53 protein-coding genes and 1 pseudogene (2 of these 54 running past the window's edge) are annotated in these 57,340 nt (G+C 71.4%); 38 read left to right on the plus strand and 16 right to left on the minus strand.

Going from position 1 to position 57,340, the window contains the following annotated elements; genetic code table 11:
- Positions 1-1,132, minus strand: the 5' portion of a protein-coding gene (locus IE252_RS21445) for a cytosine permease (protein ID WP_190091047.1). The gene continues 320 nt to the left of window position 1, outside the view; only the first 1,132 of its 1,452 coding nucleotides appear in the window; the start codon lies at positions 1,130-1,132; its stop codon lies beyond the left edge, outside the window.
- 189 nt (positions 1,133-1,321) lie between these two features.
- Here IE252_RS21445 and ftsY point away from each other — a divergent pair, with 189 nt between their 5' ends.
- Positions 1,322-2,536, plus strand: a complete 1,215-nt coding sequence (ftsY, locus tag IE252_RS21450) for a signal recognition particle-docking protein FtsY (protein WP_190091048.1) — start codon at positions 1,322-1,324, stop codon at positions 2,534-2,536.
- A 171-nt stretch (positions 2,537-2,707) separates the two neighbouring features.
- On the opposite strand, the gene IE252_RS21455 is transcribed toward ftsY, so the two are convergent.
- Positions 2,708-3,355, minus strand: a complete 648-nt coding sequence (locus IE252_RS21455) for a bifunctional DNA primase/polymerase (protein ID WP_190091049.1) — start codon at positions 3,353-3,355, stop codon at positions 2,708-2,710.
- A gap of 429 nt (positions 3,356-3,784) precedes the next feature.
- Here IE252_RS21455 and nsdA point away from each other — a divergent pair, with 429 nt between their 5' ends.
- The 6 genes from nsdA (at position 3,785) to ftsH (ending at position 13,795) form a co-directional block, all read left to right on the plus strand.
- Complete coding sequence (gene nsdA, locus IE252_RS21460; RefSeq protein ID WP_190091050.1) at positions 3,785-5,260, plus strand: transcriptional repressor NsdA; 1,476 nt, start codon at positions 3,785-3,787, stop codon at positions 5,258-5,260.
- Positions 5,261-5,592: 332 nt separating this feature from the next.
- Positions 5,593-6,933, plus strand: coding sequence for an ammonium transporter (locus IE252_RS21465; RefSeq protein WP_190091051.1), 1,341 nt, complete (start codon positions 5,593-5,595; stop codon positions 6,931-6,933).
- Positions 6,930-7,268, plus strand: a complete 339-nt coding sequence (locus tag IE252_RS21470; RefSeq protein WP_101390346.1) for a P-II family nitrogen regulator — start codon at positions 6,930-6,932, stop codon at positions 7,266-7,268. Before IE252_RS21465 ends, IE252_RS21470 begins: the two co-directional genes overlap by 4 nt.
- Positions 7,269-7,305: 37 nt before the next feature.
- Positions 7,306-9,753, plus strand: a complete 2,448-nt coding sequence (locus IE252_RS21475) for a [protein-PII] uridylyltransferase (RefSeq protein ID WP_190091052.1) — start codon at positions 7,306-7,308, stop codon at positions 9,751-9,753.
- 394 nt (positions 9,754-10,147) lie between these two features.
- Positions 10,148-11,689: a signal recognition particle protein gene (ffh, locus tag IE252_RS21480; RefSeq protein ID WP_190091053.1), complete on the plus strand. Its 1,542-nt coding sequence runs from the start codon at positions 10,148-10,150 to the stop codon at positions 11,687-11,689.
- Positions 11,690-11,878: 189 nt separating this feature from the next.
- A complete protein-coding gene (gene ftsH / locus IE252_RS21485; protein ID WP_190091054.1) occupies positions 11,879-13,795 on the plus strand; it encodes an ATP-dependent zinc metalloprotease FtsH in 1,917 nt (638 codons plus the stop codon).
- A 49-nt stretch (positions 13,796-13,844) separates the two neighbouring features.
- On the opposite strand, the gene IE252_RS21490 is transcribed toward ftsH, so the two are convergent.
- The gene (locus IE252_RS21490) at positions 13,845-14,690 is read right to left on the minus strand and encodes a methyltransferase domain-containing protein (protein ID WP_190091055.1); all 846 of its coding nucleotides are present in this window, start codon (positions 14,688-14,690) and stop codon (positions 13,845-13,847) included.
- Positions 14,691-14,855: 165 nt separating this feature from the next.
- On the opposite strand from IE252_RS21490, the gene proS reads away from it, so the two are divergent.
- The 18 genes and pseudogenes from proS (at position 14,856) to IE252_RS21575 (ending at position 30,230) form a co-directional block, all read left to right on the plus strand.
- Positions 14,856-16,268 (plus strand): proline--tRNA ligase, encoded by a 1,413-nt coding sequence (gene proS, locus IE252_RS21495; RefSeq protein ID WP_190091056.1) that lies wholly within the window; start codon positions 14,856-14,858, stop codon positions 16,266-16,268.
- A gap of 260 nt (positions 16,269-16,528) precedes the next feature.
- Positions 16,529-17,122 (plus strand): hypothetical protein, encoded by a 594-nt coding sequence (locus IE252_RS21500; protein ID WP_101390352.1) that lies wholly within the window; start codon positions 16,529-16,531, stop codon positions 17,120-17,122.
- 255 nt (positions 17,123-17,377) lie between these two features.
- The gene (gene rpsP / locus IE252_RS21505; protein ID WP_067164757.1) at positions 17,378-17,818 is read left to right on the plus strand and encodes a 30S ribosomal protein S16; all 441 of its coding nucleotides are present in this window, start codon (positions 17,378-17,380) and stop codon (positions 17,816-17,818) included.
- A gap of 2 nt (positions 17,819-17,820) precedes the next feature.
- Positions 17,821-18,060 (plus strand): RNA-binding protein, encoded by a 240-nt coding sequence (locus tag IE252_RS21510; protein ID WP_033266910.1) that lies wholly within the window; start codon positions 17,821-17,823, stop codon positions 18,058-18,060.
- Positions 18,061-18,173: 113 nt separating this feature from the next.
- Entirely contained in the window at positions 18,174-18,734 is a 561-nt protein-coding gene (rimM, locus tag IE252_RS21515; RefSeq protein ID WP_190091057.1) for a ribosome maturation factor RimM, read from the plus strand.
- Positions 18,734-19,555, plus strand: coding sequence for a tRNA (guanosine(37)-N1)-methyltransferase TrmD (gene trmD, locus IE252_RS21520; RefSeq protein WP_190091058.1), 822 nt, complete (start codon positions 18,734-18,736; stop codon positions 19,553-19,555). The genes rimM and trmD overlap by 1 nt, the downstream gene beginning before the upstream one ends.
- Positions 19,556-19,719: 164 nt before the next feature.
- Positions 19,720-20,070, plus strand: a complete 351-nt coding sequence (gene rplS, locus IE252_RS21525) for a 50S ribosomal protein L19 (RefSeq protein WP_101390355.1) — start codon at positions 19,720-19,722, stop codon at positions 20,068-20,070.
- A 78-nt stretch (positions 20,071-20,148) separates the two neighbouring features.
- On the plus strand, positions 20,149-20,922 hold the full coding sequence (gene lepB / locus IE252_RS21530) for a signal peptidase I (protein ID WP_190091059.1): 774 nt from the start codon (positions 20,149-20,151) through the stop codon (positions 20,920-20,922).
- Positions 20,915-21,853: pseudogene (gene lepB / locus IE252_RS44300) on the plus strand (signal peptidase I); the annotation flags it as partial. The gene lepB (IE252_RS21530) and the pseudogene lepB (IE252_RS44300), both read left to right, overlap by 8 nt.
- Before the next feature lie 349 nt (positions 21,854-22,202).
- Complete coding sequence (gene lepB / locus IE252_RS43375) at positions 22,203-23,156, plus strand: signal peptidase I (RefSeq protein ID WP_229848692.1); 954 nt, start codon at positions 22,203-22,205, stop codon at positions 23,154-23,156.
- Between the two features lie 91 nt (positions 23,157-23,247).
- Entirely contained in the window at positions 23,248-23,994 is a 747-nt protein-coding gene (gene lepB, locus IE252_RS21540) for a signal peptidase I (protein ID WP_190091061.1), read from the plus strand.
- A gap of 76 nt (positions 23,995-24,070) precedes the next feature.
- Complete coding sequence (locus IE252_RS21545) at positions 24,071-24,553, plus strand: NUDIX hydrolase (RefSeq protein ID WP_308434552.1); 483 nt, start codon at positions 24,071-24,073, stop codon at positions 24,551-24,553.
- A gap of 55 nt (positions 24,554-24,608) precedes the next feature.
- Positions 24,609-24,917 carry a DUF2469 domain-containing protein gene (locus tag IE252_RS21550; RefSeq protein ID WP_003965949.1) on the plus strand — a complete coding sequence of 103 codons (309 nt, stop codon included), beginning with the start codon at positions 24,609-24,611 and terminating at the stop codon, positions 24,915-24,917.
- A gap of 173 nt (positions 24,918-25,090) precedes the next feature.
- Positions 25,091-25,483: a YraN family protein gene (locus IE252_RS21555; protein WP_190091062.1), complete on the plus strand. Its 393-nt coding sequence runs from the start codon at positions 25,091-25,093 to the stop codon at positions 25,481-25,483.
- Positions 25,484-27,100 (plus strand): YifB family Mg chelatase-like AAA ATPase, encoded by a 1,617-nt coding sequence (locus IE252_RS21560; protein WP_190091063.1) that lies wholly within the window; start codon positions 25,484-25,486, stop codon positions 27,098-27,100.
- A 110-nt stretch (positions 27,101-27,210) separates the two neighbouring features.
- Positions 27,211-28,506, plus strand: coding sequence for a DNA-processing protein DprA (gene dprA, locus IE252_RS21565; protein WP_373298589.1), 1,296 nt, complete (start codon positions 27,211-27,213; stop codon positions 28,504-28,506).
- Positions 28,507-28,747: 241 nt separating this feature from the next.
- Entirely contained in the window at positions 28,748-29,590 is an 843-nt protein-coding gene (gene whiG, locus IE252_RS21570) for an RNA polymerase sigma factor WhiG (RefSeq protein WP_101390406.1), read from the plus strand.
- A gap of 82 nt (positions 29,591-29,672) precedes the next feature.
- Positions 29,673-30,230 (plus strand): TetR/AcrR family transcriptional regulator, encoded by a 558-nt coding sequence (locus IE252_RS21575; RefSeq protein ID WP_190091126.1) that lies wholly within the window; start codon positions 29,673-29,675, stop codon positions 30,228-30,230.
- Positions 30,231-30,299: 69 nt separating this feature from the next.
- Here IE252_RS21575 and IE252_RS21580 read toward each other — a convergent pair whose 3' ends face one another.
- Positions 30,300-30,893, minus strand: coding sequence for a murein hydrolase activator EnvC family protein (locus IE252_RS21580; RefSeq protein ID WP_190091064.1), 594 nt, complete (start codon positions 30,891-30,893; stop codon positions 30,300-30,302).
- Positions 30,894-31,181: 288 nt separating this feature from the next.
- Here IE252_RS21580 and rpsB point away from each other — a divergent pair, with 288 nt between their 5' ends.
- The 9 genes from rpsB to IE252_RS21625 all read left to right on the plus strand — a co-directional run bounded on the left by rpsB (position 31,182) and on the right by IE252_RS21625 (position 40,985).
- Positions 31,182-32,084 (plus strand): 30S ribosomal protein S2, encoded by a 903-nt coding sequence (gene rpsB, locus IE252_RS21585; RefSeq protein WP_190091065.1) that lies wholly within the window; start codon positions 31,182-31,184, stop codon positions 32,082-32,084.
- A gap of 131 nt (positions 32,085-32,215) precedes the next feature.
- Positions 32,216-33,052 carry a translation elongation factor Ts gene (tsf, locus tag IE252_RS21590; RefSeq protein WP_067164807.1) on the plus strand — a complete coding sequence of 279 codons (837 nt, stop codon included), beginning with the start codon at positions 32,216-32,218 and terminating at the stop codon, positions 33,050-33,052.
- A gap of 159 nt (positions 33,053-33,211) precedes the next feature.
- Positions 33,212-33,991, plus strand: coding sequence for a UMP kinase (pyrH, locus tag IE252_RS21595; protein ID WP_067164809.1), 780 nt, complete (start codon positions 33,212-33,214; stop codon positions 33,989-33,991).
- A gap of 120 nt (positions 33,992-34,111) precedes the next feature.
- Positions 34,112-34,669 carry a ribosome recycling factor gene (frr, locus tag IE252_RS21600; RefSeq protein ID WP_190091066.1) on the plus strand — a complete coding sequence of 186 codons (558 nt, stop codon included), beginning with the start codon at positions 34,112-34,114 and terminating at the stop codon, positions 34,667-34,669.
- Complete coding sequence (locus IE252_RS21605; RefSeq protein ID WP_190091067.1) at positions 34,669-35,787, plus strand: phosphatidate cytidylyltransferase; 1,119 nt, start codon at positions 34,669-34,671, stop codon at positions 35,785-35,787. Before frr ends, IE252_RS21605 begins: the two co-directional genes overlap by 1 nt.
- Before the next feature lie 103 nt (positions 35,788-35,890).
- Positions 35,891-36,997 (plus strand): dual-specificity RNA methyltransferase RlmN, encoded by a 1,107-nt coding sequence (rlmN, locus tag IE252_RS21610; protein ID WP_101390413.1) that lies wholly within the window; start codon positions 35,891-35,893, stop codon positions 36,995-36,997.
- A 210-nt stretch (positions 36,998-37,207) separates the two neighbouring features.
- On the plus strand, positions 37,208-38,302 hold the full coding sequence (locus IE252_RS21615) for a thiamine ABC transporter substrate-binding protein (protein WP_190091068.1): 1,095 nt from the start codon (positions 37,208-37,210) through the stop codon (positions 38,300-38,302).
- Between the two features lie 53 nt (positions 38,303-38,355).
- Entirely contained in the window at positions 38,356-39,966 is a 1,611-nt protein-coding gene (locus IE252_RS21620) for an ABC transporter permease (protein WP_190091127.1), read from the plus strand.
- Positions 39,966-40,985 carry an ABC transporter ATP-binding protein gene (locus IE252_RS21625; protein ID WP_190091069.1) on the plus strand — a complete coding sequence of 340 codons (1,020 nt, stop codon included), beginning with the start codon at positions 39,966-39,968 and terminating at the stop codon, positions 40,983-40,985. Before IE252_RS21620 ends, IE252_RS21625 begins: the two co-directional genes overlap by 1 nt.
- A 91-nt stretch (positions 40,986-41,076) precedes the next feature.
- Here the strand turns inward: IE252_RS21625 and IE252_RS21630 are convergent, their stop codons facing one another.
- The 6 genes from IE252_RS21630 to IE252_RS21655 form a co-directional block, all read right to left on the minus strand.
- The gene (locus IE252_RS21630; RefSeq protein WP_190091070.1) at positions 41,077-42,006 is read right to left on the minus strand and encodes a DMT family transporter; all 930 of its coding nucleotides are present in this window, start codon (positions 42,004-42,006) and stop codon (positions 41,077-41,079) included.
- A gap of 112 nt (positions 42,007-42,118) precedes the next feature.
- A complete protein-coding gene (locus tag IE252_RS21635) occupies positions 42,119-43,240 on the minus strand; it encodes an LOG family protein (protein WP_190091071.1) in 1,122 nt (373 codons plus the stop codon).
- Positions 43,241-43,284: 44 nt separating this feature from the next.
- Complete coding sequence (locus IE252_RS21640; protein WP_190091072.1) at positions 43,285-44,442, minus strand: hypothetical protein; 1,158 nt, start codon at positions 44,440-44,442, stop codon at positions 43,285-43,287.
- Complete coding sequence (locus IE252_RS21645; protein ID WP_190091073.1) at positions 44,424-45,158, minus strand: ABC transporter ATP-binding protein; 735 nt, start codon at positions 45,156-45,158, stop codon at positions 44,424-44,426. Before IE252_RS21645 ends, IE252_RS21640 begins: the two co-directional genes overlap by 19 nt.
- Positions 45,159-45,357: 199 nt before the next feature.
- On the minus strand, positions 45,358-46,737 hold the full coding sequence (locus IE252_RS21650; protein WP_190091074.1) for an aspartate aminotransferase family protein: 1,380 nt from the start codon (positions 46,735-46,737) through the stop codon (positions 45,358-45,360).
- On the minus strand, positions 46,722-47,213 hold the full coding sequence (locus IE252_RS21655) for an Lrp/AsnC family transcriptional regulator (protein ID WP_190091075.1): 492 nt from the start codon (positions 47,211-47,213) through the stop codon (positions 46,722-46,724). The genes IE252_RS21650 and IE252_RS21655 overlap by 16 nt, the downstream gene beginning before the upstream one ends.
- A gap of 177 nt (positions 47,214-47,390) precedes the next feature.
- Here IE252_RS21655 and IE252_RS21660 point away from each other — a divergent pair, with 177 nt between their 5' ends.
- The 3 genes from IE252_RS21660 (at position 47,391) to IE252_RS21670 (ending at position 50,763) form a co-directional block, all read left to right on the plus strand.
- Positions 47,391-48,830 (plus strand): gamma-aminobutyraldehyde dehydrogenase, encoded by a 1,440-nt coding sequence (locus IE252_RS21660; RefSeq protein ID WP_190091076.1) that lies wholly within the window; start codon positions 47,391-47,393, stop codon positions 48,828-48,830.
- Positions 48,831-49,005: 175 nt separating this feature from the next.
- Positions 49,006-50,178: a polyamine ABC transporter substrate-binding protein gene (locus tag IE252_RS21665; protein WP_190091128.1), complete on the plus strand. Its 1,173-nt coding sequence runs from the start codon at positions 49,006-49,008 to the stop codon at positions 50,176-50,178.
- 54 nt (positions 50,179-50,232) lie between these two features.
- Positions 50,233-50,763, plus strand: a complete 531-nt coding sequence (locus IE252_RS21670; protein WP_190091077.1) for a hypothetical protein — start codon at positions 50,233-50,235, stop codon at positions 50,761-50,763.
- A 1-nt stretch (position 50,764) separates the two neighbouring features.
- Here IE252_RS21670 and IE252_RS21675 read toward each other — a convergent pair whose 3' ends face one another.
- The 5 genes from IE252_RS21675 to IE252_RS21695 all read right to left on the minus strand — a co-directional run bounded on the left by IE252_RS21675 (position 50,765) and on the right by IE252_RS21695 (position 55,848).
- Positions 50,765-51,925, minus strand: coding sequence for a serine hydrolase domain-containing protein (locus IE252_RS21675; RefSeq protein ID WP_190091078.1), 1,161 nt, complete (start codon positions 51,923-51,925; stop codon positions 50,765-50,767).
- Positions 51,926-52,055: 130 nt separating this feature from the next.
- Positions 52,056-52,715: a response regulator gene (locus tag IE252_RS21680; RefSeq protein ID WP_190091079.1), complete on the minus strand. Its 660-nt coding sequence runs from the start codon at positions 52,713-52,715 to the stop codon at positions 52,056-52,058.
- Positions 52,716-52,889: 174 nt separating this feature from the next.
- The gene (locus tag IE252_RS21685; protein ID WP_373298587.1) at positions 52,890-54,110 is read right to left on the minus strand and encodes a sensor histidine kinase; all 1,221 of its coding nucleotides are present in this window, start codon (positions 54,108-54,110) and stop codon (positions 52,890-52,892) included.
- Positions 54,092-54,796, minus strand: a complete 705-nt coding sequence (locus tag IE252_RS21690) for a glycerophosphodiester phosphodiesterase (protein ID WP_190091080.1) — start codon at positions 54,794-54,796, stop codon at positions 54,092-54,094. The genes IE252_RS21685 and IE252_RS21690 overlap by 19 nt, the downstream gene beginning before the upstream one ends.
- A 20-nt stretch (positions 54,797-54,816) precedes the next feature.
- Positions 54,817-55,848, minus strand: coding sequence for an adenosine deaminase (locus tag IE252_RS21695; protein ID WP_190091081.1), 1,032 nt, complete (start codon positions 55,846-55,848; stop codon positions 54,817-54,819).
- Positions 55,849-56,225: 377 nt separating this feature from the next.
- On the opposite strand from IE252_RS21695, the gene IE252_RS21700 reads away from it, so the two are divergent.
- Positions 56,226-56,690, plus strand: a complete 465-nt coding sequence (locus IE252_RS21700; RefSeq protein ID WP_373298588.1) for a DUF4190 domain-containing protein — start codon at positions 56,226-56,228, stop codon at positions 56,688-56,690.
- 278 nt (positions 56,691-56,968) lie between these two features.
- On the opposite strand, the gene ybiA is transcribed toward IE252_RS21700, so the two are convergent.
- Positions 56,969-57,340: the 3' portion of a riboflavin biosynthesis intermediates N-glycosidase gene (ybiA, locus tag IE252_RS21705; protein WP_190091083.1), read on the minus strand. It continues 177 nt past the right edge of the window; only the last 372 of its 549 coding nucleotides appear in the window; its start codon lies beyond the right edge, outside the window; it ends in the stop codon at positions 56,969-56,971.

Genomic DNA, 57,340 nt, shown 5'->3' on the forward strand with positions numbered 1-57,340 from the left:
CCGCGCCGAAGACGCCGACCCAGGCCGAGAAGGCGACGGCGAGCAGCGAGAGGAAGGCGATGAAGGAGCCCATGAAGCTCTTGGCGACCAGCATCAGGACGCCGCCGAAGGCCAGCGAGATCACGGCGTTGACCGAGACCGCCCAGTGGCGCGGGATCTTGAAGCCGAGGGTCTGCGCGGTGAAGCCCGCCGAGTACATCGACATCGAGTTGATCAGCACCATGCCGACCAGCGCGATCAGCAGGTAGGGCACCGCGATCCACAGCGGCAGGATCTCGCCGAGGAAGGACACCGGGTCGGCGGCCGAGGCCAGGTCCGGCGTGGAGACCGCCATGACCGCGCCCATCAGGACCATCGGCAGCACGACGATCCCGGCGCCGCCGACGGAGCTGGCGACCATGGCCTTGGAGGAGGCCGTGCGCGGCAGGTAGCGGGTGAAGTCCGGGGCCGAGGGGATCCAGCTCACGCCGCCCGCGGCGATCAGGCCGGTGCCCGCCACCATCAGCGACATCTTGCCCGCCGGGCGGTCGAAGACCGCGCTCCAGTCGGTGTTCATGGCCAGGTAGACCAGCACGAGCACGGAGAACGCGCCGAACAGATAGGTCGCGTACTTGTTGCACTTCTGCACGACGTTGATGCCCAGGCCCGAGATCGCGAAGGTCGTCACCACGAAGAGCAGCAGCGTCACGATGATCAGGAAGGTGTTGCTCTTCACGTCGAGCAGGATGTCCAGGACGGTCAGCATCGCGTACGCGCCGGTGACCGCATTGATGGTCTCCCAGCCCCAGCGGGCGACCCAGATCAGGGCGCCGGGCAGCAGGTTGCCGCGCTGCCCGAAGACCGCGCGCGAGAGCGCCATGCCGGGGGCGCCACCGCGCTTGCCCGCGATCGATATGAGCCCCACGAGGCCGTAGCTGACGAGCGGCGCGGCGGTCGCGACGACGATCGCCTGCCAGAAGTTCAGCTTGTACGTCACGACGAGGCTGGCGCCCATCGTGAGCAGCAGCACGCTGATGTTGGCGGCGACCCAGGTCGGGAAGAGGTCCCGCGTTCTGGCGGTGCGCTCGCTGTCGGGGACGGGCTCCAGGCCACGGGTTTCCAGTGCGCCTTCGGACTGGGAAGTGGTGCTCATGAGGTGCTTGTTGCCTCTCGCTCGGCTCTGGCGGGAGCCGGTGGGGGTCATCTCGGGGGACTCTACGCGCGTTGACGCCTCCCCCTCCATCGTAACTTAATACGACGATTGCCCCATAATTCCCTTTGATCTTCATGCGAAGACACGACCGGGGCTCCTCGGCGGCGCATGACTGATACTGGGGTCGTTATGGAATTCGTCATCCTTGCTGTAGTCATCGCCCTGGTCGCGGTCGGCGCGATCAGCGGGCTCGTGGTCAGCAGCCGCAAGAAGAAGCAGCTGCCGCCCACGGCGCCCACGTCCACGCCGACCATCACTGCCCCGCCCGCCGAGCCCCACGTCGGCGAAGACGCCGCGGAGACGGCCGAGGAGCAACGCCGCACCATCGAGGAGGTCGCCCTCCCCGAGGCCCCGGCGAGCCCCGCCGTGGTCGAGGAGGCGCTTCCCGAGGCGCCCGCCGCGCCCGAGATCGAGGTGCCCGAGCCGACGGCCGGCCGTCTCGTACGGCTGCGCGCCCGGCTCGCCCGGTCCCAGAACTCGCTGGGCAAGGGGCTGCTCACGCTGCTCTCCCGGGACAACCTCGACGAGGACACCTGGGAGGAGATCGAGGACACCCTGCTCACCGCGGACGTCGGCGTCGCCCCGACCCAGGAGCTGGTCGAGCGGCTGCGCGAGCGCGTCCGCGTGCTCGGCACCCGCACCCCCGCCGAGCTGCGCACCCTGCTGCGCGAGGAGCTCGTCGCGATCCTCGGCCCGGACTTCGACCGCACGGTGAAGACCGAGGGCGGCGCGGAGACCCCCGGCGTCGTGATGGTCGTCGGGGTCAACGGCACCGGCAAGACCACCACCACCGGCAAGCTCGCGCGCGTCCTCGTCGCCGACGGCAAGTCGGTCGTCCTGGGCGCGGCGGACACGTTCCGCGCGGCCGCCGCCGACCAGCTGCAGACCTGGGGCGAGCGCGTCGGCGCCCGCACCGTGCGCGGCCCCGAGGGCGGCGACCCGGCGTCGATCGCCTTCGACGCGGTCAAGGAGGGCATCGCGGAGGGCGCGGACGTCGTCCTCATCGACACCGCGGGCCGGCTGCACACCAAGACCGGGCTCATGGACGAGCTCGGCAAGGTCAAGCGCGTCGTGGAGAAGCACGGGCCGCTGGACGAGGTGCTGCTGGTCCTCGACGCGACGACCGGGCAGAACGGGCTGGTCCAGGCCCGGGTGTTCGCCGAGGTCGTCGACATCACGGGCATCGTCCTGACCAAGCTCGACGGTACGGCCAAGGGCGGCATCGTCATCGCCGTCCAGCGCGAGCTGGGTGTGCCGGTGAAGCTGGTCGGGCTCGGGGAAGGCGCGGACGATCTGGCGCCGTTCGAGCCGGGGGCGTTCGTGGATGCGCTTATTGGGGACTAGGGCGCCTAATGTCCGGGGTGCCTCTGTTGCTTGGCGGCTGCGGGTTGTCTGTGGCTGGTCGCGCAGTTCCCCGCGCCCCTTAGGCGTTCCCGGTCGCCCGTGACGTAAGCGCGTCCCAAGAAGGGCCCATCGCATCGTGTAGATGCGATGGGCCCTTCCTCTTGTCGCTCCTCAAGACGGCGCCCTGTGGCAGATGTACGCCAGCGTGCCCAGTAGCAAGCGGGCCTCCGGGGGGCGCGTCGCCGTGTCCAGGGACGGGGGGCGCAGCCAGTGGACGTCCGCTGATGGGGGAGCCGGTACGTACTCGCCGGGGCCCGGGCAGACCAGGTCCAGGTCGGCGTCGTCCCAGCCCATCCGGTAGAGCAGGCCCGGCAGTTCGGCCGCGGCGCCCGGTGCCACGAAGAAGTGCGTGCGGCCCGCCGGGGTCGTCGAGACCGGGCCGAGCGGCAGCCCCATCCGCTCCAGGCGCACCAGCGCCCGCCGCCCCGCCGGCGCCGCCACGTCCAGGATGTCGAAGCTGCGGCCCACCGGCAGCAGCACCGCCGCCCCTGGGCACTCCGCCCACGCCTTGCCGACCTCGTCCAGGGTGGCGCCCGCCGGGACCTCCGGCGCGAAGTCCAGCGGGTGCGCCCCCGGCGCCGGGCAGCCCGGCTCGCCGCACGAGCACTGGCCGGAGAGCTCGCGGGCCCCGGGGGCGACGTCCCAGCCCCACAGTCCCGTGTACTCCGCCACCGCGGTGACCTCGGTCGCGCGGCCGCGGCGCCGCGAGCCGGGCCGGATTTCGCGGATCCCCCGGCTGCTGCCGATCGTGAACCCCATGCCCCCTCCAACGGATCTGACTCGACGGTGGTTACGATCCGGAGTTCCCTGATTGCGCGCTGCTCACCCGGCGGCTCGCGGCGGAAGGGGAGGTAGTGCGAACCGGTCCGCGCGCCCCGGCGTGCACCGTTCCATCGACTCCTGATCGACCTGTGTCAAGTGAATCGCGCGCAGCGCCAAGGGAGTTCATTCGAAGGGGTGGCGAATGGTGGCGTTTCTGCAATCGCCCTCGCGGGACCCGTGATCGTAGGATTACTTTCGGTACATGGACCCTGGAGGCCCACGCGCTCGTGGGTATGCCAAAGGCAAGGAGCGGTACCGTCCGAAGGGCCGCGTCCGGCGGACAACAGGCCCCGACTCGCGGCATTCTGATAGGGGTTCGCGTGGCAGGGAAGACGCACAAGGCTTTAGCTGAATGGGGGCGTTCCAGTGGGCGGCAGTGGGGCTAGCGGTACGAGCGCCGGCAAGCGCCCCAACGAACAGCTGAGTTCGTGGTTCGTACGGAGCGGCTGGTCGAAGGGCGAGCTCGCGCGGCAGGTCAACCGGCGGGCGCGCCAGCTCGGCGCGCACCACATCAGCACGGACACCTCCCGGGTGCGCCGCTGGCTCGACGGCGAGATGCCGCGCGAGCCGATCCCGCGCATCCTCTCCGAGCTGTTCTCCGAGCGGTTCGGCAGCGTCGTGGCCGTCGAGGACCTCGGGTTGCGCACCGCACACCAGTCCCCGTCCGTCTCCGGGGTCGACCTGCCTTGGGCGGCCCCCCAGACCGTCTCCCTGCTCAGCGAGTACTCGCGCAGCGACCTGATGTTGGCCCGGCGCGGCTTCCTCGGCACGTCCCTGATGCTGTCGGCCGGGCCCGCCCTGATCGAGCCCATGCAGCGCTGGCTGGTGCCCGCGCCCCCCGGCGAGGCCGTCAACGTGGAGACCCCCGCCAATGCCCGGCGCCCGTCCCGGCTCTCCAAACCGGAGCTCGACCTCCTGGAGACCACCACCGAGATGTTCCGCCAGTGGGACGCCCAGTGCGGCGGCGGACTGCGCCGCAAGGCCGTCGTCGGCCAGCTCCACGAGGTCACCGACCTCCTCCAGGAGCCGCAGCCCCAGGCCACCGCCCGCCGCCTCTTCCGGGTCGCGGCCGAACTCGCGGAACTGGCCGGGTGGATGAGCTACGACGTGGGCCTCCAGCCCACCGCCCAGAAGTACTTCGTGCTCGCCCTGCACGCGGCCAAGGAGTGCGGCGACAAGCCCCTCGGGTCGTACATCCTGTCCTCGATGAGCCGCCAGATGATCCACCTCGGCCGCCCCGACGACGCCCTGGAACTCATCCACCTCGCCCAGTACGGCAGCCGCGACTGCGCCACCCCGCGCACCCAGGCCATGCTGTATGCGATGGAGGCGCGCGCGTACGCGAACATGGGCCAGCCCAGCAAGTGCAAGCGGGCCGTCAGGATGTCCGAGGACACCTTCGGCGACGCCGGGCTCGACGGCGAGCCGGAGCCCGACTGGATCCAGTTCTTCTCCGAGGCCGAGCTCAACGGGGAGAACGCGCACTCGTTCCGCGACCTGGCCTACGTGGCCGGGCGCAGCCCCACGTACGCGACGCTCGCCGAGCCGGTGATGGAGAAGGCGGTCGCGCTCTTCGGCAAGGACGACGTCCACCAGCGGTCGTACGCGCTGAACCTGATCGGCATGGCCACCGTCCACCTCCTCAAGCGCGAGCCCGAGCAGTCCACCGTGCTGGCCGGACAGGCCCTCCAGATCGCCAAGACGGTCCGCTCCGAGCGGGTCAACACCCGGCTGCGCAAGACCGTCGACACCGCCGTGCGGGACTTCGGGGACGTGGCCGAGGTCGTCCAGTTCACCGATCTGCTCGGCCGCGAGCTGCCCGAGACCGCCGAGGCCGTCTGACCACCCGGGGAGCCGCCACGGCGGCATACAGGACGCCGGCCGCGACGCCCACCCCGTACACCCCGACTCGGCTCCCCCACGCCAGGTCAACCGGGGGACGTCGCGGCCGGTCACCCGTCCGCGTGTACGCGGATGGTAGCCGCCCCCCAGGACGGTGATCCGGCAGTTCATGCCGGTGTAACACGTCCGACCCCTTCGTCACGGTGGCGAAACATCGTGCGGCATCGACGGAAACCGCGCTGCGCCAACCTCATGGCGCATAACGGCCCACCCCTTCGCAGCCACTCGTTCGCCCCCGCACGGGCCGCCGTACCGACGACGAGGAGACGCCGATGCCCCCAGGCATCACGCTCGCAGCTGACGCTCCGCAGCTGTCCAGCGCCAACACCGGTTTCATGCTGATCTGCTCGGCGCTGGTGATGATCATGACCCCCGGCCTGGCCTTCTTCTACGGAGGCATGGTCCGCGTCAAGAGCACCCTCAACATGCTGATGATGAGCTTCATCAGCCTCGGGATCGTCACGATCCTGTGGGTGCTCTACGGCTTCAGCCTCAGCTTCGGCGAGTCCAACGGCTTCATCGGCTGGTCCAAGGACTACTTCGGGCTCAGCGGCATCGGCATCGTCCAGCTCTGGCCCGGCTACACCATCCCGATCTACGTCTTCGCCGTATTCCAGCTGATGTTCGCGGTGATCACCCCCGCGCTGATAAGCGGCGCGCTCGCGGACCGCGTCAAGTTCAGCGCCTGGGCGCTGTTCATCACCCTGTGGGTCACCGCCGTCTACTTCCCGGTCGCGCACTGGGTGTGGGCCTCCGACGGCTGGCTCTTCAAGAAGGGCGTCATCGACTTCGCGGGCGGCACCGCCGTCCACATCAACGCGGGTGCCGCCGCCCTCGGCGTCATCCTCGTCATCGGCAAGCGCGTCGGCTTCAAGAAGGACCCGATGCGGCCGCACAGCCTGCCGCTGGTCATGCTGGGCGCCGGGCTGCTGTGGTTCGGCTGGTTCGGCTTCAACGCCGGCTCCTGGCTCGGCAACGACGACGGCGTCGGCGCGGTGATGTTCGTCAACACCCAGGTCGCCACCGCCGCCGCCATGCTCGCCTGGCTGCTCTACGAGAAGCTGCGCCACGGCTCCTTCACCACCCTCGGCGCCGCCTCCGGCGCGGTCGCGGGCCTCGTCGCCATCACCCCGTCCGGCGGCTGCGTCAGCCCCCTCGGCGCGATCGCGGTCGGCGCCATCGCGGGCCTGCTGTGCGCCATGGCCGTCGGCCTCAAGTACCGCTTCGGCTACGACGACTCCCTGGACGTCGTCGGCGTCCACATGGTCGGCGGCATCGCCGGCTCCCTCCTCGTCGGCCTCTTCGCCACCGGCGGCGTACAGTCCGACGCCAAGGGCCTCTTCTACGGCGGCGGCCTCGACCAGCTCGGCAAGCAGGCCATCGGTGTCGGCGCGGTCCTCGGCTACTCGCTGGTGGTCTCCGCCGCCCTCGCCTTCCTGCTCGACAAGACGATCGGGATGCGGGTCCCCGAGGACGACGAGGTCTCCGGCATCGACCAGGTCGAGCACGCCGAGACGGCGTACGACTTCAGCGGCGCGGGCGGCGGCACCGCCACCCGCACGCCCGCACCGGCCCCGAGCGAGAAGGCGCAGAACAAGAAGGTGGACGCATGAAGCTCATCACCGCGGTCGTCAAGCCGCACCGCCTGGACGAGATCAAGGAGGCCCTGCAGGCCTTCGGAGTCCAGGGCCTCACGGTCACCGAGGCCAGCGGATACGGGCGCCAGCGCGGCCACACCGAGGTCTACCGCGGCGCCGAGTACACCGTCGACCTGGTCCCCAAGATCCGCATCGAGGTCCTGGTCGAGGACGACGACGCCGAGCAGCTGATCGACGTCGTGGTCAAGGCGGCCAGGACCGGGAAGATCGGGGACGGCAAGGTGTGGAGCGTGCCCGTCGAGACGGCCGTCCGGGTCCGCACCGGCGAACGCGGCCCCGACGCCCTCTGAGTTGGTCCCCCGATTCGGTACGGACAGGAGCTGCCGGGTGACGAGTGTGGAAGTCAGCACAGAGACAGAGGACTCCGGATCCGGCGGCTACGCGGCGGCCCGGCTGCGCCTCCTCCAGGAGGAGGCGCGGTCCGGGCCGCCGCGCCGTGCCGCCCTGGCCCAGCTCACCGACGACTGGCTGGCCCAGCTCTTCACCGGAGCCGCCCGGGCGGCCGGGGTGCGCGGGGCCGCCCTGATGGCCGTCGGCGGGTACGGGCGCGGCGAACTGTCGCCCCGCAGCGACCTCGACCTGGTGCTCGTCCACGACGGCAGCGCGAGCGCGAGCGCCGTCTCCGCGCTCGCCGACAGCCTCTGGTACCCGGTGTGGGACCTGGGGCTGGCCCTCGACCACTCGGTCCGCACCCCCGCCGAGGCCCGCAGGACCGCGGGCGCCGACCTCAAGGTGCACCTCGGCCTCCTGGACGCCCGCCATCTGGCGGGCGAGCAGTCCCTGACGGCCGCACTGCGCACCACCGTCCTCGCCGACTGGCGCAACCTCGCGCCCAAGCGGCTGCCCGAACTCGACGCGCTGTGCCGCGAACGGGGCGAGCGGCAGGGCGAGTTGCAGTTCCTGCTCGAACCCGACCTCAAGGAGGCGCGCGGCGGCCTGCGGGACGCCACCGCCCTGCGCGCGGTCGCCGCGTCCTGGCTCGCCGACGCGCCCCGCGAGGGCCTGGGGGAGGCCCGGCGGCGGCTCCTGGACGTCCGGGACGCGCTGCATCTGGCCACCGGCCGGGCCACCGACCGCCTCGCCCTCCAGGAGCAGGACGCCGTCGCCGCCGCGCTCGGCGTGCTCGACGCGGACGTCCTGCTGCGGCAGGTCTACGAGGCCGCGCGGACCATCTCGTACGCCAGTGACGTGACCTGGCGCGAGGTCGGCCGGGTGCTGCGGGCGCGATCGGCGCGGCCCCGGCTGAGGGGGCTGCTCGGGGGCCGGACGGCGGCCCCCGAGCGGACCCCGCTCGCCGAAGGCGTGGTCGAGCAGGACGGCGAGGTGGTGCTCGCGCTCGCCGCGAAACCCGAGCGCGACCCGGTGCTGCCGCTGCGGGCCGCCGCGGCCGCCGCCCGCTCCGGCTTGCCGATCTCGCTGCACGCCGTGCGCCGCCTGGCCGCCGCGGTGCGGCCGCTGCCGGTGCCCTGGCCCGCCGAGGCCCGCGAGGAGCTGGTGACCCTGCTGGGCGCGGGCGAGTCCACCGTGCCCGTCTGGGAGGCCCTGGAGGCCGAGGGACTGATCACCCGGCTGCTGCCCGACTGGGAGCGGGTGCGCTGCCGCCCGCAGCGCAACGCCGTGCACACCTGGACCGTGGACCGCCATCTGGTGGAGACGGCCGTACGGGCCTCCTCGCTCACCCGCCGGGTCCACCGCCCCGACCTGCTCCTGGTCGCCGCCCTCCTGCACGACATCGGCAAGGGCTGGCCCGGCGACCACAGCGTGGCGGGCGAGGTCATCGCGCGCGACGTGGCCACCCGGATCGGCTTCGACAAGGACGACGTGGCCGTGGTCACCGTCCTCGTACGCCACCATCTGCTGCTCGTCGACACGGCGACCCGGCGCGACCTGGACGACCCCGCGACGGTACGGGCGGTGGCCGAGGCGGTCGGGACGGCGTCCACGCTCGAACTGCTCCACGCGCTCACCGAGGCGGACGCGCTGGCCACCGGACCGGCCGCCTGGTCGTCGTGGCGGGGCTCGCTGGTGGCGGACCTGGTGAAGCGGGTGGGGGCGGTGCTCGCGGGGGAGCCGGTGGATCCGGAGGCGCCGGTCGCCACGGCCGAGCAGGAGCGGCTCGCGATGGAGGCCCACCGCACGGGCGGCCCGGTCCTCGCGCTGCGCGCCCAGACGGACGCGCCCATGGAGGAGGGGGCCCGCGAACCGCTCGGCGTGGAGCTCCTGATCGCGGTCCCGGACCAGCCGGGAGTGCTGCCGGCGGTGGCGGGCGTCCTGGCCATGCACCGGCTCACCGTCCGCACGGCCGAGCTGCGGGCGATCGAGCTGCCCGACCCCGTGGGCGGGGAGATCCTGCTGCTGGACTGGCGGGTGGCGGCGGAGTACGGCTCGCTGCCGCAGGCGGCCCGGCTCCGCGCCGACCTGGTCCGGGCGCTCGACGGCTCCCTGGACCTCGCGTCCCGGCTGGCCGAGCGCGAGGCGGCCCGCCGCCGGGGCCCGGCCGCGCCCCCGCCGCGCGTCACGGTCGCCCCGGCGGCGTCCCGCCTGGCCACGGTGATCGAGGTCCGCGCCCAGGACGCACCGGGCCTGCTGCACCGCATCGGGCACGAGCTGGAACGGGCGGGGGTACGGGTGCGGAGCGCGCACGTGTCGACGTTGGGGGCGAATGCGGTGGACGCGTTCTATGTGACGGACGGGGAGGGGGAGCCGCTGGGGGTGGAGGTGGCGGTGGGGGTTGTGCGGGGGGTGGAGCGAGCGCTGGGCTCTGGCGGAGGCTGATTCCCCCCACCCCGCCCGTTCCCTTAAGCCCTCTGGCGGGCGGCCGGGGGCTGCGCCCCGTTTGTCTGCGGACCGTGGGTGGGTTGCTCGCGCAGTTCCCCGCGCCCCTAAGTGCGCCCCTTCGGGGCGCTCAGGGGATTGCCGCGGAGCGGCATTTTTGGGGGCGCGGGGAACTGCGCGACCAGCCACCCACGGTCCGCAGACGAACGCAGCGGGGTGCAGGGGCCGCAGGCCCCGCAAAGGGGGTCCGGGGGCGTAGCCCCCGGGAACGAGCCTTCACCACCCACCCACCCCCGGAGGGTTAAGGGAACGGGGCGGGGTGGGGAAACGTCCGCCGGGATACCCTGGGGGGCGTTCACCCGACCGCCCTACGAGCCGAGGATCCGCGACCACCGTGTTCGACACCCTCTCCGACCGCCTCAGCGCGACATTCAAGAACCTCCGGGGCAAGGGCCGCCTGTCCGAGGCGGACATCGACGCCACGGCCCGCGAGATCCGCATCGCGCTCCTCGAGGCCGACGTCGCCCTGCCCGTCGTGCGCGCCTTCATCAAGCAGGTCAAGGAGCGCGCGTCCGGCGCAGAGGTCTCCCAGGCGCTCAACCCCGCCCAGCAGGTCGTCAAGATCGTCAACGAGGAGCTCATCACCATCCTCGGTGGTGAGACCCGTCGGCTGCGGTTCGCCAAGACCGCCCCGACGGTCATCATGCTCGCCGGTCTCCAGGGCGCCGGTAAGACCACCCTCGCCGGAAAGCTCGGCCAGTGGCTGAAGGGCCAGGGCCACGCGCCCCTGCTCGTCGCCTGTGACCTCCAGCGGCCGAACGCCGTCAACCAGCTCTCCGTGGTCGCCGAGCGCGCCGGCGTCGCCGTCTACGCGCCGGAGCCCGGCAACGGCGTCGGCGACCCGGTCAAGGTCGCCCAGGACTCCATCGAGTACGCCCGGTCGAAGCAGTACGACGTGGTCGTCGTCGACACCGCCGGCCGCCTCGGCATCGACCACGAGATGATGCAGCAGGCCGCGGACATCCGCGACGCGGTCAAGCCCGACGAGATCCTCTTCGTCGTCGACGCCATGATCGGCCAGGACGCGGTCAACACCGCCGAGGCCTTCCGCGACGGCGTCGGCTTCGACGGCGTGGTGCTCTCCAAGCTCGACGGCGACGCCCGAGGCGGTGCCGCGCTCTCCATCGCGCACGTCACCGGCAAGCAGATCATGTTCGCCTCCAACGGCGAGAAGCTCGACGAGTTCGACGCGTTCCACCCGGACCGCATGGCGTCGCGCATCCTCGACATGGGTGACCTGCTCACCCTGATCGAGCAGGCGGAGAAGACGTTCAGCCAAGAAGAGGCCGAGAAGATGGCCTCCAAGCTGGCGTCGAAGAAGGGCCAGGACTTCACGCTCGACGACTTCCTGGCGCAGATGGAGCAGGTCCGCAAGATGGGCTCCATCTCCAAGCTGCTCGGCATGCTCCCGGGCATGGGGCAGATCAAGGACCAGATCAACAACATCGACGAGCGCGACGTGGACCGTACCGCCGCGATCATCAAGTCGATGACCCCGGGCGAGCGCCACGACCCGACGATCATCAACGGCTCGCGCCGCGCCCGTATCGCCAAGGGCTCCGGCGTCGAGGTCAGCGCGGTCAAGAACCTCGTCGAGCGGTTCTTCGAGGCCCGCAAGATGATGTCGCGGATGGCCCAGGGCGGCGGGATGCCCGGCATGCCGGGGATGCCGGGCATGGGCGGCGGTCCCGGCCGGCAGAAGAAGCAGCAGAAGCAGGCCAAGGGCAAGCGCAAGAGCGGCAACCCGATGAAGCGCAAGGCCGAGGAGCAGGCGGCCGCCGAGCGCCGCGAGCAGGGCGCCGCCGGTCTGCCGGCCGCCGCCCAGGCCCCGCAGGACTTCGAACTGCCGGACGCGTTCAAGAAGTTCATGGGCTGACGTCCGTCCGGGCTCGTCCTACGTACTTCGTACGTACGAGTCGTTCGACGCGGCAAGGGAAGGGCCCGCGAGCCGTACAGGCCGCGGGCCCTTCCGCGTACCCAGGGCCCGGCAGCCCTGTCGGCCCACCCGGAATGCCCTGTTCCGTCCGCTCTCCGATAATCGCCGTACAGGCCAGAGGAGAGCAGCGTGCCCAATCCCGTCCCCCCACGAGATCGCACCGACCAGCCGTGGCGCTCCGAGGGCGCGCCCGCGCCGCCCCCGCCGAAGCGGAAGATGCCCGGGGGCTGGGGCAGCCTGATCCTCGCCGCGCTCGTCGTCTACCTGGTCACCAATCTGATCCTGTCGTTCCTCGACGAGGGCAACGAGCCGACGCTGTCGTACACCGAGTTCAGCAAGCAGGTCACGGCAGGCAACGTCGAGAAGATCTACTCCAAGGGCGACGCAATCCAGGGCCAGCTCAAGAGCTCCCAGACCGTGCCCGGCGGCAGCGACAAGTACACCAAGTTCACCACCCAGCGGCCGACCTTCGCCGACGACGACCTGTGGTCCCAGCTGACCAAGCAGAACGTCACGGTCACCGCCGAGCCGGTCGTCGAGCACCGCAGCTTCCTGGCCAACCTGCTGATCTCGCTCGCCCCGATGCTCCTGCTGGTCGTGCTGTGGCTGTTCATCGCGCGCCGGATGAGCGCCGGGCTCGGCGGCGGGATGCTGGGGCGCAAGGCGCCGCCCAAACCCGTCGAGCTGACCGAGGACAAGCGGACCACCTTCGAGGACGTGGCCGGCATCGACGAGGTCGAGGGCGAGCTCAACGACGTCGTGGACTTCCTCAAGAACCCCTCCGCGTACCGCAAGATGGGCGCCCGGATGCCCGGCGGCGTGCTGCTCGCGGGCCCGCCCGGCACCGGCAAGACCCTGCTCGCGCGGGCCGTCGCGGGCGAGGCGGGGGTGCCGTTCTTCTCCGCTTCGGCTTCCGAGTTCATCGAGATGATCGTGGGCGTGGGCGCCTCGCGGGTACGCGAACTCTTCGCCGAGGCGCGCAAAGTGGCCCCCGCGATCATCTTCATCGACGAGATCGACACCATCGGCCGGGCGCGCGGCGGCGGCTCCGGGATGGGCGGGCACGACGAGCGCGAGCAGACGCTGAACCAGATCCTCACCGAGATGGACGGCTTCTCCGGATCCGAGGGCGTCGTCGTCATCGCCGCCACCAACCGGGCCGACGTCCTGGACCCGGCGCTCACCCGGCCCGGCAGGTTCGACCGGATCGTGCAGGTCAGCCCGCCGGACCGGGGCGGCCGTGAGTCCATCCTGAAGATCCACACCCGTGAGATCCCGATGGCCCGCGACGTCGACCTCGCCCAGCTGGCCCGCACCACCCCCGGCATGACCGGCGCCGAACTCGCCAACCTGGCCAACGAGGCGGCCCTGCTCGCCGTCAAGCGCCGCCAGAGCGAGGTCACCCAGTCCGACCTCTCCGACGCCCTGGAGAAGGTCCAGCTGGGCGCCGAGCGGCCGCTGGTGATGCCGGAGGAGGAGCGCCGCCGCACCGCGTACCACGAGAGCGGCCACGCCCTGCTCGGCATGCTCCAGCCCGGCGCCGACCCCGTCCGCAAGATCACCATCGTGCCCCGGGGCCGGGCGCTCGGCGTGACGCTGTCCACCCCGGACGCCGACAAGTACGCGTACACCGAGGACTATCTGCGCGGCCGCATCATCGGCGCGCTCGGCGGCATGGCGGCCGAGCACGTCGTCTTCGACGTGATCACCACCGGCGCCGAGAACGACCTCGAACAGGTCACCAACCTGGCCCGGGGCATGGTGGCCCGGTGGGGCATGAGCAAGAAGATCGGCCCCCTCACCGCCCTGCCGGGCGACTCCCAGCAGGCGTACGGGCTCGCCGCGGCCCCCGAGACCCTGGACGCCGTCGCCACCGAGATGCGCCGCATCGTCGACGAGTGCTACGCCGTGGCGTGCCGCCTGCTGCGCGAGCACCGCCCCAAGCTGGACACCCTCGCCGAGGCGCTGCTCAAGAACGAGACGCTGGAGGAGGAGGCCGCGTACCGCGCGGCGGGCATCCCGCGCCTGGCGAAGACGGACTCCTGAGCGGACCCGGGACTCGCCCTACGCGCGCGTGGACGCGGACTCCGGCCCTCTACGGCGTACGCGCGATCAGATAGCGGAACACGTTCGGCATCCACACCGTGCCGTCCCGGCGCAGATGCGGGTGCAGCGCCTCCGTCAGCTCCTTCTCGACCTGGACCTGGTCGGTGGCCCGGGCCGCCGCGTCGAACAGGCCCGTCGACAGCAGCCCGCGCACCGCGCTGTCGGTGTCCGCGTAGCCGAACGGGCACGCCACCCGCCCCGAACCGTCGGGCCGCAGCCCCGCCCGCGCCGCCAGGTCCTCCAGGTCGTCGCGCAGGCTCGGCCGCCAGCGCGGCGCGTCGGTGAGCCGGGCCGCCACCCGCAGCACGCCCGAGGTGGCACACCGCTCCGGCGGGCCCCAGCCCGCCAGCACCACCGCGGCGCCGCGCTCGGCGAGCCCCACCGCGGCCTCGAGGGCCGGGCCGAGGCCGTCCGCGTCGCCCGCCGCACAGCCCACCGGCTCGAAGGCGGTCACCAGGTCGTAGCGGGCCCCGGCCGGACCGGCCGCGGCCCGCGGGCCGCCCTCCAGGACCCGGGCGTCGTCGCGGTCCCCGGCGCGCCCCCACACCCCCTCCGGCAGCAGCCGCTCACGAGCCAGCGCGAGCCGCTCCGGCCGGGTGTCGACACCCGTCACGCGCGCGCCGCGCGCGGCCGCCATCAACAGGGCGAGCCCGGAGCCGCAGCCCAGGCCGAGCAGCCGGGTGGCGGGTCCCACCTCCAGCCGCTCGTACACCGCTTCGTAGAGCGGTACCAGCATCCGCTCCTGGATCTCCGCCCAGTCACGCGCGCGTGCACACGCCTGCGCGGGTGGGGCGGAGGCCGCGGGGGACTGGTGCCGGACGAGCGTAGGTGTCATGGAAAGCGCCCCAATCCGCAGAAGAGGTCAGCCGTGCGCTGATGGAAAGCCCCCGTGAACGTGCGGTCGCACTCCCCCCGTATGCCAGGGAACTCCGCATCCGCCATCGCGTCCAGAGGGAGGGCGATTCACGTTCGGGGCCGCCGGGCCCGTACCATTCGCGCCATGGCAAAGGCACCCGTTCTCACGCCCCAGGCGGAAGACTTCCCCCGCTGGTACCAGGATCTGATCAACAAGGCCGAGCTCGCGGACAACGGTCCGGTGCGCGGCACCATGGTGATCCGACCGTACGGCTACGGCCTGTGGGAGCGGATGCAGCAGGAGATGGACGCGCGGATCAAGGACGCGGGTGCGCAGAACGCGTACTTCCCGCTGTTCATCCCGCAGTCCTACCTGACCCGCGAGGCCGAGCACGTCGAGGGCTTCGCGCCCGAGCTCGCGGTGGTCACGCACGGCGGCGGCAAGGAGCTCGAAGAGCCCGTCGTGGTGCGCCCCACCTCCGAGACGATCATCAACGACTACTTCTCGAAGTGGGTGCAGAGCTACCGCGACCTGCCCCTGCTCATCAACCAGTGGGCCAACGTGGTCCGTTGGGAGATGCGGCCGCGCGTGTTCCTCCGTACGAGTGAGTTCCTCTGGCAGGAGGGCCACACCGCGCACGCCACCTACGAGGACGCCCGCGACTACGCGGCGCGCATCCACAAGGACGTCTACGCGGACTTCATGATCAACGTCCTGGGCATCGACGTGGTCCTGGGCCGCAAGACGCCCAAGGAGCGGTTCGCCGGCGCCATCAACACCCTCACGCTCGAAGGCATGATGGGCGACGGCAAGGCCCTCCAGATGGGCACCAGCCACGAGCTGGGCACCAACTTCGCCAAGGCCTTCAACACCCAGTACCTGTCCAAGGACGGCAAGCAGGAGCTGGTCTGGCAGACCTCGTGGGGCGTCTCCACCCGCATGGTCGGCGGTCTGATCATGTCGCACGGCGACGACAACGGCCTGCGGGTGCCGCCGCGCCTGGCGCACGTCCAGGTCGTCGTCATGGCGATCAAGGGCGACGAGGCCGTCGCCAAGGTCCGCGAGCTCGGCGACCGCCTGAAGGCGCTGGGCATCCGCGTCCAGGTCGACGACCGGGTGGACACCCCCTTCGGCCGCCGCGCGGTGGACTGGGAGCTCAAGGGCGTGCCCGTACGCGTCGAGATCGGCCCGCGCGACCTGGAGGCCGGCACCGCGATGCTCGCCCGCCGCATCCCCGGCGGCAAGGAGCCCGTCTCCATCGACGCGCTCGGCGAACTGCTGCCGAAGGTCCTCGAAGAGGACCAGGCGCAGCTGCTGCGCGAGTCCCGCGAGCGCCGCGAGACCCGCACCAGCGAGGTCACCACCCTGGAGGAGGCCGCCGAGGCCGCCACCGCCGGCGGCTGGGCGCGCATCCCGTGGGCGACCCTGGGCGCCGAGGGCGAGGCCAAGCTCGCCGAGCAGGCCGTGTCCGTACGGTGTCTGGTCGCCGAGGACGGGTCGGTCCCCGAGGCCGACGACGCCCCCGGTACCGTCGCCATCGTCGCCCGCTCCTACTGAGCGGCCCGCGGCCCGTTCCGGTCGGCCGAAAACGCCTCTTGCGCACCGGCTGATTTCTGGAACCCCGGCGCGTGGACATCATCTACGCGCCGGGGCGTACGCGCCGCTACGTACTACCTTGGTGTGAGCTGTGAGGCTTCTCCGCAGATCAGCGCACCCGCCCTCGTCCGGACGCATCAACGGCAACTGACGGGTACGTGCAAATTATTTGGGATGCCCCGGAATAGGAACACCGGGGCACTCCGGCTCGTTGTCACGACGTGAGCACGACACCACCTGTTCTCGCCGCAGAGCTGGCGCAGGCGTGGGCCGACATTCAGCGGTACCACCCCGAGCTGCCTGACCTTGCCGCGCCCGAGTCCCTGATCGGAGAGTCGTCGTCCGCCTGCGGCGCCGAGCTCTCCTTCGAGCGACTGCTCCACGAGGCAGTCCACGGCATTGCCGCCGCCCGGGGTGTCCGCGACACATCCCGGGCCGGGCGATACCACAACCGCAGATTCCTGGCCATCGCCGAGGAGCTCGGCCTCGACCATCCCGAGGAACCGCACCCCAGCAGCGGCTTCTCCCTGGTCGCGCTGAACCCCGAGGCGAGGCGCCGCTACCGGCCGACGATCGAGCGGCTGCAGCGGGCCCTCAAGGCACACACCGTGGCCACCGCCGCCGACACCAAGCGCTCCTTCAGAGGCCCGGCGGCCCGGCACGGCTCCTCCGGCGGCGGCGTCCGCGTCAAGGCCGTCTGCGACTGCGGCCGCAACGTGCGCGTCGTTCCCTCCGTGCTCGCCCAGGCGCCGATCGTCTGCGGCGGCTGCGGCAAGCCGTTCCGCATCCCCGAGGTCGTGGCCGCGGCGAGCTGATCCCGGACCGGTCGCCGGACGGGGGCGGCGCGGGCCGGGAGGCGGACACAACACGCAGGTGCGCCGCCCGGGGGTGCCCCACGGACCCCCGGCGTGCCCGGCGCCGGCATGTGGCACAATGGCTAGCTGTACTCGACAGCCGCACAGGAACCCTCTCGCCTCCGGCTGACGCGTCCATCGGGCACTCCGAGTACCGCAACCCCACGTGGCATCCCGTTGTGCCCAACCACGTCAAGACCAGGAGACACCACTCCAGTGGCAGTCAAGATCAAGCTCAAGCGCCTCGGCAAGATTCGCCAGCCGCACTACCGCATCGTCGTCGCCGACGCCCGCACCCGTCGTGACGGTCGCGCGATCGAAGAGATCGGTATCTACCACCCGACGTACAACCCGTCGCGCATCGAGGTCGACGCCGAGCGTGCGCAGTACTGGCTCTCGGTCGGCGCCCAGCCCACCGAGGCCGTGCTCGCCATCCTGAAGCTGACCGGTGACTGGCAGGCGCACAAGGGCCTCCCGGCCCCCGCGCCGCTGCTGCAGCCGGAGACGAAGGAGAGCAAGCGCCGCTCCTTCGACGAGTTCGCCAAGGCTCTCGAGGGCGACGACGCCAAGGGTGAGGCCATCACCCCCAAGGCCAAGAAGGCTGACAAGAAGGCGGACGAGGCTGCGGCCGACGCCGCCGAGTCGACCGAGGCCTGAGCATGCTCGAGGAGGCTCTTGAGCACCTCGTGAAGGGCATCGTCGACAACCCCGACGACGTGCAGGTCGCCTCGCGCACCCTGCGCCGGGGGCGCGTGCTGGAGGTCCGGGTCCACCCCGACGACCTCGGCAAGGTGATCGGCCGCAACGGCCGCACCGCCCGCGCCCTGCGTACCGTCGTGGGCGCCATCGGTGGCCGTGGGATCCGCGTCGACCTCGTCGACGTGGACCAGGTCCACTGACAAAGTTGGTCGTTTTACAAGATGCGCCGGCTCGGGCCGGGGAGGGCCATGGTGCCCACCCCGGCCCGCAGTCGTCTCTGAAGCCACAGGCACCGACAGGAAAGTTGAACGACGTGCAGCTGGTAGTCGCGCGGATCGGCCGCGCCCACGGCATCAAGGGCGAGGTCACCGTCGAGGTGCGCACCGACGAGCCGGAGCTGCGGCTCGCCCCCGGCGCCGTACTGGCCACCGACCCGGCCTCCACCGGGCCGCTCACCATCGAGACCGGCCGCGTCCACAGCGGCCGTCTGCTGCTGCGCTTCGAGGGCGTACGCGACCGGACCGCCGCCGAGGCCCTGCGCAACACCCTGCTCATCGCCGACGTGGACCCGGACGAGCGTCCCGAAGAGGACGACGAGTACTACGACCACCAGCTCATCGACCTCGACGTGGTCCTCACCGACGGCACCGAGGTCGGCCGGATCACCGAGATCTCGCACCTGCCGTCCCAGGACCTCTTCATCGTGGAGCGGCCCGACGGCACCGAGGTCATGATCCCGTTCGTCGAGGAGATCGTCACCGAGATCGACCTGGACGAGCAGCGCGCGGTCATCGACCCGCCGCCCGGCCTGATCGACGACCGCGCCGAGATCGCCTCCGCGCGCGACGACGAGACCGACGGGAACGACGACTGATGCGCCTCGACGTCGTAACGATCTTCCCCGAGTACCTGGAGCCCCTGAACGTCTCCCTCGTCGGCAAGGCACGCGCGCGTGGACAGCTCGACGTCCACGTACACGACCTGCGGGAGTGGACCTACGACCGGCACAACACGGTCGACGACACCCCCTACGGCGGCGGCCCCGGCATGGTCATGAAGACCGAGCCCTGGGGCGCCTGCCTCGACGACGCGCTGGCCGACGGGTACGAGGCGGGGGCGCACGGCCCCGTCATGGTCGTGCCCACGCCCAGCGGACGGCCCTTCACCCAGGAACTCGCCGTCGAGCTCTCCGCCAAGCCGTGGCTGATCTTCACGCCCGCGCGCTACGAGGGCATCGACCGCCGCGTCATGGACGAGTACGCCACGCGGATACCGGTGTACGAGGTCTCCATCGGCGACTACGTCCTCGCGGGCGGGGAGGCCGCCGTCCTGGTGATCACCGAGGCGGTGGCCCGGCTGCTGCCCGGCGTCCTCGGCAACGCCGAGTCCCACCGCGACGACTCCTTCGCCCCCGGCGCCATGGCCAACCTCCTCGAAGGGCCCGTCTACACCAAGCCCCCCGAGTGGCGCGGCCGCGGCATCCCGGACGTCCTGCTCAGCGGGCACCACGGCAAGATCGCCCGCTGGCGGCGCGACGAGGCGCTGTGCCGCACCGCCCTGAATCGGCCCGACCTGATCGAGCGCTGCGACCCCGCCGCCTTCGACAAGAAGGACCGCGAGACGCTGTCCATCCTGGGCTGGGCACCGGAGCCCGACGGCCGATTTTGGCGCAGGCCCCAGGACGTGGAAGAATAAGCAGCTGCTGTACGCCCGGCCCACGCCCCTGCCACAGGGGGAAGGGCAAAGCGTTCCCCGCGCACGCGGGAGTCGCCCCACGGCGGTCCGGTGCGAACGGCAACCTGAACCCCATCACGACATTCCGCTGATGACCTGTGGCATCGGCAAGGAAGCAGAAGAACATGGCCAGCCTGCTCGACTCCGTCAACGCCGCGGCGCTCCGCACCGACGTCCCGGCCTTCCGCCCGGGTGACACCGTCAACGTCCACGTCCGCGTGATCGAGGGCAACCGCTCCCGTATCCAGCAGTTCAAGGGCGTTGTCATCCGCCGCCAGGGCGCCGGCGTCTCCGAGACCTTCACGGTCCGCAAGGTCTCCTTCTCCGTCGGCGTCGAGCGCACCTTCCCGGTGAACTCCCCGATCTTCGAGAAGATCGAGCTCGTCACCCGCGGTGACGTCCGCCGCGCGAAGCTGTACTACCTGCGCGAGCTCCGCGGCAAGGCCGCGAAGATCAAGGAGAAGCGCGACAACTGAGCTCCGGCTCGGCGGTGGGCTGCGGCCCACCACACTCGCGTACGGGTCCACAGGCCGGGCGGATAGGCTCTGCCCCCGATGGACACCGAAGCACAGCACACGGAGCGCGACCTCCCCTCCACCCCTCAGCCGGGGCCGGAGCGGGGGTCGCGCTCCGCGCGTTTTCCCGCCCTCGCCGCCCTCCTGGAAGGGCCCTGGCGCAAGGCCGCGGCCCTGTTCGCGGTGTGCCTGGTCTTCCTGCTGCTGCTCAGCCACTTCGTCCTGCAGCCCTTCCTGATTCCCAGCGGCTCCATGGAGCCCACCCTGAAGGTGGGTGACCGGGTCCTGGTCAACAAGCTGGCGTACCGTTTCGGCAGCCATCCGGCCCGCGGTGACGTCGTCGTCTTCGACGGCCGGGGCTCGTTCACGGACGAGGCGCCCGAGGGGAACCCGGTGGGCAGGGCCGTTCGTTCGGCCGTTGCGGCCCTGGGGCTCACGGAGCCCGCCGGGAACGTGTACGTGAAGCGGGTCGTCGGCGTCGGCGGCGACCGGATCGTGTGCTGCGACAAGGGCGGGAGGGTGCGGGTGAACGGGACACCGGTGACCGAGGAGTACGTACACCGGGGCGACGCCCCCTCCCAGGTGCCGTTCGACATCGTGGTGCCCGACGGCACCCTCTTCGTCCTCGGCGACCACCGCTCGCGCTCCAGCGACTCCCGCGACCACCTCGGCTCCCCGGGCGGCGGCATGGTGCCGGTGGACCACGTGGTGGGCCGCGTCGACTGGATCGGCTGGCCGTTCGGCCGCTGGTCGGGGATCGGCGGCTCCGGCGCCTTCGCGCGCGTGCCCGCACCGGGCGGCGCCCATGGGTAACCGCGGGCGCCCGCGCTCGGCGCCCCGCCCCGCCGACGAACCCCTGCCCACCGGCACCCGGCCGACGTCGCGTGCGGGGGCGCGGGGAGCGGGGGCGAGAGGGGCTGGGCGGCGGGCCCCGCAGCCGGAGGCCTTCGGGACCGCCTCCGAGGACTTCGCGACCGCCCCCGATGACTTCGTGACGGTCGAGGCGCCCGCTGTCGATCCGACCGGGCCCGATCCTTCCGGGCCTGACCTTTCCGCGCCTGATCTTTCCGCACCTCCCGGCCCCGCTACGGAGGCGGCCGCCGCCCCCGAGCGCCCGCCCGGCCGTCGGGCCCAGCAGGGCCGGGCCGACCGGCGCAGGCTCGCCCGCAAGGTGAAGCGGCGCCGGCGCAGGTCCGCAGTGAAGGAGATACCCCTGCTCGTCGGGGTGGCGGTGCTCATCGCCCTCGTACTGAAGACGTTCCTCGTCCAGGCCTTCGTGATCCCGTCCGGCTCGATGCAGGAGACGATCACCATCGGCGACCGGGTGCTCGTCGACAAGCTCACGCCCTGGTTCGGCTCCAAGCCGCAGCGCGGCGACGTGGTGGTCTTCAAGGACCCCGGCGGCTGGCTCAAGGACGAGAAGAAGACCAGCGGCGGCAGCGACCCGGTGGTCGTCAAGCAGGTCAAACAGGGACTCACCTTCATCGGGCTGCTGCCCTCCGACAACGAGCAGGACCTCATCAAGCGGGTCATCGCGGTCGGCGGCGACACCGTGAAGTGCTGCGACGGGGGCGGCAAGGTCACCGTCAACGGCATGCCCCTGGACGAGCCCTATGTGCACCCCGGCAACCCGCCCTCGGAGATCGAGTTCGAGGTGAAGGTGCCCGAGGGGCGGCTGTTCATGATGGGCGACCACCGCTCGAATTCGGCCGATTCCCGTTTCCACCTCGACGAGGCCCACCACGGGACCGTCTCCGAGGACGGGGTCATCGGGCGGGCCGTCGTCATCGGCTGGCCCTTCGACCGCTGGAAGTGGCTGGAGGAGCCCGGGACGTTCGGCTCGGTGCCGGACGCGCCCGGCAGGTCGGACACCGCGCTCGGTGCGTCGCATAGGGTGTCCTCCCGGGATCCGGCAGCGGATCCCGACAGATCACGTGAAGTAGCGGTAAATAAATCGATATCGGATGACCCGAAATCGAACGAGACGATCCGGCTCCCGAGCCCTGCGGAACTCCCGCTCGTTATGGGAGTGGTGGGCCTGCGCCTGGCACGGCGCGGGCGGTGGCACGGACTGAGGAGTGGATGTGGGGGATTTGGCGGTCGGCGCACGATCCGGACACGACGAGCCCGAGGAGCGGCCGGACGGGCCCGCCGACCCGCCTGCCCAGGCTCAGGCCGACAGCGGTGGTGGCGGCACCGCCGACGGCGGCCCGGGGGGTGACGGCGAGCCGGGCGGCTCGGGCAGCAGTCCCAGGAAGCAGCGCTCCTTCTGGAAGGAGCTGCCGCTGCTCATCGGCATCGCGCTGATCCTCGCGCTGCTGATCAAGACGTTCCTGGTGCAGGCGTTCTCGATCCCCTCGGACTCGATGCAGGACACCCTCCAGCGCGGTGACCGGGTCCTGGTGGACAAGCTGACGCCGTGGTTCGGCTCCACGCCCGAGCGCGGCGAGGTCGTCGTCTTCCACGACCCGGGCGGCTGGCTGGAGGACCAGAAGCCGGCCGAGCCCAACGCGGTGCAGAAGTTCCTCAGCTTCATCGGCCTGATGCCGTCCGCCGAGGAGAAGGACCTGATCAAGCGGGTCATCGCGACCGGCGGCGACACCGTGGAGTGCAAGAAGGGCGGCCCGGTCAAGGTCAACGGCAAGGCCCTGAACGAGCCGTACATCTACCCCGGCGACAGCGCCTGCGACGACATGCCGTTCGGCCCGATCAAGGTCCCCAAGGGCCGGATCTGGGTGATGGGCGACCACCGCCAGAACTCGCTGGACTCCCGCTACCACCAGGAGCTGCCGGGCGGCGGCACCGTCTCCAACGACGAGGTCGTGGGCCGCGCGTTCACCATCGCCTGGCCGCTCAACCGCATCGACTGGCTCGGCATCCCGGGCACCTTCGACCAGAAGGGCCTCAACGGCATGGGCGCGGACGGCACGGCGGCCCCGGTGGCCGCGGGGCTCGCGGGCGCGGTGCCGATCGTGCTGTGGCGGCGCCGCCGGCTCACCCGGCCGAGTGACGCGGTCGAGGGCACCGACCTCACCCGGGAGGGCTGACCGCGCGGGATACCGCCGGGTAGGGTGCCGTCCCAGATCGTCGATCTCCGGGACCCGCGAGGACGCGGGTGACCGGGGGAGGAGCACTGGGATGAGCGGAACAGGACGTACGGACGACGGCCGCGGCCGCGGTCTCGGCAATCTGCTGTCGGGGCTGGCCGTGGCCGTCGGCTGTGTGCTCTTCCTCGGCGGGTTCGCCTGGGGCGCCGTCGAGTACAAGCCGTACACGGTGCCGACCCAGTCCATGAACCCGACGGTCAAGGCGGGCGACCGGGTCCTCGCCCAGCGCATCGACGGCGCCGACGTCAAGCGCGGCGACGTGGTGATCTTCAAGGACAAGGTCTGGGGCAACGTCCCCATGGTCAAGCGCGTCGTCGGCATAGGCGGCGACACCGTCAAGTGCTGCGATCAGGGCGGCAAGCTGACCGTCAACGGCCAGGCGATCGACGAACCGTATCTGCACAACACGGCCGCCTCCACGACCAAGTTCAGCGCCACCGTCCCCAAGGACCAGCTCTTCCTCCTCGGCGACGAGCGAGACGTCTCGCTGGACTCCCGGGTGCACCTGGAGGACGCGGCGAACGGCTCGGTGCCGCGCTCGGCCGTCAGCGCGCGCGTGGACGCGGTGGCGTGGCCGCTGGACGGCATGCTGAAGCGCCCGACGGGCTTCAAGGTACTTCCGGGCGGCATCTCTCAGCCGGGGCCCCTGATGCTGATGGTGGGCGCGGTGGTCGCCGGAGCCGTACTGATCGTGCTGGGCGCGGCGTACGGACCGCTGGCGCGGCGCCTGGGGCGGCGGCGCGGGGCGGTGCGGGAGGTGCCGGTTGCAGGGCAGTGAGGGCGCTGGGCCTGGACCTGGGGCTGGCGGGATCGGTGCGTCCGGCGGGGCCGGTGGGCCGCTCGGCGACGAAGCGGTGGGGTTTCGCAAGGTCGCCCGGGTCGTGCTGCTCGATCCGCAGGACCGCATTCTGCTGATGCACGGATACGAACCGGACAATCCCGACGACACCTGGTGGTTCACCCCGGGCGGCGGCGTGGAGGGCGACGAGACCCGGGCCGAGGCGGCCCTGCGCGAGCTCGCCGAGGAGACCGGGATCACGGACGTGCAGCTGGGGCCCGTGCTGTGGCGCCGGATGTGCTCGTTCCCCTTCGACGGCCGCCGCTGGGACCAGGACGAGTGGTACTTCCTGGCCCGAACCACCCAGACCGAGGCCGCGCCGACCGACCTCACCGAGCTGGAACTACGCAGTACCGCGGGGCTGAGGTGGTGGACCTCCGCCGAACTGTCGGCGGCCCGTGAGACGGTGTACCCGACCAGACTCGCCGAGCTGCTGCGCACGCTGCTCGACGAGGGTCCTCCGCGTGCGCCGGTGGTCCTGGCTCCGGAAATCGTCTAGAGGCCCGGGGGGCTGACGCACAATAGGGGGACGCACGGCTGAAGGGGAACATGCCATGAGCGCCGAGGACCTCGAAAAGTACGAGACCGAGATGGAGCTGAAGCTCTACCGGGAGTACCGCGACGTCGTCGGTCTGTTCAAATACGTGATCGAGACCGAGCGGCGTTTCTACCTCACCAACGACTACGAGATGCAGGTGCACTCGGTCCAGGGCGAGGTGTTCTTCGAGGTGTCGATGGCGGACGCCTGGGTCTGGGACATGTACAGGCCGGCTCGCTTCGTCAAGCAGGTCCGCGTTCTCACGTTCAAGGACGTGAATATCGAGGAGCTCAACAAGAGCGATCTGGAGCTTCCGGGGGGCTGATCCGCGGCGTTCGCGGCGTGGGAGAGGTCCGCCGGGTCGGGTCGATTCGGGTCCATGGCATCGGCGTCCACCGATTTCGCCGCGTCCACAGCGCGCACGTCCACCGTGTGGGTGACGGAGTTGTCCACAACGGCCCGACTGTCCACCAAGATCCACTTGTTGGCGGCGGATGCGTGACAGTCGGTGCCGGAGGTGGTGCCGAAATGAGCGCACGAGGAGCACTCGGGCAGTACGGCGAAGACGTGGCGGCGAGGCTGCTGGCCGACGCCGGAATGACAGTGGTCGCCCGCAACTGGCGCGGCGGCAGGACCGGAGAGATCGACATCGTCGCCCGCGACGGCGACGTCCTGGTGGTCTGCGAGGTCAAGACCCGCAGAGCGGGCCCGTTCGAACACCCCATGGCGGCCGTCACCCCCGCCAAGGCCGAGCGGCTCAGACACCTCGCCGAGCGCTGGCTCGCCGACCACGGAGGACCGCCGGGCGGCGGCGTCCGCATCGACCTCGTCGGCGTCGTCCTGCCCCAGCGCGGCGCACCCCGCGCCGAGCACGTGCGAGGGGTGGCGTAAATGGGATTCGCCCGCACCTGCTCAGTGGCGCTCGTCGGCGTCGAGGGCGTCGTCGTGGAAGTCCAGGCCGACCTCGAACCGGGCGTCGCCGCCTTCACCCTCGTCGGCCTGCCCGACAAGAGCCTCAGCGAAAGCCGCGACCGCGTCAGAGCCGCCGTCGTCAACTCCGGCGGCGACTGGCCCCAGAAGAAACTCACCGTCGGCCTCAGCCCCGCCTCCGTCCCCAAGAGCGGCAGCGGTTTTGATCTCGCCGTTGCCTGTGCGGTCCTCGGCGCCGCCGAACGCATCGACCCCAGAGAGCTCGCCGACCTGGTGATGATCGGCGAACTCGGACTCGACGGCCGGGTGCGCCCCGTGCGAGGCATCCTGCCCGCAGTCCTCGCCGCCGCCGAGGCCGGATACGAACAGGTCGTCGTCCCCGAACAGACCGCCGCCGAAGCGTCCCTGGTCCCCGGCATCTCCGTCCTGGGCGTACGGAGCCTGCGCCAGCTCATCGCCGTCCTCACCGACGAACCCGTCCCCGAGGAAGAGCCCGACCAGGAGGGCAGGCCCGACGCCATGCTCGCCGGACTGGCCGTCCCCGGCGCCGGAGTCTGCACCGGCCTCTCCATCGACGCCGACACCAGCCCGCCCGACCTCGCCGACGTCGCGGGCCAGCGCACCGCCCGCACCGCCCTGGAAGTCGCCGCGGCCGGCGGCCACCACCTGATGCTGTACGGACCGCCCGGCGCGGGCAAGACGATGCTGGCCGAACGGCTCCCCGGCATCCTGCCGCCCCTCACCCGCCAGGAATCCCTCGAAGTCACCGCGATCCACTCGGTCGCCGGAATCCTGCCCCCGGGCAAACCCCTCGTCCACAAAGCCCCCTACTGCGCACCCCACCACTCGGCGACCATGCAGTCCCTCGTCGGCGGAGGCAACGGCCTGCCACGGCCGGGAGCCGTCTCACTCGCCCACCGAGGTGTCCTCTTCCTGGACGAGGCCCCCGAGTTCACCGGCAAGGCCCTCGACTCCCTGCGCCAGCCCCTGGAGGCCGGACACGTAGTCGTCGCCCGCAGCGCGGGCGTCGTCCGCCTCCCGGCCCGCTTCCTCATGGTCCTCGCCGCCAACCCATGCCCCTGCGGCCGCCACACCCTGCACGGCGCGGGCTGCGAATGCCCCCCGTCCGTCATCCGCCGCTACCAGGCCCGGCTCTCCGGACCGCTCCTCGACCGCGTCGACCTGCGCGTGGAGGCCGAGCCCGTCCGGCGCGAGGACCTGCTCGCCCAAGGTGGACGCGGCGAATCCACGGCACAGGTCGCCGACCGCGTCCTGGCCGCCCGGGAACGGGCCGCCGCCCGCCTCCAGGGCACACCCTGGACCACCAACAGCGAAGTCCCCGGACACGAGCTGCGCACCCGCTGGGTCACGGCCCCCGGAGCCCTCGCCGCGGCGGAACGGGACATGGAACGCGGCCTGCTCACCGCCAGAGGCCTCGACCGCGTCCTACGCGTCGCCTGGACCCTCGCCGACCTCTGCGGCGACGACCGCCCGGACGACACCCACATCGGCCTCGCCCTGGAACTGAGAACGGGCATTTCCAGGGGGGCGCCGCTGCCGGTGGGGGGTGCGGGGTGAGCGGGGCGGGGGCCGGTTCTGGGGCTGGCTTCGGGTCCGGGTCCGTTTCCGGGCCGGAGGGGCCGGTGCTCGGCGGGTCTGTGGGGTCCAACGGCCCGGCCACCGGATCGGTGGGGTCGGTCGGTTGGACTGCCGAGCCGGTGGAGTCCACCGGCTCGGCCGGGGAGAGCCCGGCCGGTGCCGATGCCGGTGCTGGTTCCGGTGTCGACGCGGCCGAGGGCGTACCGGCGACCAGCGGCGGTCCGGGGGAGCGCGAGCGGCTGGCGCGGGCCGCGCTGACCAGGGTCATCGAGCCGGGGGACGAACGGGCGGGCAGGTGGCTGCGTACGTACGGGGCGGTGGAGCTGATGCGGCGGCTCACCTCGCCCGAGGACGCCGAGGACACCGACGACCCACTCACGGGTGTGAGCGCCGCGCGGCTCGCCGGGTACCGCAGACGCGCGGCGGGCGCCGACCCCGAGCACGACCTGGCCACCCTGGTCGCGCTCGGAGGGAGGTTCATCTGCCCCGGAGACCGTGAATGGCCGGGTCAGCTGGACGACCTCGGTGACGCCCGCCCCGTCGGGCTCTGGCTGCGGGGCCCGGCCGACCTGCGGTTATGGGCACTGAGATCCGTCGCCGTGGTCGGCGCCCGAGCCTGTACGCCCTACGGCGCCCACATGGGCGCCACCCTCGGCGCCGGGCTCGCCGAAAAGGGCTGGGTGGTCGTCTCCGGCGCCGCCGCGGGCGTGGACGGCGCCGCCCATCGCGGCGCCCTCGCGGCAGGCGGCGCCACCATCGCCGTCCTCGCCAGCGGAGTCGACGTCGTCTACCCACGCGCCCACGCCGAGTTGATCAGCCGCATCGCCCAACAAGGCGTACTCGTAGCGGAGTTGCCGCCAGGAGATCATCCAACCCCCAGCCGGTTCGTCCAGCGCAACCGCGTGATCGCCGCCCTCACCCGCGGCACCGTCGTGGTCGAGGCCGAATACCGCAGCGGCTCCCTCGTCACCGCGCGCAACGCCCAACGGCTCGGCCGCCACACCATAGGCGTACCGGGCCCCGCCACCAGCGGACTCTCCGCCGGAGTCCACGAACTGCTGCGCGGCGAAGCCGCCCTGGTCACCGACGCCGCCGAAATCGTCGAACTCGTGGGGGAGATGGGCGACCTCGCCCCGCCACGCCGGGGCCCCGTCCTGCCCAGGGACCTCCTCGCCCCCGCCACCGCACGCGTACTCGACGCCCTGCCCGGCCACGGCGAAGCCACCGTCGGGGACATCGCCCGCGAGGCCGCGACCACGCCCGAGGAAGCCCTCGGCAGGCTGTACGAACTGCACTCCCTGGGGTTCGTCGAACGGGAAGGGGACGGCTGGCGGTTGACGTCAAGCCCGCTCCGTACGCCGAGCACGCGGCGAGGCGGTGCTTGACCTGGAGCATTCGGGTGAAAAGGTAAGGCCGATGACCACCGAGGGCCGCACGCCAGCGCTTTCGGGGCCGACGCACCCCGCGACGGCCCCCACCCCCGCGCGTGACGGGCCGCCCCCGCCGGGCAAGCCCGATCCCCTCACGTTTGCGCACCGCAACAGCCCGGTCACGCTACGCTCACGAGAACCCCGCAGCAGAGACAGCTCCCCGCTCACGTCACAGCAGAACGGCTCAAGGCAACGCATGCCCCAGCACACCTCCGGGTCTGATCGCACGGCAGCTCCCCCTGCTGCCCGCGCCGGCGGCACCGTGCGACCACCGGCGCCCTCGTCCGTCGACGAACTGTGGCGCTCGTACAAGAGCAGCGGCGACGAGCGCCTGCGCGAACAGCTGATCCTGCACTACTCGCCGCTGGTCAAGTACGTCGCGGGCCGAGTCAGCGTCGGGCTGCCGCCCAACGTCGAACAGGCCGACTTCGTCTCCTCCGGAGTCTTCGGACTCATCGACGCCATCGAGAAGTTCGACATCGAACGGGCCATCAAGTTCGAGACGTACGCCATCACGCGCATCCGGGGCGCGATGATCGACGAACTCCGCGCACTCGACTGGATCCCGCGCTCCGTACGGCAGAAGGCCCGCGCCGTCGAACGCGCCTACGCGACCCTCGAAGCGCAACTGCGCCGCACCCCCTCGGAGAACGAAGTCGCGACCGAGATGGGCATCGCCGTCGAGGAACTGCACGCCGTATTCAGCCAGTTGTCGCTCGCCAACGTGGTCGCGCTCGAAGAGCTGCTGCACGTCGGCGGCGAGGGTGGCGACCGGCTCAGCCTCATGGACACCCTGGAGGACACCGCCGCCGACGACCCCGTCGAGGTCGCCGAGGGCCGCGAGCTGCGCCGACTGCTCGCCCGCGCCATCAACACGCTGCCGGAGCGCGAGAAGACGGTCGTCACCCTCTACTACTACGAAGGCCTCACCCTCGCCGAGATCGGCAACGTCCTCGGCGTCACCGAGAGCCGCGTCAGCCAGATCCACACGAAGTCCGTCCTCCAGCTGCGGGCCAAGCTGGCCGACGTGGGCCGCTGAGCGCCACCACGGCACATCGCCCCTCCGCGGATCCCCGCCCCAGCCTTAGAGTGGAGCGGTGCCAAGGATTCGAGCGGCCTCAGTGGCCGAGCACCGCGCCATGCAGCGCGCCGCCCTGCTGGACGCCGCACGCTCCCTGCTGTCCCAGGGTGGCACCGACGCCCTGACCTTCCCCGCCCTGGCCGAGCGCACCGGGCTGGCCCGCTCCTCCGTGTACGAGTACTTCCGCTCCCGGGCAGCCGTCGTCGAAGAGCTCTGCTCCGTCGACTTCCCACGGTGGGCGGCCGACATCGAAGCCGCCATGCAGCAGGCCGGCAGCCCCGAGGAGAAGGTCGAGGCGTACGTACGCCGCCAGCTGGAGCTCGTCGGCGACCAGCGCCACCGCGCCGTCGTCGCCATCTCCGCCAGCGAGCTCGACGCCGGCGCCCGCGAGAAGATCCGCGCGGCCCACGGCGGCCTCATCGCCATGATCGTCGAAGCCCTCGGCGACCTGGGCCACACCCAGCCCCGCCTGGCCGCGATGCTCGTCCAGGGCGTGGTCGACGCGGCAGTCCGCCGCATCGAACTCGGCGCGGCGGAAGACCCGACGGAAATCGCGGACGCGGCGGTGGGCATGGCCCTACGGGGCGTGGTGGGCTGAGGCCTGGGGGCCGAAAACAGGACGTCACCCCCGCCCCTCCCCCCGCCCCCACCCCTCCCTCCGCCCCCCTCACACCCCCCAAACCGGCAGCAGCCGCGCATGCCCCCCACGCACCAGCGCCAGCGGGTTCAGATACACGTCACCCCGCTTCAGCCCCCAGTGCAGGCAGCTCTTCGCGCAGTGGGGCGGCGACGGCTGGTCCGCGTCCGGTTCCACTGCCGCCTCCACCACCGCCACCGGCTGCCCCGCCGACACCCGCTTGCCCTCCCCGACGAGCGCCCGCACCGGTTCGTAAGTCGTCCGCAAGGGCGGGCTTCCGGGCCCGTCCAGGGTGATCGTCAGCACGCCCCTCCCCCCGACGGGGCCGGCGAAGGTCACCCGGCCCGCCGCGGCCGCCCGGATCTCCGTGCCCGGTGGGGCCGCGAGGTCGATGCCGCGGTGGCCGGGGCCGTACGGCGTGGCGGGCGGGTCCCAGCCCCGTACGACCACGGGCGTCCCGGGCACCGGCCACACCCGCCCGGCCCGGGCGGTCACCCCACCCGCGTCCGCAACAGCAGCCACCACCTCGCCACCCACCGGCGCGCGCAGCAAAGAACCGGCAGGCGCCCCGGTCAACGACCCCAGCGCCCCCGTCACGACCAGGCAGATCAGTGTGCGGTGCATGCCGGAGATGATCCCGGGGTGCGGGGATTCGCGGGGATCATGGGCCGGGGCTGTGGACAACCAGGCCGTTGTGGACAGTGGCGTCACCCGGCACGGTGAGGGTCCCGTACACTTCTTGTGGCGATCCGGGTCACCGGGTCGACTTCGCACGCCCCGCCGGTGGTCCAGACCAGCGGCCGCGCCTCTCGGTCCTTCACCTGTCAACGGTGCGGGGCACGGCGCATCGGGGCGTCAGGCGCGGCAGCCGCCCGGCGGCCGCGATAACCGAGTACCTCAAGGAGTACGGCCATGGCCGTCGTCACGATGCGGGAGCTGCTGGAGAGCGGCGTCCACTTCGGTCACCAGACCCGTCGCTGGAACCCGAAGATGAAGCGCTTCATCTTCACCGAGCGCAACGGCATCTACATCATCGACCTGCTCCAGTCGCTGTCGTACATCGACCGCGCCTACGAGTTCGTCAAGGAGACCGTCGCGCACGGCGGCTCCATCATGTTCGTCGGTACGAAGAAGCAGGCTCAGGAAGCCATCGCGGAGCAGGCGACTCGCGTGGGCATGCCCTACGTGAACCAGCGCTGGCTCGGCGGCATGCTGACCAACTTCTCCACCGTCTACAAGCGTCTGCAGCGCCTCAAGGAGCTCGAGCAGATCGACTTCGAGGACGTCGCGGCCTCGGGTCTCACCAAGAAGGAGCTCCTGGTCCTCTCGCGCGAGAAGGCCAAGCTGGAGAAGACCCTCGGTGGTATCCGCGAGATGTCGAAGGTTCCCAGCGCCGTCTGGATCGTCGACACCAAGAAGGAGCACATCGCCGTCGGTGAGGCGCGCAAGCTCCACATCCCGGTCGTCGCGATCCTCGACACGAACTGCGACCCCGACGAGGTCGACTACAAGATCCCGGGCAACGACGACGCGATCCGCTCCGTCACCCTGCTCACCCGCGTGATCGCCGACGCCGTCGCCGAGGGCCTCATCGCCCGTTCCGGCGTCGCCACCGGTGACTCGAAGCCGGGCGAGAAGGCCGCCGGCGAGCCGCTCGCCGAGTGGGAGCGCGACCTGCTCGAGGGCGACAAGAAGGCCGACGAGACCGAGGCCCCCGCGGCTGAGGCTCCGGCCGCCGAGGCCGAGAAGCCGGCCGAGGCCGCTGCGGAGGCTCCGGCCGCCGAGGCGCCGGCCGCGGACGCCGAGCAGGCCTGACCTTCACGGTCTTCGCTTCGGTGGTGACGGCGGGGGCACACGCTGTGCCCCCGCCGTCACCCCATAGCCCCGTAGATCTTCCGTAGATCTTTCAGACTTCGAGTCAGACTTCGAGAGAGAAACACAGACTCATGGCGAACTACACCGCCGCTGACGTCAAGAAGCTCCGCGAGCTCACCGGCGCCGGCATGATGGACTGCAAGAAGGCGCTGGACGAGGCCGACGGCAACGTCGACAAGGCCGTCGAGGCGCTGCGCATCAAGGGCCAGAAGGGCGTCGCCAAGCGCGAGGGCCGTTCCGCCGAGAACGGTGCGGTCGTCTCCCTCCTCGCCGAGGACAACACCTCCGGTGTCCTCCTCGAGCTGAAGTGCGAGACGGACTTCGTCGCCAAGGGCGACAAGTTCCAGGCCACCGCCGCCGCGCTCGCCGCGCACGTCGCCGCGACCTCCCCGGCCGACCTGGAGGCGCTGCTCGCCTCCGAGATCGAGGCCGGCAAGACGGTCCAGGCGTACGTCGACGAGGCCAACGCCAACCTGGGCGAGAAGATCGTCCTCGACCGCTTCGCGCAGTACGCCGACGGCTTCGTCTTCGCGTACATGCACCGCACCATGCCCGACCTGCCGCCGCAGATCGGTGTCCTGGTCGAGCTGGACAAGGCCGACGCCGATGTCGCCAAGGGCATCGCCCAGCACATCGCCGCGTTCGCGCCGAAGTGGCTGTCCCGCGAGGACGTCCCGGCCGAGGTCGTCGAGACCGAGCGCCGCGTCGCCGAGGAGACCACGCGCGCCGAGGGCAAGCCCGAGGCCGCGCTGCCGAAGATCGTCGAGGGTCGCGTCAACGGCTTCTTCAAGGACGCCACGCTCCTTGGCCAGCCGTACGCGCTCGACAACAAGAAGTCCGTCCAGAAGGTTCTGGACGAGGCCGGTGTCACCCTGAAGCGCTTCACGCGCATCAAGGTCGGCATCTGAGTCCGTTCAGCGATCGACGGAAGACCCCGCTAGGGTCTGAGGCAGTCGTCGGCCGCGCTCGCGACGGACGACCGCAGATCTGACGAGGAGGCCATTGCCGCTCAGGGACACAGCACCCACCGGCAATGGCCTTCTTCGTATGTGTACGAGGAGATCCCCATGAATCAGGGCGCGGACGCCGCCACCCAGGCTGACCACAAGCGCGACGACGGCAAGGTGACCGGACGCTTCATGCTGAAGCTCTCCGGTGAGGCGTTCGCCGGCGGAGGGGGTCTCGGCGTGGACCCCGACGTCGTGCACGCCATCGCCCGCGAGATCGCCAATGTCGTACGGGACGGCGCGCAGATCGCCGTCGTCATCGGCGGCGGCAACTTCTTCCGCGGAGCCGAGCTCCAGCAGCGCGGCATGGACCGGGCCCGCTCCGACTACATGGGCATGCTCGGCACGGTCATGAACTGCCTCGCCCTCCAGGACTTCCTGGAGAAGGAGGGCATCGACTCCCGGGTCCAGACCGCCATCACGATGGGCCAGGTCGCCGAGCCGTACATCCCGCTGCGCGCGGTGCGCCACCTGGAGAAGGGACGCGTCGTCATCTTCGGCGCGGGCATGGGCATGCCGTACTTCTCCACCGACACCACGGCCGCCCAGCGCGCTCTGGAGATCGACGCCGAGGCCATGCTGATGGGCAAGAACGGGGTGGACGGGGTCTACGACTCCGACCCCCGCGTCAACCCGGACGCCGTGAAGTTCGACGCGCTGGAGTACGGCGAGGTCATCACCCGCGACCTGAAGGTGGCGGACATGACGGCCATCACCCTCTGCCGCGACAACAACCTCCCCATCCTCGTCTTCGAACTCCTCGCCGAGGGCAATATCGCGCGTGCGGTCAAGGGTGAGAAGATCGGCACGCTCGTGAGCGACCAGGGCACCCGGGCCTGACCGGGGGATGGACAATCCCCTGACGGTCGGACACCGTGCAGGGAAAGACGCGGGTTACGCAGGGCCGTTGGGCACCCCACGGAGCACTCCCGGCCCACTCAAGACATGCAGGAGCAAGTGGTGATCGAAGAAATCCTCCTCGAAGCCGAGGAGAAGATGGAGAAGGCCGTCGTGGTCGCCAAGGAGGACTTCGCCGCGATTCGCACCGGCCGTGCGCACCCGGCGATGTTCAACAAGATCGTGGCCGACTACTACGGTGCGCTGACGCCGATCAACCAGCTGGCCTCGTTCTCGGTGCCCGAGCCGCGCATGGCCGTGGTGACCCCGTTCGACAAGAGCGCGCTGCGCAACATCGAGCAGGCGATCCGCGACTCGGACCTTGGCGTCAACCCGAGCAATGACGGCTCCATCATCCGGGTGACGTTCCCGGAGCTGACGGAGGAGCGCCGCCGGGACTACATCAAGGTCGCCCGGACCAAGGCCGAGGACTCCAAGGTGTCGATCCGCGCCGTGCGCCGCAAGGCCAAGGACGCCCTCGACAAGCTCGTCAAGGACAAGGAGTCCGGCGAGGACGAGGTCCGCCGTGCGGAGAAGGAGCTCGACGACACCACCGCGAAGTACGTGGCGCAGGTGGACGAGCTGCTCAAGCACAAGGAAGCAGAGCTGCTCGAGGTCTGATGAACGACTCTTCCTGGGGGGCTCCGCCGCGACCCGATCACTGGGGGCCACCCGACCAGGGGCCTTCCCGGGAGGTGCCTTCGGCGGGGGCTGCCTACGATGCGTATGACGCCCCGTCCAAGACGCAGCCGATGCCCGTCGTGACCGATACGGGCACCGGCATCGCAGACCGCGAAGAACGTGACCGGGGGGCCGCTCGGGTGAGCGGTCCCCTGTTCCGCGAAGAGACGCCGCAGGAGCCCATGCCCAGCTCTGTACCACCTTCGACTCCGCAGCAGCCGCAGCGGCCCGCGCAGCCGGAGAAGAAGCGGGCGGGGCGCGACCTGCGGGCCGCGATAGGGGTCGGTGTCGGGCTCGGCGCGGTGATCATGGCGTCGCTGTTCGTCGTGAAGGCCGTCTTCGTCGGAGTGATCGCGGTGGCGGTCGTCGTCGGCCTGTGGGAGCTCACCTCCCGCCTCGACGAGCGCAAGGGCATCAAGGCGCCGCTGGTGCCGCTCGCGGTGGGCGGCGCGGCGATGGTCGTCGCCGGCTACGCGCGCGGTGCCGAAGGCGCCTGGGTCGCGATGGCGCTCACCTCGCTGGCGGTGCTGGTGTGGCGGATGACGGAGAAGCCCGAGGGCTATCTCAAGGACGTCACCGCCGGTGTCTTCGCGGCGTTCTACGTGCCGTTCCTGGCCACGTTCGTCGCGATGATGCTGACCGCCGACGACGGGCCGTGGCGGGTGTTCGTCTTCCTGCTGCTGACCGTGGTCAGCGACACCGGCGCGTACGCCATCGGCTGGCGGTTCGGCAAGACGAAGCTGGCGCCGCGCATCAGCCCCGGCAAGACCCGCGAGGGCCTGGTCGGCGCGGTGACGTTCGCGATGGCGGCGGGCGCGCTGTGCATGCACTTCCTCATCGACGACGGCCAGTGGTGGCAGGGCCTGCTGCTCGGCCTCGCGGTCGCGGCGAGCGCCACGCTCGGCGACCTCGGCGAGTCGATGATCAAGCGGGACCTCGGCATCAAGGACATGGGCACGCTGCTGCCCGGCCACGGCGGCATCATGGACCGCCTGGACTCCCTGCTGCCCACGGCACCCGTGGTGTGGCTGCTCCTGGTCGCCTTCGTCGGCAGCTGACCGGTTGGCCCGTACGGCGCTGACCTGCTGTTTCATCGGTCGGGGGCTCGTTGTCCACAGGACGGCGAGCCCCTTTCCGTATGTCTGAGACACTGGTGGGACCATGCCGAAGCCCGGAGAACTCACTTTCGTCGCCCCCCGCGGAGCCAAGAAGCCGCCGCGGCACCTCGCCGACCTCTCGCCCGCCGAGCGGAAAGAGGCTGTCGCCGCGATCGGCGAGAAGCCGTTCCGCGCCAAGCAGCTCTCGCAGCACTACTTCGCGCGGTACGCGCACGACCCGGCCCAGTGGACCGACATCCCCGCCGCCGCGCGCACCCGCCTCCAGGAGGAGCTGCTGCCGGACCTGATGTCGGTGGTGCGGCACATCTCGTGCGACGACGACACCACCCGCAAGACGCTGTGGCGCCTGCACGACGGGACGCTCGTCGAGTCGGTCCTGATGCGCTACCCCGACCGGGTGACGATGTGCATCTCCTCGCAGGCCGGCTGCGGCATGAACTGCCCGTTCTGCGCGACCGGCCAGGCGGGCCTGGACCGCAACCTGTCGACCGCCGAGATCGTGCACCAGATCGTCGACGGCATGCGCGCCCTGCGCGACGGCGAGGTCCCCGGCGGCCCGGCCCGGCTGTCGAACATCGTCTTCATGGGCATGGGCGAACCGCTCGCCAACTACAAGCGGGTCGTCGGCGCCATCCGCCGCCTCACCGACCCCGAGCCCGACGGCCTGGGCCTGTCCCAGCGTGGCATCACCGTCTCCACCGTGGGCCTCGTCCCGGCCATGCACCGCTTCGCCGACGAGGGCTTCAAGTGCCGCCTCGCCGTGTCGCTGCACGCCCCGGACGACGAACTGCGCGACACCCTCGTCCCGGTCAACACCCGCTGGAAGGTCCGCGAGGTCCTGGACGCGGCGTGGGAGTACGCGGAGAAGTCCGGCCGCCGCATCTCGATCGAGTACGCACTGATCCGCGACATCAACGACCAGGCCTGGCGCGGTGACCTGCTCGGCCGCCTCCTCAAGGGCAAGCGCGTCCACGTCAACCTGATCCCGCTGAACCCGACGCCGGGCTCGAAGTGGACCGCCTCGCGCCCCGAGGACGAGAAGGCGTTCGTCGAGGCCATCGCGGCCCACGGCGTGCCGGTCACCGTCCGGGACACCCGTGGCCAGGAGATCGACGGAGCGTGCGGGCAGCTCGCCGCGTCCGAGAGGTAGTCTGAGCTCGAAATCTGCATATTCCGACAGGGGAGCGCCACAGCGCTGAGAGTGCGACACCGTCAGGTCGCAGACCCTCTGAACCTCGCCCAGGTCATTCTGGGTAGGAAGTTCGGTCACCACTCAAGCTGTTGCGCCCTGCCCGCACGACCCGCCGTCGTCCGGGCAGGGCCGCGTCTCTTCCTGGTCCCACCAGGAGGATCCAGAACCATGCGCAGTACGAAGAAGATGGCGGCCGGCGCACTCGCCGCCGCCCTGGGCGTCAGTACGCTCGCCGCGTGCGGCGGCAAGGACGACACCGCCAAGTCCGACGGCGGCACCAAGTCCAAGACCGTCACGCTGGTCAGCCACGACTCGTTCGCCGCCTCCGACGCGGTGCTCAAGGAGTTCACCGCGCAGACCGGCTACACGGTCAAGGTCCTCAAGAGCGGCGACGCCGGCGCGGCGCTCAACCAGGAGATCCTCACCAAGGGCTCCCCGCGCGGCGACGTGTTCTTCGGCGTCGACAACACCCTGCTCTCGCGCGCCCTCGACCACGGGATCTTCACCCCATACGAGGCGAAGGGCCTCGCGGCCGTCCCCGCGGCCGTCCAGCTCGACAAGGGCCAGCACCGGGTCACCCCGATCGACACCGGCGACATCTGCGTCAACTACGACAAGAAGTACTTCGCCGACAAGAAGCTCAGCCCGCCGAGCTCCTTCACCGACCTGATCAAGCCCGAGTACAAGAACCTGCTGGTCACCGAGAACGCGGCGACCTCCTCGCCCGGCCTCGGCTTCCTCCTCGGCACCGCCGCCCAGTTCGGCGACGACGGGTGGCAGGACTACTGGAAGAAGCTCAAGGACAACGGCGTCAAGGTCGTCGACGGCTGGGAGCAGGCCTACAACCAGGACTTCTCCGGCTCGGCCGGCGGCAAGAAGGCCAAGGGCGACCGCCCGCTGGTCGTCTCCTACGCCTCCAGCCCGCCCGTCGAGGTCCTGTACGCCAAGCCGCAGCCCACCGAGGCCCCCACCGGCGTCGCCACCGGCACCTGCTTCCGCCAGACCGAGTTCGCCGGGCTCCTCAAGGGCGCCAAGAACGAGGCGGGCGGCAAGGCGCTCCTCGACTTCCTGATCTCCAAGAAGTTCCAGGAGGACATGCCCCTCAACATGTTCGTGAACCCGGTGGTCAAGGACGCCAAGCTGCCCGAGCTGTTCACCAAGTTCGGCGCCACCGTCACCGAGACGCACGACGTCGCTCCGGAGAAGATCTCCAAGAACCGTGAGCAGTGGGTCAAGTCGTGGTCCTCGCTCGTGCTGAAGTAAGCCGCACGCCCCGCGCGAAGAAGGTGCGCGAGAGCGCGGTGCGGCTCGGCCTGATGGCCCTGCCGCTCGCGTTCTTCGCGCTCTTCTTCGCCTGGCCCGTGGCCGCGATCGTCGGCCGCGGGCTGCGCGTCGACGGCGTCTGGCACCTCGGCCGGATCGGCGAGGTGATCACCGAGCCGGACATCGGGCACGTCCTGTGGTTCACCACCTGGCAGGCGCTCGCCTCCACCGCGCTCACCCTGCTGATCGCACTGCCCGGCGCCTACGTCTTCGCCCGCTTCGACTTCCCCGGCCGCCATCTGCTGCGGGCCGTGGTCACGGTCCCCTTCGTGCTGCCCACCGTCGTCGTCGGCACCGCGTTCCTCGCGCTGCTCGGCCGGGGCGGGCTCCTCGACGAGCTGTGGGGCGTACGGCTCGACACCACGGTGTGGGCGATCCTGCTCGCGCACGTCTTCTTCAACTACGCCGTCGTCGTACGGACCGTCGGCGGCCTGTGGGCGCAGCTCGACCCGCGCCAGGAAGAGGCCGCCCGGGTCCTCGGTGCCTCCCGGTTCGCGGCCTGGCGCACGGTGACGCTGCCCGCGCTCGGGCCCGCCGTGGCGGCCGCCGCGCTGATGGTCTTCCTCTTCACCTTCACCTCCTTCGGCGTCGTCCAGATCCTCGGCGGCCCCACCTTCTCCACCCTCGAAGTGGAGATCTACCGCCAGACCGCCGAACTCCTCGACCTGCCCACCGCGGCGGTCCTCACCATCGTCCAGTTCGCGGCGGTCGGCGCGGTCCTCGCCGTACACGCCTGGACGGTACGGCGGCGCGAGAGCGCCCTGAAGCTCGTCGACCCCAAGCAGACCGCCCGCCGCCCGCGCGGCGCGGGCCAGTGGACGCTGCTCGCCGGGGTGCTCGCGGTGATCGCCGTACTGATCCTGCTGCCGCTGGGCGTGCTGGTCGCCCGCTCCCTGGACACCCCCGACGGCTACGGCTTCGGCTACTTCCGCTCCCTCCAGTCGGTGGGGGAGGGCGGAACGTTCCTGGTGCCGCCGCTTGAGGCGGTGTGGAACTCGGTGCAGTACGCGCTGGCCGCGACCGGGATCGCGCTGGTCATCGGCGGTCTGGCGGCCGCGGCCCTCACCCGGCGCGGTGGCCGCCTGGTCCGAGGCTTCGACGCGCTCCTGATGCTGCCGCTGGGAGTGTCGGCCGTCACCGTCGGCTTCGGCTTCCTGATCACCCTGGACCGGCCGCCGCTGGACCTGCGCACCTCCTGGATCCTGGTGCCGCTGGCCCAGGCACTGGTGGGGGTGCCGTTCGTCGTACGGACCATGCTTCCCGTACTGCGCGCGGTCGACGGGAGGCTGCGCGAGGCGGCGGCCGTCCTCGGCGCCTCGCCGTTGCGGGTCTGGCGGGAGGTGGACCTGCCGCTGGTGCGGCGGGCGCTGCTGATCGCGGCCGGGTTCGCGTTCGCCGTCTCGCTCGGCGAGTTCGGCGCGACCGTGTTCATCGCCCGCCCCGACCGCCCCACCCTGCCGGTCGCGGTGGCCCGGCTGCTCGGCCGGGCCGGGGACCTCAACTACGGCCAGGCGATGGCGCTCAGCACGATCCTGATGGTCGTGTGCGCGCTGTCCCTGCTCCTCCTCGAACGCGTTCGTACGGACCGGACCGGAGAATTCTGATGCTCAAGCTCGACGGGGTGACGGTCCGGTTCGGCGAGCGGGCCGCGCTCGACGCGGTCGACCTGGAGGTCGCCGAGCACGAGACGGTGTGCGTGCTTGGCCCCAGCGGCAGCGGCAAGTCCACGCTGCTGCGGGTGGTCGCGGGCCTCCAGCCGGTCGATGAGGGGCGGGTGCTGCTCGAAGGCGCCGACCAGGGCGGGGTGCCGGTGCACCGCCGGGGCGTCGGCCTGATGTTCCAGGACCACCAGCTGTTCCCGCAGCGGGACGTGGCCGGGAACGTGTCCTTCGGCCTGCGCATGCGCGGGGTGCCGCGCGCCCGGCAGGCCGAGCGGGTCGAGGAGTTGCTGGAGCTGGTCGGACTGCCGGGAGCGGGGCGGCGGGCCGTCGCGGCGCTCTCCGGCGGCGAGCAGCAGCGCGTCGCCCTCGCCCGCGCGCTGGCGCCGTCGCCCCGGCTGCTGATGCTGGACGAGCCACTGGGGCAGCTGGACCGTACGCTGCGGGAGCGGCTGGTGGTCGAACTGCGCTCCCTGTTCGGCCGGTTGGGTACGACCGTGCTGGCCGTCACGCACGACCAGGGCGAGGCGTTCGCGCTCGCCGACCGGGTCGTGGTGATGCGGGACGGCCGCATCGCGCAGACCGGTACGCCGCTGGAGGTCTGGCAGCGGCCGGCCTCCGAGTTCGTGGCGCGCTTCCTCGGGTTCGAGAACGTGGTGCCGGGTGTGGTGTCGGGGGTGGTGGCTTCCACGGAGTGGGGGGCGGTGCCGGTGCCGTCGGGGTCGGCGCAGGGGGCTGTGCGTCTGCTCATCCGTCCGGCGGGGGTTCGGTTGCTCCCCGCCGGGGAGGGGCTGCCTTGCGAGGTCGTGTCCCGCACGTTCCGGGGGAACCATGTGGCGCTGCGGCTTCGGCCCCGTTCCGGGCCTGTTTTGGAGGCGGAGTGTGGGGTGCGGGATGCGGCGGGGGTGGGGGAGATGGTGGGGGTGGGGTTTGTGGGGGCGGAGGTAGTGGTTCTGGCGGGTTGAGCCCCCACCCCGCCCCTTCCCGAAAGCCCTCTGGCGGGCGGCCTGGTTCTTCGGCTGCGCGACCAGCCACCTACCGGCCCGCAGACGAACCTCACCCCCGGAGGGTTTCGGGAAGGGGTGGGGTGGGGGAAACCTCCCCGTCAGCGGCGACGGGCGCCGCCTCCGGCTCGGACCCGTACCACGCCACCCCCACCGCCCCCGCCACCGCGAGCACGAAGCCAAGACCCGCCATCCACCCCAGCCCCGCCCGCGACGCGTCGCCCAGCCACAGGACGCCGATCGCGCCCGGCAGGACCGTCTCGCCGACCACCAGCGCCGCCGTCGCCCCGTTGACCGAGCCGATCTGCAGCGCCACCGTGTGCAGGTACATCCCGCCGACCCCGGCCACCACGATCGCGTACAGCGCGGGGTCCGCGAGCAGACGGCCGAGGTCGAAGGGGTCCACGCCGTTCAGGACGCGCACGCCGACCCCCAGCGCGCCGAAGCCCAGGCCCGACAGCAGGCCCGCCAGGATCGCGGCGCGGGCGCCCAGCAGCCGTACCGCCACCGCGCCGCCCGCCATCAGCAGCACCGACACCACCAGCAGCCACCAGTGCGTGGCCAGGGACGTGTCCCCGCTGCCCTCCGCGCCCGCCGCCGTCGCGAGCAGCACCAGGGCCGAGCAGACCACCGCGATCGAGCCCCACTCGGCGCGGCTCAGCCGGATGCCGAGGAGCTTGACGCTCAGGACCGCCGTGATCACCAGGTTGGCGCTGATCACCGTCTGGGAGAGGAAGAGGGGGAGCAGACGGGCGGCCAGCGCGCCCAGGCCGAAGCCCACGAAGTCCAGGACCGTGCCCACCATGAACTCCCACGTCAGCGCCGCCTTCGCGGTCGACGACAGGCTCGGGCCGCCGTGCTGGGTGCGGGCCGTCGCGGCCGCCTCGCGGCGCGCGGACTTGCGGGATCCGACGGCTTGCAGGACCGAGCCCGTGCCGTAGCAGATCGAGGCCGCGATCGCGGTGAGTAGGCCGAGCAGCACCAAGAGCTCCGTTTCGAGGGATCAGACGTCAAGCGGGAGCACGATTCCGCTCCTCAGCAGCAGACGTGCTCCGGCCGCCTCGCGTTGCCTGGTGTGATCTACGCGTCTTCGCTCACGCCGAAAGGCGCGCCAGCTCCGCCGCCGCCTCGTCCACCGAGTCCACCAGCGCGATCCGCGCCGCCATCGGGCGGCCCTGCGCCAGCGACTGGAGCAGCGGCCACGCGGGCAGCCGCTCGGTCCAGTGCGCGCGGTCGACCAGCACCATCGGCGTGGGCTCGCCGCGCGACCCGTAGTAGTTCGGGGTCGCGTTGTCGAAGATCTCCTGTACGGTCCCGGCCGCGCCCGGCAGGAACACCACGCCCGCGTTGGAGCGGGCCAGCAGGCCGTCCTCGCGGGTCGCGTTGGCGAAGTACTTGGCGATGTGGCTGGCGAACGCGTTCGGCGGCTCGTGGCCGTAGAACCAGGTGGGGATGCCGACCGACACACCGCCCCGCGGGTGGCGTCCGCGTACCTCGAAGGCCGCCCGCGCCCAGTCCGAGACGGACGGCGCGAACGACGGCGCCTTGGCGAGCAGTTCCAGCGCCTCGCCGAGCACGGCGTCCGCGAACGGCGCCGTGTACGCGCCCAGGTTCGCGGCCTCCATCGCGCCCGGCCCGCCGCCGGTGGCGACGGTGAACCCGGACCGGGCCAGGGTGCGCCCCAGCCGGGCCGCCCCGGCGTACTCCTCGCTGCCCCGGCCCATCGCGTGCCCGCCCATCACGCCCACGACCCGCGTCCCGGCCAGGAACTCGTCGAGCGCGTCCGAGACCGAGTCGTCGTGGATCGAGCGGAGCATCGACGCGAAGACGTCGCCGTCCGACTTGGTGCGCTGGAACCAGGCGTACGAGCGGGCGTCGGGCGTGCGCTCGTAGCCCGCGTCGAGGTCCTCGAACAGCTCGTCGGGGGTGTAGAGCAGCCCCCGGTAGGGGTCGAAGGGCAGATCGGGGACGGGCGGGAAGACCAGGGCCCCGTCGGCGCGCACCTTGGCGGTGGCGTCCGGCTCCATCCGGCAGCCGAGGAAGACGGCGCCCGCGGTGTCGACGGACAGCAGCGCGAACGTACGGTCCGTCAGGTCGAGGGACTGCAGGCGGTATCCGACCAGCGTCCCGCCCGCGACGACCTCGTCGAACTCGGCTACGGACTCGATCTCCCGGTCCTGCGCGCTCTCCACCCGCTGAAAGTCTTCACTGGCCATCCGGCCACGATAGTCGTACGGGGTCCAGCAGCCGGGGCCCGGGCTCAGCCCGTCAGCGGCAGTGCCGCCAGCTCGGCGATGCCCCAGGTCACCGGGCCGAACAGGGCCAGGAGCGCCGCCGCGCGCAGGGCGGCCGAGGCGCGCAGCAGCTTGGCCGGGGCGCCCAGGCGCAGCAGCGCCGCCGTCGTCTCGCCCCGGGCGTGCTTGGACTCCAGGGCCGCCGTCAGCAGCGTCGCCACCGAGCACCCCGTCACCAGCGCCGCGCCCAGGCCCGTGAGCGGCCCGAAGGGGTGCGGGCCCGCCTCGTCGCCGTACAGCGTGGCGGCCGCGATCGTGGCCGAGGCCACCGCGCACACCACGCCCAGCGGGCGCCCGATGCGGCGGGCCTCTTCCATCAGGACGCGCCCCGCCAGCAGCCGGGCCGCCCCGGGCCGCGCGGTCTGGAGCAGCCGCCCGCACAGATGCGTCAGGGCCGGGCCCGCGACCGCCAGGCCCAGCGCGGTGAGCACCCAGCCCGCCAGCACCCCGGCGGGGCTGCTGTCGGGGTGGCCCGGCATGGGGATCGCGGAGCCCGGGGTGCCCCGGCTCGCGAACGTCTCCATCGCCAGGCCCGCCGTGATCAGGGTGATCCCCCAGGGCAGGCCCGCCGGGACGGACGCCGGGGGCCGCTCCGCGCCGGTCGGCCGGGGCCGGGGCTGCTCCTTGCGCGGGCGCAGGGCGAGCCCGGCCGCCGCCGACGCGGTCAGCGGCAGCACCGAGAGCAGGGTGAGGGCGGCGGCCAGCGGCAGCGGCCGGTCGGCGGCGAGCAGTCCGGCCGCCGCCCCGTCGAAGGGCAGTCCGGTGATGTCGCCGCGCAGATGGAGGTAGACGAGCAGGGCGACCGTCGAGCCGAGCGTGCAGGCCACCGCCGTCGACGCCGCCGCGATCGCGGTGAGCCGTCCGGGGCCCAGGCCCACCGCCGAGAGTCCGGGGCGGGGGCGGGTGCTCGGGTCCGTACGGGCCACGGCGACCGCGAAGTGGACGGTCGCGGCGAGCGGCACCGCGCACCACACCAGCCGCAGCACAGAACCGCCGGGGTGCGCGACCGCGTGGCCCAGGGTGCACAGGAGCAGGAAGCCGACCCCCGCCGAGGCCGCGGCCACCAGCAGGCGGCGCAGCAGGACCAGCGGGTGGGTGCCGCGGGCTAGACGGAGAGCGAGCACGCGGCGCGGCCCTCCGCGTCGGGGGCGCCCTGCCCGCCCGCGTTGACCCGGCGCCCGTCCAGCAGCCACACCGTGCGGTCGGCGAGCGCCGCGACCTCCGCGTCATGGGTGGCCAGGACCGTGGTGATGGCGTGCGAGCGGGCCGCGGCCGTCAGGGTGCGCAGCACCTGGGCGCGGTCGGCGCGGTGCAGGGTCGCGGTCGGCTCGTCGGCGAAGAGCACCGCGGGGGAGGTGACCAGGGCGCGGGCGATCGCCACCCGCTGGCGCTGCGCGGTGAGCAGGGCGTGCGGGCGGCGGCGGGCGCAGGCGCCGATGTCGAGCCGCTCCAGCCACTCCAGGGCGGCCTTCTTGGCGGTGCGGTGCGCGATGCCGCGCAGCAGCAGCGGCAGCGCCGCGTTCTCCCAGGCGTTGAGCTCGGGCACCAGGGTCGGCTCCGGGTCGATCCAGCCGAACCGGTCGCGGCGCAGCCGCTCGCGGGAGAGCGCTCCCATGGTGTGGACGGGGGCGCTGTTGAACCACACTTCGCCCTGGTCGGGCACCAGCTGGCCGGACAGACAGCGCAGCAGGGTCGTCTTGCCGCTGCCGCGCGGGCCGCCGACGGCCAGGATCTCGCCCTCGCGGATCCCGAGGGAGACCCCCGTCAGGGCGGGCGAGCCGCCGTGGGAGTGGTGCAGGGAACGTCCCCAGAGCACATCGTTGTCCGGCGGGGCCACCATGGCGTACACCTCGGTTCAGATCAGATTTCCTACTCCCCCGTACGGGGGAACGAAGGCAGGGCCGATCGGTCACTGGGCACCGTAGGGACTGATGCGCGCCGGTCCCGACAGCACGCGGCCCGGTGGCGCCCATCTCACTCGGATGGGCGCCACCGGGCCGGTGCGTTCAGACGAATCGCGGGGGACGGTCCGGGGACGGCTAGAGCTTCGTCCAGGCCTCCGTCAGGACCTCGCGCAGGATGCCCTCGATCTCGTCGAAGGTCCCCTGGTCGGAGATGAGCGGCGGGGCCAGCTGGACCACCGGGTCGCCCCGGTCGTCGGCGCGGCAGTACAGGCCGTTGTCGTACAGCGCCTTGGAGAGGAAGCCGTACAGGACGCGCTCGGTCTCCTCGTCGTTGAAGGACTCCTTGGTGGCCTTGTCCTTGACGAGCTCGATGCCGTAGAAGAAGCCGTTGCCGCGGACGTCGCCGACGATCGGCAGGTCGTGCAGCTTCTTGAGGGTGTCGAAGAAGGCGCCCTCGTTGTCGAGCACGTGCTGGTTGAGGCCCTCGCGCTCGAAGATGTCGAGGTTGGCCAGGCCCACGGCCGCGGAGACCGGGTGGCCGCCGAAGGTGTAGCCGTGCAGGAAGGTGTTGTCGCCCTTGTAGAACGGCTCCGCCAGCTTGTCGGAGATGATGCAGGCGCCGATCGGGGAGTAGCCCGAGGTCATGCCCTTGGCGCAGGTGATCATGTCCGGTACGTAGTCGAACTTGTCGCAGGCGAACATCGTGCCCAGCCGGCCGAAGGCGCAGATGACCTCGTCGGAGACGAGCAGCACGTCGTACTTGTCGCAGATCTCGCGCACGCGCTGGAAGTAGCCGGGCGGCGGCGGGAAGCAGCCGCCCGCGTTCTGCACGGGCTCCAGGAAGACCGCGGCGACCGTGTCGGGGCCCTCGAAGAGGATCTCCTGCTCGATCTGGTCGGCGGCCCAGCGGCCGAAGGCCACCGGGTCGTCGCCGTGGATCGGGGCGCGGTAGATGTTGGTGTTCGGCACCTTGTGCGCGCCGGGGACCAGCGGCTCGAAGGGGGCCTTCAGGGCGGGCAGACCGGTGATGGACAGGGCGCCCTGCGGGGTGCCGTGGTAGGCGACCGCGCGCGAGATGACCTTGTACTTCGTGTGGTTGCCGGTGAGCTTGTGGTACTGCTTCGCCAGCTTCCAGGCGGTCTCGACGGCCTCGCCGCCGCCGGTGGTGAAGAAGACCTTGTTGAGGTCGCCCGGGGCGTAGTTCGCCAGGCGCTCGGCGAGCTCCACGGCCTTGGGGTGGGCGTAGGACCACACCGGGAAGAAGGCCAGCTCCTGCGCCTGCTTGTAGGCGGTCTCGGCGAGCTCGTGGCGGCCGTGGCCGGCGTTGACGACGAACAGGCCGGAGAGACCGTCGAGGTACTTCTTGCCCTTGTCGTCGTAGATGTAGGTGCCCTCGCCCCGCACGATGGTGGGAACGGGCGCGTTCTCGTACGACGACATGCGGGTGAAGTGCATCCACAGGTGGTCGTAGGCGGTCTGGCTCAGGTCCTTGCTCACGGCTATCGGGTTCCCCACATATAGGTCTGCTTCTTCAACTTGAGGTAGACGAAGCTCTCGGTGGAGCGCACGCCGGGGAGGGCGCGGATCCGCTTGTTGATGACGTCCAGCAGGTGGTCGTCGTCCTCGCAGACGACCTCCACCATCAGGTCGAAGGAGCCCGCGGTCATCACCACGTACTCGCACTCGGCCATGGCCGTGAGCGCCTCCGCGACCGGGTCGAGGTCGCCCTCGACATTGATGCCGACCATCGCCTGGCGCCGGAACCCCACGGTGAGGGGGTCGGTGACGGCGACGATCTGCATCACGCCCTGGTCCAGCAGCTTCTGCACGCGCTGCCGCACGGCCGCCTCGGACAGGCCCACGGCCTTGCCGATCGCTGCGTACGGGCGGCGCCCGTCTTCCTGGAGCTGCTCGATGATCGCCAGGGACACGGCATCGATCGACGGGGACGATCCGTTTCCGGTCCTGGGGTCTGCGCTTCGACTGGCCACGGAGCCACTGTGCACCCGACTCGTCTGTCCCGCAACCCCAAAGCGATGAAATTCGTTGTTCCGTGACCTCGGAAGCACTGAATCCGAAGTTACCGGGCGGCGGGTCTGTCGAAAGCGACACTTCACCGACTAAGGTGGGCGTCTCACCCATCGGACACCGAACCGGAGGCCAGCGAAGTGACCACCGAACTGCGTCGTTTGCGCAACTACATCGACGGAGAGTTCCGCGATGCTGCCGACGGGCGGACCATCGAGGTGGTCAACCCGGCCACGGGCGAGGCGTACGCCACCTCGCCGCTCTCCGGCCAGGCGGACGTCGACGCCGCCATGGCCGCCGCCGCCGCGGCCTTCCCGGCCTGGCGCGACACCACCCCGGCCGAGCGCCAGAGGGTCCTGCTGAAGATCGCGGACGCCTTCGAGGAGCGCGCCGAGGAGCTGATCGCGGCCGAGTCGGAGAACACCGGCAAGCCGCTCGCGCTCACCGCCAGCGAAGAGATCCCGCCGATGGTGGACCAGATCCGCTTCTTCGCCGGCGCCGCCCGGCTGCTCGAAGGCCGCTCGGCCGGCGAGTACATGGAGGGCATGACCTCGATCGTCCGCCGCGAGCCGGTGGGCGTCTGCGCGCAGGTCGCGCCGTGGAACTACCCGATGATGATGGCCGTGTGGAAGTTCGCCCCGGCGCTCGCCGCGGGCAACACGGTCGTCCTCAAGCCCTCGGACACCACCCCCGCCTCCACCGTACTGATCGCCGAGATCATCGGCGCGATCGTCCCCAAGGGCGTCTTCAACGTCATCTGCGGCGACCGCGACACCGGCCGCGCGATGGTCGAGCACCCCACCCCCGCGATGGCCTCCATCACCGGTTCCGTACGGGCCGGCATGCAGGTCGCCGAGTCGGCGGCCAAGGACGTCAAGCGCGTCCACCTAGAGCTCGGCGGCAAGGCCCCGGTCGTCGTCTTCGAGGACGCCGACATCGCCAAGGCCGTCGAGGACATCGCGGTCGCGGGCTACTTCAACGCGGGCCAGGACTGTACGGCCGCGACCCGCGTGCTCGTCCACGAGTCCATCCACGACGAGTTCGTGACCGCGCTCGCCAAGGCCGCCGCCGACACCAAGACCGGCCAGCCGGACGACGAGGACGTGCTGTACGGCCCGCTCAACAACGCCAACCAGCTCAAGCAGGTCACCGGCTTCATCGACCGCCTCCCGGCGCACGCCAAGGTCGAGGCGGGCGGCCACCGGGTCGGCGACAAGGGCTACTTCTACGCCCCGACCGTCGTCTCCGGCCTCAAGCAGGACGACGAGATCATCCAGAACGAGGTCTTCGGCCCGGTCATCACCGTCCAGTCGTTCACGGACGAGAAGCAGGCCCTGGAGTACGCCAACGGCGTCGAGTACGCCCTGGCCTCCTCGGTCTGGACGAAGGACCACGCCCGCGCGATGCGCATGTCCAAGTACCTGGACTTCGGCTGCGTCTGGATCAACACGCACATCCCGCTGGTCGCGGAGATGCCGCACGGCGGCTTCAAGAAGTCCGGCTACGGCAAGGACCTCTCGGCGTACGGCTTCGAGGACTACACCCGCATCAAGCACGTGATGACGTCGTACGAGGGCTGACTCCCCTCGTAGGGACGGGACGTGTGGTGCGGCACCGGACGGGGTGCCGCACCACACGTGTGTCCGGGGCCTGATCGGTCGACAGGTTGTCGGGCCTGCGGGGTCGGGCTGTACGCAGCGTCCATTGCCCCGTACACCGGCGCCCCGGCATCCTTCGGGGGTGCGAGCGACCCCCATGAACCCCCTCTCCCGCCGCCACCTGCTGCGCGCGCTCGGCGGCGGGGCCGCCGCGGCCGCGCTGGCGGGCTGCGGAGTGCCCGCGGCGTACGTCGGACCCGGCGACCGCGCGGCGCGCGACCGCTCGGCCGCCGACCACCGGCTCACCTTCGCCAACTGGCCGCTGTACATCGACACCGACGAGGACGACAAGTCGAAGCGGCCCACCCTCGACGCGTTCACCAAGAGCACCGGGATCTCCGTCACCTACACCGAGGAGATCAACGACAACGACGAGTTCTTCGGGAAGATCAGCCCGGCCCTGATGAACCATCAGGCCACCGGCCGGGACATCGTCGTCGTCAGCGACTGGATGGCGGCCCGGTTCGTACGGCTCGGCTGGGTGCAGGAGATGGAGCGCGCCCGCCAGCCCAACGTCGCCAAGAACCTGGACCCGCAGCTCACCACGCCCGCCTTCGACGAGGGGCGGCTGCACAGCGTGCCCTGGCAGTCCGGGATCACCGGCATCGCGTACAACAAGAAGCGGCTCGGCCGCGAGATCAAGCACACCGGTGACCTGTGGGACCCGCGGCTCGCGGGCAAGGTGACGCTGCTGTCCGGGCTCGACGAGTCGTTCGCGCTGCTGATGCAGGGCGACGGCGTCGACGTGACGCGGTGGACGGCCGACGACTTCCACCGGATGTGCGACAAGGTCGAGAAGCAGGTCCACAAGAAGCAGATACGCCGCTTCACCGGCAACGACTACATCAAGGACCTCTCCACCGGCGACGTGCTGGCCTGCCAGGCGTACTCGGGCGATGTGATCCAGCTCCAGGCGGACAACCCCGACATCGAGTTCGTGGTGCCCGAGGAGGGCGCCGAGCTGTGGGCCGAGTCGATGATGATCCCCAACCTGGCCCGCCACAAGGCCAACGCCGAGGCGCTGATCGACTACTACTACGACCCGCACGTGGCGGCGGAGCTCGCGGTCTGGGTCAACTACGTCTGCCCGGTCCCGGCCGCCCGCGAGGTCCTCGCGGCCTCCAAGGACAAGGACCGCGCGGAACTGGCCGAGGACCCCCTGGTCTTCCCGGACGCCGAGATGCGCCAACGCCTCGCGATCGCCCGGGACATCACGTCGGAGGAACGGCTGGAGTTCGCTAAGAGGTGGAACGCGATCGTGGGGCTCTAGAAGGAGCCCCGAGGCTGGTTTGAACACGTTCAAATCGCGGCGTAGGCTGCGGTCATGAGCGAGCGAAGAGCTGCCCTCGTGCGGCGCATACGCCTGTGGCTTGTCGTCTTCATCGTCTGCCTCGTGCTGAGCGGACTGACCGCGTTCCCGCTGGTGCACGAACTGCACTGGACGCAGAGCCTGCTGCGGTCCACCCCGGCGGGGGACTGGTTCCCGGGCCTGACGGGGTGGATCGACCGGGTGCGCGAGGGGCTCGACGCGACGGACGAGAAGTACCCCTTCGTCCTCTACGGAACGGACTGGCTGGCGTTCGCGCACCTCGTCATCGCCGTCGCGTTCTACGGGCCCTACCGCGATCCGGTGCGCAACATCTGGGTGATCGAGTTCGGGATGATCGCCTGCGCCGGGATCATCCCGCTGGCCCTGATCTGCGGGCCGGTGCGCGGCATCCCCTTCTGGTGGTCGGTGATCGACATGTCCTTCGGCGTGTTCGGGGTGATCCCGCTGTACGTCGTACGCCGGAAGATCAAGGAGCTGGAGGCGCTCACGGCGCCGGCCCCCGCGGGGGCACCAGCGGCCGTGTGAGTCAGTGGTGGGTCGGGGGGCCGAAGGTGGTGGCGACGATCGTCAGGGCTGTCGGGTTCATGTCCTTGCCCTTGGCGTCCGTCGAGTTGACGCTGTACACGAGGGTCCGGGACAGGTCCGGGGTCGCGGCGATCACCGCGTTGTAGCCCCAGCGTCCGCCCGTCTTGCCCCACACCTGGCGGCCGCCGAGCTCCATGGTCTCCAGGCCCGCGCTGTACGCGGAGGGCTCGTCGGTCCCGTACAGGTGCACGTTCGGGCCGGGGGTGGTGAACATTTCCTTGAGGAGGGGGCCGCGCACGACCTCTCCCCGGAACAGGGACCGGAGGAACGTCTCCAGGTCGGCGGTGGTCGAGATCAGGTCCCCTGCGGCGAAGGCCTCGGTGGCGCCCCAGACCGTCACATCGCGCAGTTCCTTGGTTCCGTCGGCCTTCACGAACTCCTGGTAGCCGTGGTTGTGGGGGCCGTGGATGGTGGGGTCGGCGCCGGGGAAGTAGCTGTCGCGGAGACCCAGCGGCTTGAGGATACGGCGCTGGACCTGGTGGGCGTACGAGTCGTGGGTGACCTTCTCGATCAGCAGACCGGCGACGGTGTAGCCGATGTTGTCGTACCTCTGCTGGGTCCCGGGCTTGAACAGCCGCTTCTGGGAGGTGGCCTGACGGACCATCGCGGCGGGGTCGTGCCGGTCGAAGCGGTGCGCGTACCAGGCGTCGAGGGTGTCGCCGCTGCCGCTGTCGTACGACGGGATGCCGCTGGTGTGGTTCAGCAACTGGCGTACGGTGACGTGCTTGTACGAGGCCGGTATCAGCTCGGGCAGATAGGCGCGGACGGGCCGGTCGAGGTCCACCTTGCCCTCGCCCGCGAGCTGGAGCACGACGGCGGCGGTGAACACCTTGGTGACGGAGCCGACGCGGAAACGGGCGCGGGGGTCGGCGGGGTTCTGGGTCTTGAGGTCGTGGACCCCGCCGCTGCCGGTGAAGGTGCCCTGGGTGCCGCCGACGCGGACGAGGGCGGCGGTGGCGTTGCCGTTGGGGAGCTGGGCGAGCAGGGCGGGCAGGCCCGGCTGGGCGGTGGTGGAGTGCGGGGCGGGCGGCGCGGCGACGGCGGGGGTGGCGGCGCCGCCGAGCGCGAGGACGAGGGCGGTGGCGACGAGGGTGGTACGCATGGGGTGCTACTCCGTCAGCAGAGGGTCGGGGTCGATGACCCAATCCTGCTGATCTTCGGCGCCCGGGGGATCGCCGGAGCGAGCGATTGAGGGGGCCGGGTTTCCTCCCCCGCGCGGGGGAGTCGAGGAGTCAGCCGTTCACCGCGATGAGCCCCGTCTCGTACGCGCAGATCACCGCCTGGATACGGTCCCGGAGCCCCAACTTCGCCAGAACATGCCCGACATGGGTCTTCACCGTGTGCTCGGAGACGGTGAGCTCGGCCGCGATCTCGGCGTTGGAGAGGCCTCGGCCGAGCAGGAGCAGCGTCTCGCGTTCGCGCGCGGTCAGCACGTCCAGGCGCCCGGACGGGGGCGCGGGCGCGGCCGGCGGCCGGGAGGTGTACTCCGCGATCAGCCGCCGCGCCACGGACGGCGCCACCAGGGACTCGCCGGCCGCGACGACGCGTACGGCGTGGACGAGGTCGTCCCGGCGTACGTCCTTGAGCAGGAAGCCGCTGGCTCCGGCGTGCAGGGCGTCGAACACGTATGCGCCGGAGTCGAAGGTCGTGAGCATTACGGTGCGGCAGGTGGATTCTGTGGTGATGGTGCGGCAGGCGGTTATGCCGTCTGTGACGGGCATGCGGATGTCCAGGAGGGCTACGTCGGGGTGGAGGCGTCGTACGGCTTCTACGGCCGCTTCGCCGTTGGCCGCCTCTGCGACGACCTCGATGTCGGGCTGTGCGTCGAGGATCATGGCGAATCCGCTGCGCACGAGTTCTTGGTCGTCGGCGACGACGACGTGGATGGTCATGGTGTGTCCCCCTCGTGGGGAGGGTACTTGGGGCTGCGCCCGGGTTGGTTCCCCACCCCGCCCCTTCCCGAAAGCCCTGGGCGGGCGGCCGGGTGCTTCGGCTGCGGACCGTCCCCAACTGATCGCGCAGTTCCCCGCGCCCCTGAAGATGCCGCTCCGCGGCAATCCCCGCTTTTAGGGGCGCGGGGAACTGCGCGACCAGCCATCCACGGTCCGCAGGCGAACGGGCAGGGTTGCTTGGAGTTCGTAGCCGGGGGTGTTGGCTCGTGGGCCCGAGCTTGTCGAGCCTCCGTGTGCCGCCGCCCGTTCCGCGACGCCGATCAGGCCGTGGCCCGTGCCGGGGCCGGGGACCGTGCTCGGGCCGCGGCCGTCGTCCGTCACCGACACCGTCACCTCGCCCCGCCCGTACGCCAGCCGCACCCACACCCGCCCAGCCCCCGCGTGCTTCACCGCGTTCGTGACCCCCTCCTGCACGATCCGGTACACCGTCGCCTCCAGATCCAGCGGCAGCGGACGAGCCGCGCCCGTACTCTCGTACGAGATGCGCGGGCCGCCCACCGAGGACCGCGCGATCAGGTCGGGGAGCGCGGCCAGCCCCGGCTGCGGGCTGCGCGGGGAGTCGGCCGACGGGGCGTCACGCAGCACCCCCAGCATCCGCCGCAGCTGCACCATCGCGTCCCGCCCCGTCGAGGAGATCGCCTCGAACGCCGCCTCCGCCCGCTCCGGCGCGGCCCGCACCGCCACCGGGCCCGCCTCCGCCTGGACCACCATGATGCTCACCGCGTGCGACAGGATGTCGTGCATCTCCCGTGCGATCCGGGCGCGTTCGCGCGCCGCTGCCTGCTCCGCCTCGATCCGGTTGGCCCGTTCCAGCTGCGCCGCGCGGTCCTCGACGGCGGCAGTGTACGCCTGCCGGGTGTGCGTGAGCCGCCCCAGCGCGTACGCCGCGCCGAAGACGAAGAAGCTGAACAGCAGCTCCTTGGTGTCCCCGGTGTTCAGGGCCACGGACGGGAAGACCAGGACCCCGATCAGCGTCGCCACCGACAGGCGCTGGCGCGCCGGCGACAGCGCCGCCACCGTGTACAGCGCGATCAGGCCCGGATACGGGAGCGGCTGCCCCGGACCGTCCAGCGTCAGCTTGTACACCGCGCCCGCCGCCAGCGTCGCCAGCACCACCGCGACCGGGGCCCGGCGCCGCCACACCAGCGGCAGCACCGCCAGCGAGGTCAGCCCGTAGTCCGCCCAGGTCGCGGCGCGCAGCCCGGCCGGGCGGTCCGCCACGAACGGGATCGTCATCGCCGCCTGCACGAGCAGCGCGAGCCCGATGTCGACGGCCCACGGGTTCGCCCCGCGCAGCCACGTCGCCGGGCGACCCCTCAGCCGTCCCGCGTCCAATCCGTACCCCCCGCCAGGACCGCGCGCAGCGCGTCCACCCGATTCGTGGTGACCGCGTCCACGCCCTGCGCGAGCAGCCGCCGCATGGTCCGCTTGGTGTCCGCGGTCCACACGGACACGAGCATCCCGTCGCGGTGGATCCGCCCGGCCAGCTCCGTACTCATCAGCCCGAAGCGGTAGTTGAGCCAGCGCGGCTTGACCGCCGCGATCAGCTCGGGGCGCGGCGGCGCCAGCGTCGTCCACGTCAGGGCGATCTCGGCGGACGGGTCGGCGGCGCGGACCTTCAGCATGGCGGCGGCGCCCGCGCAGTAGTACACGCGGTCGCCCGCCCCGCACTCCTGCACCGTGCCCACGACCGCCCGCACCGCCGCCTCCGTCGCACCGGGCAGATCGATCATCACCCGGTGCGCGCCCGCCGCCATCAGAGCCGCGCGCAGGGTCGGGACGCCGGAGCGGGTCAGCTCGCGGACGTCCTCGTACACCAGCGAGGACAGCGGGCGGTCGTGGCCCCACAGCCGCTCCAGCGTCTCGTCGTGGAGCAGGACGGGGACGCCGTCGCGGGTGAGCCGTACATCGATCTCGACCGCGTCCGCGCCCCGCTCCAGCGCCGAGTGGATCGACGGGAGCGTGTTCTCGCGGACGCGGTACGGGTCGCCGCGGTGGGCCACGGCAGTCACGGTGCGCATGGGCCCATTGTTGTCGCGCGTTACGGCGCCAGCCACTTCGTCGTGTAGTCGTCGATCTCGGCGGCGAGCTTCGTCTTGCCCGCCTTGTCGAGGAAGGACGCCTCGACGGCGTTCTTGGCAAGGTCGGCCACGCCGCGCTCGTCCAGCTCCAGGAGGCGGGCGGCGACCGCGTACTCGTTGTTGAGGTCGCTGCCGAACATCGGCGGGTCGTCGCTGTTGACGGTGACGAGCACGCCCGCCTGCACCATTTCCCTTATGGGGTGCTGGTCGATGTCGGCGACCACGCGGGTCGCCAGGTTGGAGGTCGGGCAGACCTCCAGAGCGATCCGGTGGTCGGCGAGGTGCTTGAGGAGGTCCTGGTCCTGGGTGGCACTGGTGCCGTGGCCGATGCGCTCGGCGCGCAGCTCGGTGAGGGCGTCCCAGATCGACTGCGGGCCGGTGGACTCGCCCGAGTGCGGCACCGAGTGCAGGCCCGCGGCGATGGCCTGGTCGAAGTACGGCTTGAACTGCGGGCGCGGTACGCCGATCTCCGGGCCGCCGAGGCCGAAGGAGACCAGGCCCTCGGGGCGGATGCCGTCGGCGGTGGCGAGCCGGGTCGTCTCGGCGGCCGCCTCCAGACCGGCCTCGCCCGGGATGTCGAAGCACCAGCGCAGCACCGTGCCGAGCTCCTTCTCGGCCGCCTTGCGGGCGTCCTCGATCGCGTCCATGAAGGCGCGCTCGTCGATGCCGCGGCGGGTGGAGGAGAAGGGGGTGATGGTCAGCTCGGCGTACCGGATGTTCTGCCGGGCCATGTCGCGGGCGACCTCGTACGTGAGAAGCCGCACATCTTCCGGGGTGCGGATCAGGTCGACGACCGAGAGGTAGACGTCGATGAAGTGCGCGAAGTCGGTGAACGTGAAGTAGTCCGCGAGGGCCTCGGGGTCGGTGGGGACCTTCGAGTCGGGGTGGCGGGCGGCCAGTTCGGCGACGATACGGGGGGAGGCCGAGCCGACGTGGTGCACATGGAGCTCTGCCTTGGGCAGGCCCGCGATGAACGGGTGCAGGTCGGTCATGGTTTCCTCCGCAGGCTCTGGGCTTCCCTCTTCGGGGATCATGTTAGGCCGGGCGGATCCCCCGGCATCCGCTGGATCCCGCCGCGGGCGGGAGCTTTAGCATGTCGGAACCACGATGGGGGAGGCCCATGTCAGACAACCGCGATCAGCCGTCCCAGGGTGCCGAGCCCGGGGACCCGTGGGCTCCGCCGGAGCGGAAGGTTCCGTTGGAGAAGCCGGGGGCGACGGGTCAGCCGGGTCAGCCCGTGCCGCCTGTGCATGACCAGCCGACCGTGACGTCGATGCCGGCGGCGGGGGAGCCCGGGCCCTCGGACGCGGCGGGTCCCGGTCCTGGTTCCGGTCCCGGTCCGGTGGGCGGCCCCGGGTGGGGTGGGCCCGTGCCGCCGCCTCCGACCGCGCCGGGCGGTCCCGGCCAGGCGGTCCCCGGTAGCTACGGCTACCCGGCCTACCCCGGCTATCCCGGTTACGGCTATGGGCACCCCGGGTGGACCGGTATGGGTGCCCCGCTCAACGGCTTCGGCACCACGGCGCTGGTGCTCGGCATCGTCTCCGTCGTGCTCTTCTGCATGTGGGGGCTCGGGGTCATCCTGGGGATCCTTGCGCTGATCTTCGGGTTCCTGGGGCGGGGGCGGGCTAAGCGGGGGCAGGCCACGAATGGGGGGCAGGCGCTGGCGGGGATCATCCTCGGGGCGGTCGGGATCGTGGTCAGCGGGGTGTTTCTCGGGCTGATGATCTGGGCGGTCACGAATGACGAGGACGGGGATGACTCGTCCAGGTACGACGACCCGTTCGCGACGTCGCTGGTCACCGGGGATGTCCACCCCACCCCGCCCCTTCCCTAAACCCTCCGGGGGTGGGTGGGGGTGAGGGTGGCGCTCCCGGGGGCTGCGCCCCCGGACCCCGTCGCGGGGCCTGTGGCCCCTGCACCCCGCTTCGGGGCTCCGCCCCGGGCACCCTGCGTTCGTCCGCGGGTCGTCCCCAACTGGTCGCGCAGTTCCCCGCGCCCCTTAGATGCCGCTCCGCGGCAATCCCCGGGGCGCCCCGAAGGGGCGCTCTTAGGGGCGCGGGGAACTGCGCGGGCAACCCACCACCCACCCGCAGACAAAGGCCGGGCCCACGCCTACGCGCCCCGCAGACCCTCCCGCGCCTCCATCAGCGCGAACCCCAGCAAGTTCTCGCCCCGCCACTTCGACGGATCCTCCGCCTCGGGGGCGTCGGCGGGCAGGCCTATGCCCCAGATGCGGTCCAGGGGGCTCGCCTCCACCAGGACCCTCGTGCCGGTGGACAGGAGGTAGGCCCTCAGGTCGGGGGACTGGCCGAACTTGTGGAGGCTGCCCGCCACCACGATCCCGTACCGCTCCCGCTTCCACACCGCCTCGTCGAAGCCCCGCACCAGCCGGCCCGCCTTCTTCGCCTCCGCCGGGGTCCTGGCCGCGAGCGCCGCACGCTCCGCCTCCGCGTCGCCGAACAGGCGCGCCTTGGCCGCCATCAT

This window comes from Streptomyces melanogenes, from assembly GCF_014649795.1.
Taxonomy (GTDB): Bacteria; Actinomycetota; Actinomycetes; order Streptomycetales; family Streptomycetaceae; genus Streptomyces; species Streptomyces noboritoensis.

Excerpts from the sequence above, each read along its gene's own strand:
- IE252_RS21670 (WP_190091077.1), top strand. The coding sequence starts at position 50,233 with ATGAGCGAGCGAAGAGCTGCCCTCGTGCGGCGCATACGCCTGTGGCTT.
- IE252_RS21645 (WP_190091073.1), bottom strand. The coding sequence starts at position 45,158 with ATGGTGGCCCCGCCGGACAACGATGTGCTCTGGGGACGTTCCCTGCAC.
- IE252_RS21675 (WP_190091078.1), bottom strand. The coding sequence starts at position 51,925 with ATGCGTACCACCCTCGTCGCCACCGCCCTCGTCCTCGCGCTCGGCGGC.
- IE252_RS21510 (WP_033266910.1), top strand. The coding sequence starts at position 17,821 with ATGCTCGAGGAGGCTCTTGAGCACCTCGTGAAGGGCATCGTCGACAAC.
- IE252_RS21665 (WP_190091128.1), top strand. The coding sequence starts at position 49,006 with ATGAACCCCCTCTCCCGCCGCCACCTGCTGCGCGCGCTCGGCGGCGGG.
- IE252_RS21690 (WP_190091080.1), bottom strand. The coding sequence starts at position 54,796 with ATGCGCACCGTGACTGCCGTGGCCCACCGCGGCGACCCGTACCGCGTC.
- rplS (WP_101390355.1), top strand. The coding sequence starts at position 19,720 with ATGGCCAGCCTGCTCGACTCCGTCAACGCCGCGGCGCTCCGCACCGAC.
- tsf (WP_067164807.1), top strand. The coding sequence starts at position 32,216 with ATGGCGAACTACACCGCCGCTGACGTCAAGAAGCTCCGCGAGCTCACC.
- IE252_RS21625 (WP_190091069.1), top strand. The coding sequence starts at position 39,966 with ATGCTCAAGCTCGACGGGGTGACGGTCCGGTTCGGCGAGCGGGCCGCG.
- IE252_RS21465 (WP_190091051.1), top strand. The coding sequence starts at position 5,593 with ATGCCCCCAGGCATCACGCTCGCAGCTGACGCTCCGCAGCTGTCCAGC.
- lepB (WP_190091059.1), top strand. The coding sequence starts at position 20,149 with ATGGACACCGAAGCACAGCACACGGAGCGCGACCTCCCCTCCACCCCT.
- lepB (WP_190091061.1), top strand. The coding sequence starts at position 23,248 with ATGAGCGGAACAGGACGTACGGACGACGGCCGCGGCCGCGGTCTCGGC.
- ftsY (WP_190091048.1), top strand. The coding sequence starts at position 1,322 with ATGGAATTCGTCATCCTTGCTGTAGTCATCGCCCTGGTCGCGGTCGGC.
- IE252_RS21490 (WP_190091055.1), bottom strand. The coding sequence starts at position 14,690 with ATGACACCTACGCTCGTCCGGCACCAGTCCCCCGCGGCCTCCGCCCCA.
- IE252_RS21550 (WP_003965949.1), top strand. The coding sequence starts at position 24,609 with ATGAGCGCCGAGGACCTCGAAAAGTACGAGACCGAGATGGAGCTGAAG.
- IE252_RS21680 (WP_190091079.1), bottom strand. The coding sequence starts at position 52,715 with ATGACCATCCACGTCGTCGTCGCCGACGACCAAGAACTCGTGCGCAGC.
- whiG (WP_101390406.1), top strand. The coding sequence starts at position 28,748 with ATGCCCCAGCACACCTCCGGGTCTGATCGCACGGCAGCTCCCCCTGCT.
- IE252_RS21635 (WP_190091071.1), bottom strand. The coding sequence starts at position 43,240 with ATGGCCAGTGAAGACTTTCAGCGGGTGGAGAGCGCGCAGGACCGGGAG.
- trmD (WP_190091058.1), top strand. The coding sequence starts at position 18,734 with ATGCGCCTCGACGTCGTAACGATCTTCCCCGAGTACCTGGAGCCCCTG.
- rpsB (WP_190091065.1), top strand. The coding sequence starts at position 31,182 with ATGGCCGTCGTCACGATGCGGGAGCTGCTGGAGAGCGGCGTCCACTTC.
- IE252_RS21695 (WP_190091081.1), bottom strand. The coding sequence starts at position 55,848 with ATGACCGACCTGCACCCGTTCATCGCGGGCCTGCCCAAGGCAGAGCTC.
- IE252_RS21580 (WP_190091064.1), bottom strand. The coding sequence starts at position 30,893 with ATGCACCGCACACTGATCTGCCTGGTCGTGACGGGGGCGCTGGGGTCG.
- IE252_RS21615 (WP_190091068.1), top strand. The coding sequence starts at position 37,208 with ATGCGCAGTACGAAGAAGATGGCGGCCGGCGCACTCGCCGCCGCCCTG.
- IE252_RS21455 (WP_190091049.1), bottom strand. The coding sequence starts at position 3,355 with ATGGGGTTCACGATCGGCAGCAGCCGGGGGATCCGCGAAATCCGGCCC.
- rlmN (WP_101390413.1), top strand. The coding sequence starts at position 35,891 with ATGCCGAAGCCCGGAGAACTCACTTTCGTCGCCCCCCGCGGAGCCAAG.
- pyrH (WP_067164809.1), top strand. The coding sequence starts at position 33,212 with ATGAATCAGGGCGCGGACGCCGCCACCCAGGCTGACCACAAGCGCGAC.
- IE252_RS21470 (WP_101390346.1), top strand. The coding sequence starts at position 6,930 with ATGAAGCTCATCACCGCGGTCGTCAAGCCGCACCGCCTGGACGAGATC.
- proS (WP_190091056.1), top strand. The coding sequence starts at position 14,856 with ATGGCAAAGGCACCCGTTCTCACGCCCCAGGCGGAAGACTTCCCCCGC.
- IE252_RS21560 (WP_190091063.1), top strand. The coding sequence starts at position 25,484 with ATGGGATTCGCCCGCACCTGCTCAGTGGCGCTCGTCGGCGTCGAGGGC.
- IE252_RS21620 (WP_190091127.1), top strand. The coding sequence starts at position 38,356 with ATGGCCCTGCCGCTCGCGTTCTTCGCGCTCTTCTTCGCCTGGCCCGTG.
- IE252_RS21605 (WP_190091067.1), top strand. The coding sequence starts at position 34,669 with ATGAACGACTCTTCCTGGGGGGCTCCGCCGCGACCCGATCACTGGGGG.